This window comes from uncultured Polaribacter sp., from assembly GCF_947495205.1.
In the GTDB taxonomy this organism is placed as follows: domain Bacteria; phylum Bacteroidota; class Bacteroidia; order Flavobacteriales; family Flavobacteriaceae; genus Polaribacter.
Genome location: NZ_CANLXV010000007.1, coordinates 115,343 through 173,013 on the forward strand (window position 1 = coordinate 115,343; position 57,671 = coordinate 173,013).

At 30.0% G+C, this 57,671-nt stretch carries 47 protein-coding genes and 1 tRNA gene (2 of these 48 running past the window's edge); 8 read left to right on the plus strand and 40 right to left on the minus strand.

Annotated elements, in window-relative coordinates; translation table 11 throughout:
- The 6 genes from udk to Q0762_RS08610 all read left to right on the plus strand — a co-directional run.
- Positions 1–458, plus strand: partial view of a uridine kinase gene (udk, locus tag Q0762_RS08585; RefSeq protein WP_298766008.1) — the 3' portion only. Its footprint begins 148 nt before the window's first position; only the last 458 of its 606 coding nucleotides appear in the window; its start codon lies beyond the left edge, outside the window; it ends in the stop codon at positions 456–458.
- 1 nt (position 459) lies between these two features.
- Positions 460–783: a septum formation initiator family protein gene (locus tag Q0762_RS08590; RefSeq protein WP_298766010.1), complete on the plus strand. Its 324-nt coding sequence runs from the start codon at positions 460–462 to the stop codon at positions 781–783.
- The gene (locus Q0762_RS08595; RefSeq protein WP_298766012.1) at positions 776–2,134 is read left to right on the plus strand and encodes a methylmalonyl-CoA mutase subunit beta; all 1,359 of its coding nucleotides are present in this window, start codon (positions 776–778) and stop codon (positions 2,132–2,134) included. The genes Q0762_RS08590 and Q0762_RS08595 overlap by 8 nt, the downstream gene beginning before the upstream one ends.
- Positions 2,135–2,453: 319 nt before the next feature.
- Positions 2,454–4,517 carry a methylmalonyl-CoA mutase gene (gene scpA / locus Q0762_RS08600; RefSeq protein ID WP_298766014.1) on the plus strand — a complete coding sequence of 688 codons (2,064 nt, stop codon included), beginning with the start codon at positions 2,454–2,456 and terminating at the stop codon, positions 4,515–4,517.
- Between the two features lie 154 nt (positions 4,518–4,671).
- Positions 4,672–7,815 carry a cytochrome c biogenesis protein CcsA gene (ccsA, locus tag Q0762_RS08605; RefSeq protein WP_298766016.1) on the plus strand — a complete coding sequence of 1,048 codons (3,144 nt, stop codon included), beginning with the start codon at positions 4,672–4,674 and terminating at the stop codon, positions 7,813–7,815.
- A 120-nt stretch (positions 7,816–7,935) separates the two neighbouring features.
- Positions 7,936–8,451 carry a DUF2892 domain-containing protein gene (locus Q0762_RS08610; protein ID WP_298766018.1) on the plus strand — a complete coding sequence of 172 codons (516 nt, stop codon included), beginning with the start codon at positions 7,936–7,938 and terminating at the stop codon, positions 8,449–8,451.
- Positions 8,452–8,534: 83 nt separating this feature from the next.
- Here Q0762_RS08610 and Q0762_RS08615 read toward each other — a convergent pair whose 3' ends face one another.
- The 7 genes from Q0762_RS08615 to porU form a co-directional block, all read right to left on the minus strand.
- Complete coding sequence (locus Q0762_RS08615) at positions 8,535–10,172, minus strand: LysM peptidoglycan-binding domain-containing protein (RefSeq protein ID WP_298766020.1); 1,638 nt, start codon at positions 10,170–10,172, stop codon at positions 8,535–8,537.
- Positions 10,173–10,177: 5 nt separating this feature from the next.
- Positions 10,178–11,713 carry a glutamine-hydrolyzing GMP synthase gene (gene guaA, locus Q0762_RS08620; protein ID WP_298766022.1) on the minus strand — a complete coding sequence of 512 codons (1,536 nt, stop codon included), beginning with the start codon at positions 11,711–11,713 and terminating at the stop codon, positions 10,178–10,180.
- A gap of 104 nt (positions 11,714–11,817) precedes the next feature.
- Positions 11,818–12,882 carry a 3-oxoacyl-ACP synthase III family protein gene (locus Q0762_RS08625; RefSeq protein ID WP_298766023.1) on the minus strand — a complete coding sequence of 355 codons (1,065 nt, stop codon included), beginning with the start codon at positions 12,880–12,882 and terminating at the stop codon, positions 11,818–11,820.
- Positions 12,883–13,002: 120 nt separating this feature from the next.
- Positions 13,003–13,386 (minus strand): group III truncated hemoglobin, encoded by a 384-nt coding sequence (locus tag Q0762_RS08630; protein ID WP_298766024.1) that lies wholly within the window; start codon positions 13,384–13,386, stop codon positions 13,003–13,005.
- A gap of 148 nt (positions 13,387–13,534) precedes the next feature.
- Positions 13,535–14,017 (minus strand): cytidine deaminase, encoded by a 483-nt coding sequence (gene cdd, locus Q0762_RS08635; RefSeq protein ID WP_298766025.1) that lies wholly within the window; start codon positions 14,015–14,017, stop codon positions 13,535–13,537.
- Between the two features lie 78 nt (positions 14,018–14,095).
- Entirely contained in the window at positions 14,096–15,214 is a 1,119-nt protein-coding gene (gene porV / locus Q0762_RS08640; protein ID WP_298766026.1) for a type IX secretion system outer membrane channel protein PorV, read from the minus strand.
- A 42-nt stretch (positions 15,215–15,256) separates the two neighbouring features.
- Positions 15,257–18,652: a type IX secretion system sortase PorU gene (gene porU, locus Q0762_RS08645; protein ID WP_298766027.1), complete on the minus strand. Its 3,396-nt coding sequence runs from the start codon at positions 18,650–18,652 to the stop codon at positions 15,257–15,259.
- A gap of 201 nt (positions 18,653–18,853) precedes the next feature.
- Between porU and gldJ the strand changes: the two genes are divergently transcribed.
- Entirely contained in the window at positions 18,854–20,533 is a 1,680-nt protein-coding gene (gene gldJ / locus Q0762_RS08650; protein WP_298766028.1) for a gliding motility lipoprotein GldJ, read from the plus strand.
- A 71-nt stretch (positions 20,534–20,604) separates the two neighbouring features.
- Positions 20,605–21,861, plus strand: a complete 1,257-nt coding sequence (gene murF / locus Q0762_RS08655; protein ID WP_298766030.1) for a UDP-N-acetylmuramoyl-tripeptide--D-alanyl-D-alanine ligase — start codon at positions 20,605–20,607, stop codon at positions 21,859–21,861.
- Here murF and Q0762_RS08660 read toward each other — a convergent pair.
- From Q0762_RS08660 to Q0762_RS08820, 33 genes are all read right to left on the minus strand, one after another.
- On the minus strand, positions 21,851–22,705 hold the full coding sequence (locus tag Q0762_RS08660) for an N-acetylglucosamine kinase (protein WP_298766032.1): 855 nt from the start codon (positions 22,703–22,705) through the stop codon (positions 21,851–21,853). The genes murF and Q0762_RS08660 overlap by 11 nt on opposite strands.
- Positions 22,706–23,050: 345 nt before the next feature.
- Positions 23,051–24,163 (minus strand): Wzz/FepE/Etk N-terminal domain-containing protein, encoded by a 1,113-nt coding sequence (locus Q0762_RS08665; RefSeq protein WP_298766034.1) that lies wholly within the window; start codon positions 24,161–24,163, stop codon positions 23,051–23,053.
- A 45-nt stretch (positions 24,164–24,208) separates the two neighbouring features.
- Entirely contained in the window at positions 24,209–26,623 is a 2,415-nt protein-coding gene (locus Q0762_RS08670) for an SLBB domain-containing protein (RefSeq protein ID WP_298766035.1), read from the minus strand.
- 120 nt (positions 26,624–26,743) lie between these two features.
- Positions 26,744–28,654 carry a nucleoside-diphosphate sugar epimerase/dehydratase gene (locus tag Q0762_RS08675; protein WP_298766038.1) on the minus strand — a complete coding sequence of 637 codons (1,911 nt, stop codon included), beginning with the start codon at positions 28,652–28,654 and terminating at the stop codon, positions 26,744–26,746.
- 471 nt (positions 28,655–29,125) lie between these two features.
- Positions 29,126–30,076 (minus strand): glycosyltransferase family 4 protein, encoded by a 951-nt coding sequence (locus tag Q0762_RS08680; protein ID WP_298766040.1) that lies wholly within the window; start codon positions 30,074–30,076, stop codon positions 29,126–29,128.
- Positions 30,077–30,092: 16 nt separating this feature from the next.
- Entirely contained in the window at positions 30,093–31,139 is a 1,047-nt protein-coding gene (gene rfbB, locus Q0762_RS08685; RefSeq protein ID WP_298766042.1) for a dTDP-glucose 4,6-dehydratase, read from the minus strand.
- 9 nt (positions 31,140–31,148) lie between these two features.
- The gene (gene rfbD, locus Q0762_RS08690; protein WP_366940994.1) at positions 31,149–32,021 is read right to left on the minus strand and encodes a dTDP-4-dehydrorhamnose reductase; all 873 of its coding nucleotides are present in this window, start codon (positions 32,019–32,021) and stop codon (positions 31,149–31,151) included.
- Positions 32,022–32,576, minus strand: coding sequence for a dTDP-4-dehydrorhamnose 3,5-epimerase (gene rfbC, locus Q0762_RS08695; RefSeq protein ID WP_298766044.1), 555 nt, complete (start codon positions 32,574–32,576; stop codon positions 32,022–32,024). It lies immediately after the preceding gene.
- 4 nt (positions 32,577–32,580) lie between these two features.
- The gene (rfbA, locus tag Q0762_RS08700; protein WP_298766046.1) at positions 32,581–33,453 is read right to left on the minus strand and encodes a glucose-1-phosphate thymidylyltransferase RfbA; all 873 of its coding nucleotides are present in this window, start codon (positions 33,451–33,453) and stop codon (positions 32,581–32,583) included.
- 25 nt (positions 33,454–33,478) lie between these two features.
- Positions 33,479–34,390, minus strand: coding sequence for an NAD(P)-dependent oxidoreductase (locus tag Q0762_RS08705; protein WP_298766048.1), 912 nt, complete (start codon positions 34,388–34,390; stop codon positions 33,479–33,481).
- The gene (locus tag Q0762_RS08710) at positions 34,391–35,179 is read right to left on the minus strand and encodes a glycosyltransferase family 2 protein (RefSeq protein WP_366940995.1); all 789 of its coding nucleotides are present in this window, start codon (positions 35,177–35,179) and stop codon (positions 34,391–34,393) included.
- Between the two features lie 54 nt (positions 35,180–35,233).
- Entirely contained in the window at positions 35,234–35,998 is a 765-nt protein-coding gene (locus tag Q0762_RS08715; RefSeq protein ID WP_298766051.1) for a glycosyltransferase family 2 protein, read from the minus strand.
- Positions 35,985–37,157 carry an O-antigen polymerase gene (locus tag Q0762_RS08720; protein WP_298766053.1) on the minus strand — a complete coding sequence of 391 codons (1,173 nt, stop codon included), beginning with the start codon at positions 37,155–37,157 and terminating at the stop codon, positions 35,985–35,987. The genes Q0762_RS08715 and Q0762_RS08720 overlap by 14 nt, the downstream gene beginning before the upstream one ends.
- A 1-nt stretch (position 37,158) precedes the next feature.
- Positions 37,159–37,956, minus strand: coding sequence for a glycosyltransferase family 2 protein (locus tag Q0762_RS08725; RefSeq protein WP_298766055.1), 798 nt, complete (start codon positions 37,954–37,956; stop codon positions 37,159–37,161).
- A 6-nt stretch (positions 37,957–37,962) separates the two neighbouring features.
- A complete protein-coding gene (locus Q0762_RS08730) occupies positions 37,963–39,198 on the minus strand; it encodes a glycosyltransferase family 4 protein (RefSeq protein ID WP_298766057.1) in 1,236 nt (411 codons plus the stop codon).
- Positions 39,198–40,346 (minus strand): polysaccharide pyruvyl transferase family protein, encoded by a 1,149-nt coding sequence (locus Q0762_RS08735; RefSeq protein ID WP_298766059.1) that lies wholly within the window; start codon positions 40,344–40,346, stop codon positions 39,198–39,200. The genes Q0762_RS08730 and Q0762_RS08735 overlap by 1 nt, the downstream gene beginning before the upstream one ends.
- Positions 40,346–41,497, minus strand: coding sequence for a radical SAM protein (locus Q0762_RS08740; protein ID WP_298766061.1), 1,152 nt, complete (start codon positions 41,495–41,497; stop codon positions 40,346–40,348). The genes Q0762_RS08735 and Q0762_RS08740 overlap by 1 nt, the downstream gene beginning before the upstream one ends.
- 7 nt (positions 41,498–41,504) lie before the next feature.
- On the minus strand, positions 41,505–42,830 hold the full coding sequence (locus tag Q0762_RS08745) for a flippase (RefSeq protein ID WP_298766063.1): 1,326 nt from the start codon (positions 42,828–42,830) through the stop codon (positions 41,505–41,507).
- Positions 42,831–42,895: 65 nt separating this feature from the next.
- Complete coding sequence (gene gmd / locus Q0762_RS08750; RefSeq protein ID WP_298766065.1) at positions 42,896–44,086, minus strand: GDP-mannose 4,6-dehydratase; 1,191 nt, start codon at positions 44,084–44,086, stop codon at positions 42,896–42,898.
- Between the two features lie 51 nt (positions 44,087–44,137).
- Positions 44,138–45,088 (minus strand): GDP-L-fucose synthase, encoded by a 951-nt coding sequence (locus Q0762_RS08755; protein ID WP_298766067.1) that lies wholly within the window; start codon positions 45,086–45,088, stop codon positions 44,138–44,140.
- A gap of 761 nt (positions 45,089–45,849) precedes the next feature.
- The gene (locus Q0762_RS08760; protein WP_298766072.1) at positions 45,850–47,169 is read right to left on the minus strand and encodes a UDP-glucose/GDP-mannose dehydrogenase family protein; all 1,320 of its coding nucleotides are present in this window, start codon (positions 47,167–47,169) and stop codon (positions 45,850–45,852) included.
- Between the two features lie 5 nt (positions 47,170–47,174).
- Positions 47,175–47,606, minus strand: coding sequence for an adenylyltransferase/cytidyltransferase family protein (locus Q0762_RS08765; RefSeq protein WP_298766073.1), 432 nt, complete (start codon positions 47,604–47,606; stop codon positions 47,175–47,177).
- 51 nt (positions 47,607–47,657) lie between these two features.
- On the minus strand, positions 47,658–48,083 hold the full coding sequence (locus Q0762_RS08770; RefSeq protein WP_298766075.1) for an adenylyltransferase/cytidyltransferase family protein: 426 nt from the start codon (positions 48,081–48,083) through the stop codon (positions 47,658–47,660).
- Positions 48,084–48,086: 3 nt separating this feature from the next.
- Positions 48,087–49,022, minus strand: a complete 936-nt coding sequence (locus tag Q0762_RS08775) for a Gfo/Idh/MocA family oxidoreductase (protein WP_298766077.1) — start codon at positions 49,020–49,022, stop codon at positions 48,087–48,089.
- The gene (locus Q0762_RS08780; protein ID WP_298766079.1) at positions 49,022–50,305 is read right to left on the minus strand and encodes a nucleotide sugar dehydrogenase; all 1,284 of its coding nucleotides are present in this window, start codon (positions 50,303–50,305) and stop codon (positions 49,022–49,024) included. Before Q0762_RS08780 ends, Q0762_RS08775 begins: the two co-directional genes overlap by 1 nt.
- Positions 50,298–51,287 (minus strand): SDR family oxidoreductase, encoded by a 990-nt coding sequence (locus Q0762_RS08785; RefSeq protein ID WP_298766081.1) that lies wholly within the window; start codon positions 51,285–51,287, stop codon positions 50,298–50,300. Before Q0762_RS08785 ends, Q0762_RS08780 begins: the two co-directional genes overlap by 8 nt.
- A 118-nt stretch (positions 51,288–51,405) precedes the next feature.
- Positions 51,406–51,483 (minus strand) — tRNA-Val (locus Q0762_RS08790).
- A 59-nt stretch (positions 51,484–51,542) separates the two neighbouring features.
- Positions 51,543–52,751, minus strand: coding sequence for a folylpolyglutamate synthase/dihydrofolate synthase family protein (locus Q0762_RS08795; RefSeq protein WP_298766083.1), 1,209 nt, complete (start codon positions 52,749–52,751; stop codon positions 51,543–51,545).
- A gap of 60 nt (positions 52,752–52,811) precedes the next feature.
- Complete coding sequence (locus Q0762_RS08800) at positions 52,812–53,645, minus strand: energy transducer TonB (RefSeq protein ID WP_298766086.1); 834 nt, start codon at positions 53,643–53,645, stop codon at positions 52,812–52,814.
- Positions 53,646–53,795: 150 nt separating this feature from the next.
- On the minus strand, positions 53,796–54,188 hold the full coding sequence (locus tag Q0762_RS08805; RefSeq protein ID WP_298766087.1) for a biopolymer transporter ExbD: 393 nt from the start codon (positions 54,186–54,188) through the stop codon (positions 53,796–53,798).
- Positions 54,189–54,237: 49 nt separating this feature from the next.
- The gene (locus tag Q0762_RS08810) at positions 54,238–54,927 is read right to left on the minus strand and encodes a MotA/TolQ/ExbB proton channel family protein (RefSeq protein ID WP_298766088.1); all 690 of its coding nucleotides are present in this window, start codon (positions 54,925–54,927) and stop codon (positions 54,238–54,240) included.
- A gap of 145 nt (positions 54,928–55,072) precedes the next feature.
- Positions 55,073–56,476, minus strand: a complete 1,404-nt coding sequence (nhaD, locus tag Q0762_RS08815; protein WP_298766090.1) for a sodium:proton antiporter NhaD — start codon at positions 56,474–56,476, stop codon at positions 55,073–55,075.
- 14 nt (positions 56,477–56,490) lie between these two features.
- A protein-coding gene (locus Q0762_RS08820) for a Glu/Leu/Phe/Val dehydrogenase dimerization domain-containing protein (RefSeq protein ID WP_298766092.1) crosses the window boundary here: on the minus strand, positions 56,491–57,671 show its 3' portion. Its footprint extends 52 nt past the window's final position; only the last 1,181 of its 1,233 coding nucleotides appear in the window; its start codon lies beyond the right edge, outside the window — the gene reads right to left on this strand; it ends in the stop codon at positions 56,491–56,493.

A 57,671-nucleotide genomic window follows, 5' to 3' on the forward strand; every position in this document is an offset into this window, starting at 1 on the left:
GAACAAAAATAAATTTTGATCATCCCAGAGCAATTGATTTTGAATTACTAATTAAGCACCTAAAAGCTTTAAAAGCTGGTAAAAACATAAACCAGCCCATTTATTCTTTTGTAACTCATAACAGAACAAAAGACACCATAAAAACACACCCCAGAAAGGTAGTTATTGTAGAAGGAATTTTAATTTTTAACAGCACAGAATTAAGAGCTTTATTTGACATTAAAATTTTTGTACACGCAGAAACAGACGAACGCTTAATAAGGAGATTAAAAAGAGATATTTCTGAAAGAGGAAGAGATATAGACGAAGTTTTAAATAGATACCAAACTACTTTAAAACCAATGCACAACCAATTTATAGAACCTACAAAAAACTTTGCAGACATCATTATTCCTAATGACAGATATAATACCGTTGCAATTGATATTGTAAGATCTGTAATAAACGAACGCTTATAAAATGTTAACGGAAAATTTTAAAAACAAAAAAATCTTTAAAATTTTAACCAATACATTTGTGTTAATCTTTATTCCGTTTTTAATATGGATGTTGTTTTTTGACGACAACAGTTATCTAATACATCGTAAATTTGATAAAGAAATAGAAGACCTAGAAAACACCATTTCTTACTATAAAACTAAAATTGCAGAAGACAAAGCCATTATTAAAAAACTAGAAGATTCTTTACAGCTAGAACGTTTTGCCAGAGAAAAATATTTAATGAAAAAAGAAAACGAAGACATTTATATTATTGAATTTGATACAGTAGATAAACATGAGTAATTTTCTATTCGATGAATTTGAAGGAACTACACCTAATGCTTGGAAACAAAAAATTCAAGTAGATTTAAAAGGTGCAGATTACAATAAAACTTTGCTTTGGAAAACCAATGATGGTATTACTGTAAAACCTTTTTACACAAAAGAAGATAGAAAAAATAATGAAATTAAATTACCAAAAAAAGCGTTTAACATTTGCCAAACAATTGTTATAACAGAAGAGGCAACTGCAAATGCTTTTGCTAAAAAAAGTTTAAAAACCGGTGTTTCTGCCATTCAGTTTATTGCTCATAAAAAGTTCGATTATAAAATTTTATTATCTGGTATTGATGTAAATAAAACTATTCTTTACTTCAAACTACTATTTTTAGACGCGGCATTTATTCAAGAAATTAACCAACTTACAGCACCTAAAAATACATTTTTTCAAATAGACCCTGTTGGTAACCTTGCTGAATCTGGCAATTGGTTTTTCAATTTAAAAGAAGACCTAAATCATTTAAATACAATTTTTAATTCCGTAGAAAACGGTATTAGTATTTCTGGAGATTTATATCAAAACGCAGGTGCAAACATAGTGCAGCAATTGGCATACACTTTAGCGCATGCAAACGAATATTTAAATATTTTAAATAAAAAAAGCGCAAGTTCTATTCATTTTGAATTTGCTGTGGGCAGCAATTATTTTCATGAAATTGCAAAATTAAGAGCATTTCGCTTGCTATGGAAATCTTTGTTAAACGAGTATAAAATTAAAGAAACAAATACTCATATTTTTACAAAACCATCCACCAGAAATAAAACCATTTACGATTATAATACAAACATGCTAAGAACTGCTACAGAATGCATGAGTGCAGTTTTAGGAGGAAGCAACTCTGTAAGCAACTTAGCTTACAATACAATTTTTGAAGACAGTACAGAATTTGGTGAACGCATTTCTAAAAATCAACTTTTAATATTACAAGAAGAAAGTAGTTTTACAAATGCTCAAAATTTGGCAGATGGCAGTTATTATATCGAAAATCTAACACACCAATTTGCAGAGAAAGCACTTGTTATATTTAAACAAATAGAAAAAGGTGGTGGCTTTCTAAAACAATTGAAAGAAGGCAATATTCAACGAAAAATTAAAGATAGCGCCTCAAGTGAACAAGAACAATTTCGCACCAAAGAGTTGGTTTTATTAGGCACTAATTTTCAGCCCAACAAAAACGATCTGATGTTTAATAATATCAAAAAAGAAATATTTGCAAAAAAAAGGAATATTAAAACCTTAATAATCCCAATAAATCGAAAAAGATTATCGGAAGCGTTTGAAAAAAATCAATTAAAAAAGGAGAACAAAATTTAAATACAATTGAATAAAAATAAAGAAATACAGGCCCTACAAAGAGAACAAAAACAATTAAAAAAAGAAATTAAAAAGATAGAGAAAGCAATTCCTATTTATTTGATAAGCTTTGTTTTTATTATGTTCTTAATTGTTTTTTATATTGAAGATAAGGTGTACCCTTTTTTTAACGGAATTTTTAATTTTATAGCATTTGCTTTATGTCTAATCATACTTTTATCTTTTTTTCTTGTTAGTTTTCAAAGAAAAAAAATTAAAGAAAAACAAAAATTATCTAAGGCAATTGGCAGTAATTTATATCGGTTAATGAAATTAGAAAATGAGTAGAAAATCAGTGGAAAATATATCGATTTCTAAAGATTTAAAAGCAGTTAAGGCTACTTTTAAACATGAAGATTTTGTTGCTGGTATTGCACCTAATTTAAGAGGTCCATATAGTACAATGTACGTAAGAAGACCTTGGACAATTAGACAATACGCTGGTTTTTCTACAGCAGAAGAAAGTAATGCATTCTATAGAAGAAATTTAGCTGCTGGCCAAAAAGGACTATCTGTAGCATTTGATTTGGCCACACATAGAGGCTATGATTCTGATCATGACCGCGTTCAAGGAGATGTTGGTAAAGCTGGTGTAGCCATAGACTCTGTAGAAGATATGAAGATTTTGTTTGACCAAATTCCGTTAGATAAAATGTCTGTTTCTATGACCATGAATGGTGCCGTTTTGCCTATTTTGGCATTTTATATTGTGGCTGCAGAAGAACAGAGTGTTGCTCCAGAATTATTATCTGGCACCATACAAAACGATATTCTAAAAGAATTTATGGTGAGGAATACCTACATCTATCCGCCTTCACCATCTATGAAAATTATTGCCGATATTTTTGAATATACGAGTAAAAACATGCCCAAATTCAATTCAATTTCTATCTCTGGCTACCACATGCAAGAAGCAGGTGCAACTGCAGAAATAGAATTGGCATACACTTTAGCAGATGGATTAGAATACATTAGAAAAGGTTTAGAAACAGGCATGGATATTGATGATTTTGCCCCAAGATTGTCTTTCTTTTGGGCTATTGGTATGAATCATTTTACAGAAATTGCCAAACTAAGAGCTGCCAGAATGTTGTGGGCTAAAATTGTAAAAAAATTCAACCCTAAAAATCCAAAATCTTTGGCACTAAGAACCCATTGTCAAACCAGTGGCTGGTCTTTAACTGAGCAAGATCCTTTTAATAATGTAGCAAGAACAACTATTGAAGCCATGGCTGCTGTTTTTGGTGGCACACAAAGCTTACATACCAATGCTTTAGATGAAGCCATTGCTTTACCTACAGATTTTTCTGCAAGAATTGCTAGAAACACACAAATTTACCTGCAGCAAGAAACACATATTACTAAAACAGTAGATCCTTGGGCAGGAAGCTATGCTTTAGAACAACTTACAGAAAACATAGCTAAAAAAGCTTGGTTATTAATTGAAGAAGTTGAGGATTTAGGCGGAATGACCAAAGCAATCGAAAAAGGAATTCCGAAATTAAGAATTGAAGAAGCCGCTGCAATTAAACAGGCTAAAATAGACAGTGGAACAGATATAATTGTTGGCGTTAATAAATATCAACTAGAAAAAGAAGAACCTTTACATATTTTAGAGATTGATAATGAAGCGGTAAGAAAATCTCAATTGATAAGATTGAAAAACGTAAAAAAAACTAGGAACACAAACGCTGTAAAAAATTGTTTGCAGAATTTAACTAACGGCGCTAAATCTGGTAAAGAAAATTTGCTAGCATTAGCTGTTGAAGCTGCCAGAAAAAGAGCTACTTTAGGAGAAATTTCTGATGCTTTAGAAATTGTTTTTAAAAGACATAAAGCGGTAACTAAATCTATTTCTGGTGTGTATAGTAAAGAAATAAAAGACGATAAATTATTTAAAAAAGCAACTGAACTAGCAGATAAATTTGCAGTATTAGAAGGTAGAAGACCAAGAATTATGATTGCAAAACTAGGGCAAGATGGCCACGATAGAGGTGCAAAAGTAGTTGCCACTGGTTATGCAGATTTAGGTTTTGATGTAGATATTGGCCCATTATTTCAAACACCAGAAGAAGCTGTAAAACAAGCTGTAGAAAATGATGTACATATTTTAGGAATATCATCTTTAGCGGCAGGCCATAAAACTTTAGTTCCACAGGTTATTGAAGGGTTAAAAAAATATGACAGAGCAGATATTATGGTAATTGTTGGTGGGGTAATTCCTGCTCAAGATTATCAATTTTTATTTGATGCTGGCGCCGTTGGTATTTTTGGACCTGGAACAAAAATTGCACAAGCCGCAATTGATTTAATCACTATTTTAATAGAAAGTATCGCTGAGTAGGTTTCCTAATTTTTTTATGCTTAAAAAAAAGCTCTCACCTGTTTTATTTTACAATATTTAACAGTATTAAATACCTATTGTTAAGCAGCTTTTTATTGTTTTATGCTTAAATTTGCATTTCATAATTATCGCACATTTAAAGCATTTCAAAAGGATGAAAAAAGTATTCGATTTTCTATATTCTACACGTTTAATGGCCATTTTATTTATAATGTATGCAACAGCAATGGGTGTTGCCACATTTATAGAAAATGATTATGGCACGCAAACCTCAAAAGCACTCGTATACAACGCTTGGTGGTTTGAGTTAATTATGGCATTATTTGTAGTAAATTTCTTTGGAAATATTTTTAGATACAAGTTGTACAAAAAAGAGAAATGGGCTGTTTTATTATTTCATACTTCATTTTTGTTAATTCTTGTAGGTGCAGGTATCACAAGATATATTGGCTATGAAGGTATTATGTTAATTGAAGAAGGAGAAACCACCAACAAATTTCTTTCGGAAACTACTTATGTAAATGCTATTGTAGATGACGGTATTTCACAAAAACCAGAAATTAATGAACCCATATTACTATCTGCTTGGGGCAATAACAATTGGTCCTATTCAGACACCTTTGCAGATAAAGGAAAAAGTATAGATTTCAAATTTGAACTGGTTGATTATATTCCATGGGCAGAAAAAAAATTAGTTGAAGATGAAAACGGAGTAGAACACTTGTTTTTTGTTGAATCTTCTGACGGTACAAGACATGAACACTATATACCCAGGTTTACTGTACAAAATATTCATGGTATCCTAGTAGGTTTTGATGCTAAAACTGCAGATTACACCGTAAATTTTATCAAAGAAAATAATAATTTAAAAATGATTTCTAAAGCCGATGGTGATTGGTTTAGAATGGCAGATCAAAAAAGAGGACGTGTAGTAAAAGACTCTTTAGCCGCATTTAATTATTTGTCTTTACACAACATTGGCGAATTGCAATTTGTAATACCAGAACCACCTACAAAAGGAATTATGCAAACGGTTAGAGGTCCTAAAAGTGATAAAGTACAAGATATTATTGTTTTAGACGTTACCGCTAATAACGAAACCAAAAGGGTAGAATTAAGAGGTAGTAAATTTAATGCAGATGGTTCTAAAACATTAGAAGTTGGCGGTTTAAATTTTAGAATGCTATATGGAGCTAAAATATTAGAAACGCCTTTTTCTATTAAATTAAATGATTTTCAGTTAGAAAAATATCCAGGTTCAGAAAGTGCTGCATCTTATGCTAGTGAAGTTACAGTTATCGATCCTAAAGAAACTTTTAATTACCGCATATTTATGAATCATATTTTAGATCATAAAGGATATAAATTCTTTCAAGCTAGTTATGATTTATCTGGAGAGAAAGAAGAAACACACCTATCTGTAAATCATGATTTTTTAGGAACATTTGTAACGTATTTGGGATATTTTTTACTCTATTTTGGTTTAACTATGGCATTATTTGTAAAAAATACACGTTTTGACGATTTGAAAAAAAGGTTAGAAAAAATTAGAAAAAAGAAAAAAAGTTTAGCTACAATAACAATTTTACTGGTATCTAGTTTAACTTTTGCACAGCATTCAGAAGGGCATCAAACTAAAAAGATAACCAACCAACAAATAGATTCTATTTTACAAGCAAACATGGTAGATGCCAAACATGCCAACAGCTTTAATAGACTTGTAATACAAGATAATGGTAGAATGAAACCTGCACACACCTTTGCTTCTGAATTGGTTAGAAAGGTGAGTAAAACAGAAAAATTTAAAGATATGGAACCAAGTCAGGTTTTATTATCTATTATAGAAAACCCATATTTATGGTATGAAGTACCTATTATCTATCTAGAAAAAGGAAATACCCAAATAAGAGATTTTATTGGAGTGGCACCAACTGCCACTCATGGAAGTTTATCTAATTTTATTACAGATACTGGTATATATAAAATTAAAGAAAAAGTAGAACAAGCACAAAAAAATAAAATTAAAAATAAGTTTGAAAAAGATTTAATTAATATTGATAAAAGAATTGGACTTTTATACAGTGCAATTGGCGGCGGAATTTTAAAAATATACCCTATTCCTGGAGATGAAAACAATAAATGGGTTTCTAGACTAGAGTCTTCTGAAGCAGGTTTTAAAGGAACAGATTCTGTTTTTGTAAAGCAGTCTTTGCCTGTATATATTAACTTTTTGCAGAAAGCAAAAAAGACAGGAGATTATAAAGATGCTAACAAAATTTTAGATGGAATTAAAAAGTTTCAGCAAAAATTTGGAGCTGAAGTTAATTTAGAAAAAGATAAAATAGACTTAGAAATCTCGTATAATAAAATTCAACCTTTTCAAAGCCTTGCAAAATATTACGGCTATGTAAGTTTATTGATGCTTATTTTTGTGATTTGGCAAATTTTTGCTGCTAAAAAATGGGTAAACATCTCTGTAAAAACACTTTCAATTGTTGTAGTTGCTCTATTTATTGCCCATACATTAAGTTTATTGGCAAGATGGTACATAAGTGGCTATGCGCCTTGGAGTAATGCTTATGAATCTATTATTTTTGTAGCTTGGGCAACCATGCTTTTTGGTTTATGGATTGGTAAAAACTCTGCATTAACCATTACAGCAACAGCATTTTTAGTAGCAATTACCTTAGGTTTTGCACACCAAAACTGGTTAGATCCAGAAATTGCTAATTTACAACCCGTTTTAAATTCTTGGTGGTTATTAGTACATACTTCTATAATTGTTGCCAGCTACGGGCCACTTTCTCTTGGTATGATTTTAGGAATTGTTGCTTTATTTTTAATGGTGTTTACTACTAAAAAGAATAGAACAAAAATGGATTTAAATATTAAGGAACTTACTATCATAAATGAACAAGCCATAACCGTTGGTTTGGTAATGTTAACTATTGGTAACTTTTTAGGTGGTATGTGGGCCAACGAAAGTTGGGGACGTTATTGGGGTTGGGATCCTAAAGAAACTTGGGCTTTAATTTCTATTATGTTGTATGCTTTTGTTTTACATATGCGTTTAATACCTGGTTTAAGAGGTAGGCTTGCCTTTAATTTTGCATCGGCATTTACCTATTTATCTATTATGATGACTTACTTTGGTGTAAATTTCTACTTATCTGGTTTGCATTCTTATGCTAGTGGAGACAGGGTAGTTACGCCAAAAGAAGCCTATATTTACATTGGTTTTTTAATTATTTTAACCATTGCAGCCTCCTTTAAATATAAAAAATATTTCAAAAAATAAATACAGGTAAAAGTCAAGAATTGTTTTTAAGCGTTTACTTAAAATTAAGCGCTAAGTTTTTTATGATAATTCATAAGAAAATGTATTTTTGCTTTTCTAAATTTTAACAGAACAAACAACATGTTTCATAAAAATATTAAATTAATTTTAGCCGGTTTAATTTCGGTTTGGGCAGTATATCAATTCAGCCAAGGAAATATCATGAACGGAATTTCAATTCTACTTTTAGCGGGAATTTTTGTGCTGTTTTATTTTAAAAATGAGTTTATCTTATTGGCTTTTTTACAACTAAGAAAACAAAACTTTGAAGGTACTAAAAAGTGGTTGGGTTATATTAAAAATCCTGAAGCCGCTTTAATTGTAAAGCAACAAGGTTATTTTAATTATTTACATGGTATTATGTTAAGCCAAACAAATATTACGCAATCTGAAAAATTTTTGAGAAAAGCAGTAAAATTAGGTTTATCTATGGATCATGATTTGGCTATGGCAAAACTGCAATTAGCAGGTATTGCAATGACTAAAAGACGTAAAAGAGAAGCTACCAATTTAATGGCAGAAGCTAAAAAGTTAGATAAGCATGGTATGCTAAAAGAGCAAATGCAAATGATGAAACAGCAAATGAAGAAAATTTAAACGCAAGAAGTTTAGAAAATAAGATATAAAAAAAACGGATAAATTTAATTTATCCGTTTTTTTTGTGCGCTTTATTTACAACTTTAATCTAAAGTTGATAAGGTTAAATCTGCATTAAACTTTACCATAAATAAACCTTTATTCTCGGTTGCTTTTAGCAATTTACCTTCATAATCAAACATACTCTGCACTCGGTAAGAAACACCTTCACTAAAAGTATGCTTAAGCTCCTTTCCAGATGCTAATCGCATTAGGATATCATAGGTTATATCAAATCCTTTGATAGCATAATAACTTGGTAAAACTCCGTTTTTAGACAAGTATTTAGAGTTAAAATCAATTACCTCAGCAGCTTCACTTTTACTATATGCATCACTAACAAAAGTAAAATTTAACTTAGCCAATTTTAAATTATCAATTTTATTTAAGGCACTATTTTTATCAAAAGTAAAAACCCTTGCAGTTACGTCTTCCTCTAAACTAATTAAACTATTTATAGCACTCGCTACAATTATTGGGTCTTCTGTTGTTAAGATTACTCTATTTTGTTCATTTGCTTTAAGTACATCTGTAAATTTCTCTCTTTTTATGTAACCCTTTTCAGCTGTAATAAGGTTTACACCTTTTATAGAATCTTTTTCTTCTAAGCCAGTTTTTAAAGCTAGAGCATGCCTTTGAGACAAAGCACTACCATCTCCAACAATTATTACATTACCGTCCTTAAAGTTTTCAGTTGCATAGCTTGTTAACTTATCTCTATATAACTTTTTTTCTGGCGCTGTTTTAATAATATATTTTGATTTAAAATTGGTTTGTTTTCTAGAATAAACGGGAAATACAATAGGTACCTTAACCTGATTTGCTAACATTTGTACTTCTTCTGAATAAAGTGGCCCAATAATTAAATTGTTCTTATTTAAATCATTAGCTGCAATAATATTCTTTATACTAGTACTATTTCTACCTGTATCAAAAACATTTACATCTATTGTTGCGCCTTGTTTTCTTAGTGAATCTACCGCTAATTCTAAACCTAAGTACAAATCTGAAACAATATTTGCCAACTTGCTGTTCTCAAAAATTTGTTTTTTAGATAATGTATCTAACTCTTGTGCTCTAAAAGGTAGCATAACTGCAACTTTTAAAGAAACATCTTTCTTGATATTATCTACAAAATATTTCGATAAATTTACATTCTCCTTTACGTTGACTTTGGGTAAGCGTTTAATTTTTATGGTTTGCCCTAATTTTAAACCCAATTCTAGTTCTGGATTTAATTGAATAAGCGAAGCCCTAGACACCTTATAAAAACGGGTTAGGCTATAAAACGTATCTCCTTTAATTACGGAATGCAATTGAAATTCGTTTTCTAAATTGTTAGATAAAAGCCCATTTTCAATTTCTTTCCCTGAAGGCAAACTTCCATTATTTACGGAATCTAAAGCTTTATTTGGTATTGCTCCATTTTTAGTACCTGAGGCTACAGATGTTGCAGTTTTGGTTTTTAAATTCGGGATAATAATAACCGTGTTCGCTTTGGGTTTACGCGCTATATCTGGATTTAAACGAAGTAAATCTTTTGTTTTTATGTCTAATTTCTTAGCAATAGAACGTAAACTTTCTCCTTCTTTAACTTTGTACTCTATATACTTTTTTTGTTGACCGCAAGAAACGGTAAACGTAAGAATACATAAAAAAACAAAAAACTTTAAATGTTTCATATATTTTATTCCCATTCTATTGTAGCTGGTGGTTTAGAACTAATGTCATACACTACTCTATTAACGCCTTTTACTTGGTTTATTATTTTATTTGATGTTTTTTGTAGAAATTCATAAGGTAAATTTACCCAATCTGCTGTCATACCATCTGTACTTTCTACAGCTCTTAAAGCGACTACTTTTTCATAAGTACGCTCATCTCCCATTACACCAACAGAATTTACAGGCAATAGCATTGCTCCTGCTTGCCAAACACTATTGTATAAACCGTCTTCTTTTAATCCGTTTATAAATACAGCGTCTACTTCTTGTAATATTCTAACTTTTTCTGCGGTTATGTCTCCCAATATACGAATTCCTAAACCAGGGCCAGGAAAAGGATGACGACCTAACAATTCTGGATCAATTCCCATAGAGGCACCTACTCTTCTTACCTCATCTTTAAAAATCATTCTTAATGGCTCTACAATCTTTAACTTCATATAATCTGGTAAACCACCAACATTATGATGACTTTTAATAGTTGCTGATGGACCTCCGTTTACAGAAACAGATTCTATAACATCTGGATAAATGGTTCCTTGTGCCAACCAAGTTACGTCTTTTATTTGGTGCGCTTCATCATCAAAAACTTCAATAAAAGCATTACCAATAGCTTTTCTCTTTTTCTCTGGATCTGTAATGCCTGCTAAAGCATCTAAAAAACGTTTGGAAGCATCTACTCCTTTTACATTTAAGCCCATGCCTTTATATTGCTCTAGAACACTTTCAAACTCATTTTTACGTAACAAACCGTTGTTTACAAAAATGCAGTACAAGTTTTTACCAATAGCTTTATTTAATAAAACAGCGGCTACTGTAGAATCTACACCTCCAGAAAGCCCCAAAACTACTTTATCTTTACCAACTTTATCTTGCAAAGCTTTTACGGTACTTTCTACAAAAGAATCTGGTGTCCAAGTTTGTGCAACCTTTGCTATTTTTACTAAAAAATTTTCTAATAATTGTTTACCGTCTGTTGAATGGTAAACTTCTGGGTGAAATTGAATTCCGTATGTTTCTTCTCCTTCTATTTTGTAAGCTGCATTGGTAACGTCTGCTGTACTTGCTAATAAAACCCCATTTTCTGGCAATTGTTTTATGGTATCTGAATGACTCATCCAAACTTGGCTACCTTCTGCTATTTTGGAAAAGAATATTTCGTTTGATTTTATAAAGGATAAATTGGCTCTACCATATTCTCTTGTATTGGATGGTGCAACTTGCCCGCCCGAAAAATGTGCTAAATATTGCGCACCATAACACACCGTTAAAAGTGGTTTTTTACCTCTAATTTCTGATAAATCTGGGTGTAAAACGTTTTCTCCTCTTACAGAGTTTGGACTACCAGAAAGCAAAACTGCTTTAAAATCTTCTTGATTTTTAGGTGGATTGTTATATGGGTGAATTTCACAATAAATGTTTAATTCTCTAACTCTTCTTGCAATTAACTGGGTGTATTGCGAACCGAAATCTAAAATAAGTACTTTGTCTTGTTGCATGCGCAAAAATAATATTTTGATTTGGAATTGAAAGCAAAGTTATGCCAGAAAATTTTAGAAATATTTTTAGCATTTCTAATTTACTTAAATGCATTAAAAATTACCTAAAATTTATAGACAATGGCATTAATATTCATTCCTGCACCAACAGAAGCTAAAATTGCAACATCACCTTTTGTTATGCTTTGTTTGTCTATTTTACCTTTTAAAACCAAGTCTAATAAAGTTGGTACAGTTGCTACAGAACTATTACCAAGCTTATGAATGCTCATTGGCATAACACCTTCTGGTGCTTTTATTTTAAACAACCTATAAAAACGTTTAATAATGGCTTCGTCCATTTTTTCATTGGCTTGATGTATAAATATTTTTTTTACATCTGTTATGGCAACGCCACTTTTGTCTAAAGCAACTTTCATGGCAGCAGGAACATTTGTAATGGCGAATTCATAAATCTTTCTACCATTCATTTTTATGTAACGTACATTTTTATCTTCTGTAGTATTATAAGAATTGCCAAAGTGTAAAAAATAAGCTTCGTCTTTTGCAAAAGTTTGTGAGGCATGACTTAAAATACCTACATTTTGCTCGGTTGTTTTTTCTACAATACAAGCGCCTGCACCATCACTATAAATCATGGCATCTCTATCGTGCTTATCTACAACTCTAGATAATGTTTCTGCACCAATAACCAAGCATTTTTTTGCCATATCTGCTTTAATAAATGCTTGCGCTTGTATAACACCTTCTACAAAACCTGGGCAACCAAAAAGTAAATCATATGCTACACAATTGGGGTTTGCAATACCTAACCTATATTTTACTCTTGTTGCTAAACTGGGCAAAGTATCTCCTTGAATTGCGCCTTGTTTTACATCTCCAAAATTGTGTGCAACAATTATATAATCTAAATCTTCTGCATTAATCGCTGCATCTTTTATTGCTTTTTGGGCGGCAAAAAATGCCAAATCAGATGTTTTGAAGTCTTCTTTTGCATAACGCCTTTCTTCTATACCCGTAATATCTTTAAACTTACTAATTATAGTTGTGTTTTCTGATGCAAATTCTGAACCGTCTTCATTTAAAAAATGGGTGTTTAAAAAAGCACTATTTTCCTTTTTTACTGAAGGAATAAATGTTCCTGTTCCTGTAATTTTTGAAGAAATCATATTGTTGGGTTTTATATTTCAAATATAGAAAAAGTTATTTTTGATATTTATTATGCGCGCATAGCATTGTTACATTCAACTTCTTAAAAAAATGGAATTTGTTAAAGTTTACTGAAAATGCTAATCTTTATATAAATTCATTTTTAATTGCATTACTGTAGCAATAGAAAGCGCTCTATTCTTCATACGTTCTGCAATTACACCATTAAAATCTTTATTTATGGTTTGAAATAAATACGATGTCCAAATGCTGAAATGTTCTTTTGTAAAGGCTATAAATGTATTTTTGTCTAAATGCTTTTGCATTGTATTGTTTTGATAACTAGTAGTATCAAACAAAATATCGTTCCAAAAATCTGAAATAATTTCTAAGTGTGTTTGTAATTGGTTTGCTTGCACAATATCTTTAAAAAAGGGAAACATTTGTTTGTCTGCGAGCAATAAGTTATAAAAATTGGTGATGATGGTTAAAATATCTTTTTGATTTGCAATGTCTGGTTTCATATTTTTAACTTAGATCTTAAAAAATGTTTTTGTGTTTTAACAAGTGCTTTTAAAATGGCAATATGCGTTAAGGATTGCAACGGCATCCTTTTTGCTTTTTCGCAAAAAGATATAGTGGAAAGCCTGTTAAAACGCCCAAATAATAATATTACAAATAGCTACTATCAAAAGAAAAGGGCAATAATGCGCTTAAGGAATCTGTTTTGATGATTTGCCCAATTTCTCCCATAAAAATAATAGGAAAAGGTTGTTTTTGAGTAATTTCATACTCTGCTAATGCTTGTCTGCAGGCACCACAAGGACCTACTGGTTTGTTTACTTTGGTAATATTTGAGCTTGCTGAAACGGCTAATTTTAGGATTTTTATTCCTGGAAATTGTGCTCCTGCATAATAAACTGCTACTCTTTCTGCGCATAAACCAGAAGGATATGCTGCATTTTCTTGGTTGTTTCCTAAAATAATTTCGCCATTTTCTAACAAAATTGCTGCACCTACATTAAATTTAGAATAAGGTGCGTATGCTTTTTTTCTTGCACTTATAGCACTAAGCATTAGATTTTTATCTTCTAATAACATTTCTTCTAAAGTATCAAATACTTTTACGGTTGTTGCTATTTTTATTTCTTTCATACTTTTGGGCGTCAAAAAAAAGCAGCCTATGTATAGAACTGCTTTTGTGTGGGTAATTTACGAAAAATAGTTTTGCAATTAATAGTCTTCGTACAACTCTCCTAAATCAAACGATAACGAGAAACGTAAAGAATTTTCTAATGGATTATTTACATCTGAAGCGTTGATTAAATACGATAAATCTATGTTTAATGCATTGGTTTTAAAACCACCACCTAAAGTAAAGTATTGTCTATTTCCTTTGTTTTCGCTTTCATGAAAATAACCACCTCTTAATGCAAATGCGTTGTTGTATAGGTATTCTGCACCTAATGCATAGGTTGTTTCTTGCAACTCTTCACTAAAACCACCTGGAGCATCTCCAAAAGAACTAAAAATACCGCTTAAAAAACCTTGGTCCTGGTCTGATTGATCTGGTTGTGGTGATGGCACTAATAATTTGGTAAATTCTACTGTTGTGGTAATGGTATTATAATCATCTAAAATAAAATCGAAACCACCACCAAGTTTTAAATTGGTTGGTATAAAATCTTCATTATTAGCGTCTGTTGTATAATTTACTTTTGGCCCAATATTGGTAATATTAAAACCTAATCTGTAACGCCCGTTAAAATTACCATAATTTTCTTCGAAAGATTGGTAATATCCAGAAACATCTACTGCAAAAGAATTAATAGGTTGCAACGCATTACCTGCTGTACCATTAAATGCAAGGTTAGAGCGAATGTATTTTAAGGAAACTCCCATTGAAAAGGTTTCGCTTAATTTTAAAGAATAACTACCTGTTGCTACAAATTCATTAGGATTTATAGAGCCATTTGACATACCTTGGTTGTCTGTTAAATCTATTTGACCTAAAGAGAAATATTTAAAATCTGCACCCCACGCGGCGTTATCACTAAATCTATTTATGTAAGAACCACTACCTACAAAAATATCATCTGTTAAATTACGTAGCCAAGGTGAATAGGTAATACCTGTTTTAATTTGTCTGTTGCTAAAAGCTATTTTTGCTGGGTTATGAAATAAAGACCACGCGTCTGACGATGTAGCTACACCAATATCTCCCATACCTCCTGCTCTTGCATCTGGCACTATTAATAGAAAAGGTGTTGCTGTAGTTATTCCCCCGTTTTGTGCGGAAACCTTAAACACTGCTAAAACACCTAAAAGTAAACCGATTGCTAATTTTTTCATTTTATATTTTTCTTATTTTATTTTTTTACAAATATCTAATTTTTATTGAAGTATTACTAATTTTTCGTACTTCTCTGAAACTAAATTGCTTGTAGTTGCTTTTACACGTATTTTATAAACATAAACACCTTTACCAATTTTGTTGCCAAAATCATCTAAACCATTCCAACTGATACTTCTAGATAAGTTACCTGCAGTTTGCACGTTTCTGTTTATTGTTTTTATAATTTTACCTGCAACTGTAAATATTTGTACTTGCACTTCTAAGTTTTCGTTTGGTTTGTTGTGATTAAACCAAAACTCTGTATAGTTTACAAACGGATTTGGATAGTTTAATACGTTTTCTAAATTTAAAACAGTATCACTAACTACTACAAAATTTAACGTTGTTTCTGACGAATTATTATAAGTGTCCCAAGCTTTAATTTTTAGGGTGTGTGGGCCTACTTCTAAATCTCTTAATCTATAAGTTACTTTTCCTCTGGTGAAATCGTTTACTTCGGTTTGATAAAAATCATTTAAAATAATGGGGTTTCCTGTATCGCCATCTAAAATACCCACAATATCATGATCTACTGCTGTTATAGATGTATTTATGCCACTGCTGTCTGATAAAACGGCTATTAAATTTGGGGATGAATTTGTATTGCCACCGTCTGTAAAAGATTCATCATTCATAAACAGGTTTAGTTCTGGACCTTGATTGTCTTCTGGTGCGTTTTCATCTATTCCTCCTACAACAACATCAAAATTTGCGCCTGCTTTTTCTGTGCTGCCATTTTCTGCGTAAAAACTTAATTTTGCTTTACCAAATGCTATTTTTATATCTTTTGGCACCACAAAATCAAACTTAAAACTCCCATTTTCTACGGTAGATTGCCCTCTAAACAGCTTACTATCTTGAGTGTCAAAAGGTAAAATTACGCCAAAACCATCGTTATCTAAGGTGGTTTTGTCTATGGGTTTATCAAAAATTGTGGTAGATAGCGAACCGTTAAAATTGTTTAAAACAGCGTCTGTATTATCTACAATTACGCCTTCAAAACTTACTTTAGATAATGCTTTTAAGGTATCTAATGTTTGGGTAATATCTTTACCATTCATCTTTGTAATTTTTACATTTGGCTCTGGTACTGCCAATTTCATAGCAGGATCTCCAAAAGAGTAAATAAAGAATTTTTGCGGGTTAGAGAATCGATTTTTAGCCACCATCAAAGATTCTGCTATGGTAAAATCTTCATTATTAAACTCTAACAACAATCTTATTAAACGTTCGTTAAAACTTTGACCAACACTTATAAACACTTCTCTTGTAGTAGTAATCATGCTTGCTGAACCTCCATTTTTATTCCAAAATGTTAATTCTCCTGCAGTAATTCTGTTGGGATTATCAAATCTAGAAAAATCACAAGTAACAGTAATTAGTAAAGGTAAAGTTGTGGCGTTATTAAAAGCTTGTATTTGTGGCTTTTCTAGTATTCTTTCAGAAGCAAAACCATCTTCACCACCATGACCAAAATAATCAAAAACCAAAGTACCTTTTTCTATGGCATTATTTATAGCATTATTTACGTCTGGATAACGCTCACCACCAGAAGAATTTTGTTGTACAAATGCGTCTACATATATTTTATTAACATTAAAAACAGGTTTACTTTGTTTAATTTCATCTGCAATAGATTCTACACCTCCTTGTATTACGTCTTCTCCACTAACATCTATATCATCTGCTAATAATGTTATGGTATTTCGCCAATCTCCAATGGCTTCTGTGCTATAATAACTTAAAATTTTATCTACTACATCTTTTGCTTGCGTTATGCCTGTAACTGGTATTCTACTAGACACAACATCTATAGTATGTGTTCTTAACATGGTACCTTCATCATCATCTAACATCACAAAAAAGTCATCTGTTACAAAAGAGTTTGCTAAATTAAAACTGAGTGTTGATAGTTTTACGGGTACAATATTATTGTTGCTTGGAATTCTATCTTTATAATCATAAGAAGCATCACCAAAAAAAGCAACAAACTTTAATTTTGTTTGTTCTGTAGTATTGGTGTCATATAAATGTTTAATAAAGTCTCTAATTCCTGTAATATCTTTAGAACCTGAGGCAAACTCGTTGTAAATTTCATCTACATCTACAACTTTAGTGGTTAAATTTGAATTTGTTTGATGGTAATCTGCCAACCTTTGAGCCTGTGGTATAAGATCTGAACTTGTAATTACTAAGTAATTGATATCTCTTAAAGCCCGTAAGTTTTGATTTTTAATTTTTACATTATTAATTACCTCTGGTATAAAATAATCTGAATCATTTAAAACAATATACTCTTTTAATTCGCCACCATTATCTGTAAAAGAAAAAGTATTTGCAGTACTTTCATTAGTAATTACTTGAGGTGATAAAAAGTTAGTTACATCCCAAACTTGAGCGATAGCATTTACATTTGAAATTTGAAAATTTACTGCTGCAGTATTATTTAATTGGTTGTATGCTCTAAATGAAAATTGTTTACCTGTAGCATTTAAATTTTTTTGCCCAATTACCTCTATATAATCTAAATATGCATTTGCAGACGGATTTCCATTATTGTTGTAGGTTAATTCTAATACAATTGCCTCTTTTGTATTGACAACACTTGCGTCTCGCTCAGAAACATTGGCTTTAGTTAATCCACCAGGACTTAAATTAAAAAAACTAAGTGTGTACAAATCTTGATTATCTACTTTTACAGCTATAGATGATGCTGTTATAGAAGTACTAACTGCTCTTGTTTTTATTGCCACACTTTGATTAGATACAGCGTTTTCAAACGGAATTACAAAAGACTGAACGTCTTCTACACTAAAATTATCATTAAAAAACCACTGTGTTCCTGCCCCAAACAAATTCAATTCTTCTTTTTCATAAAAAACGAAATCATCAAAAGTGGTTATTGTTAAAGTAGCTTCTTCTTGAATTACAGGTTTTGCTTGTATTCTTTTACCCGGAGAATCTCCCACAGTGATAAAATAATATGCCTTATCTGAATAAATATTCTGCCTGTGATTTGCATTCTCAGGAGCACTACTATACTCCCAATCATGAGGACCTTTAGCGTAAAAAAGAATAAAATCATTGGCATCAAAAGAATTATCTTGCTCACCTTCTATAAAAATAGCATTTTCCTGCAAATCTTTATATCTAAAATCTCCATTTACCACAGGTAAAAGGCTACCACCGTTACCAAATATTTTAATATTTCTTGGATTTAAATTATTAGTGGAAATTCCTATTCTTTGTAATAAATTTCTATCAATTTTAAAAACACCTGTTGTATCTACCGCAAACTTATACCAGTCTCCTGTAGATAAAACAGAGTTTTCTGTTTGCGCGTAATTTGTTTGCAGCAGAAAAAAAACAGAAAAAATGTAAAAAAAATGTTTCATAGAATTAATAATTAATGAACGAAAAATAAGAAAAGATATTTTATAAATGCAAATATAAATTATACTAAACTTAAATTGATACCGTTTTAAATGTTGTGACAAAAAAAAGGATGCGTTAAATTTAATTTTTTACTTGTCTAAAATTATATTTATCGTAAATTGCAATACTAATAAAAACCCTAAATAATTTTCTATTAGAAAATGAAAAATATTTTTAAAATTACTTTAGTTGCACTAATAACAGTGCTTTTGGCAAACTGTAACAGATCTACCACAGGTAAATCTAGATTAACAGGTTTATCTTTTAACAACCCAAAAGATGGCAATTATATTGGCAATAGTTCTTTTGATGGCCAAGAATCGCCTTTAGGTATGGTATCTATAGAAGGTGGAACCTTTACAATGGGCCAAGTACAAGATGATGTAATGTTTGATTGGAATACAACTCCAAAGAAAATTCATGTGAGATCTTTCTTTATGGATGAAACGGAAGTAACCAATGCAGAATATTTCTTATATGTACAATACATGAAAGATGTTTTTCCCCCTTCTCAAGAGGAATACAAACATATTTACAACGCTGTTTTGCCAGACACTTTAGTTTGGAGAAAAAGTTTAGGAAATACAGACATTCTTAGTGAAAACTACTTTAGACATCCTGCTTATGCAAATTACCCTGTAGTTGGTGTAACTTGGACGCAAGCAAACCAATACTGTAAATGGAGAACAAATGCTGTGAACTTAAAAAAATTAATAGATAGAGGATTCATTAAAAATATTTTTGAATCAGATTCTATTCGAAACTTTTTTGATACTGATAGATTTTTATCTGATTCTGATGGATTATTCGAAGGAGATTCTACTATCTATAAAAGAGGTGTTAAAACAAGAGTTGCGCGGTCTAAAGGAGATCCTAAACCAGATAGAAATGCTTTTCAAGGTAGAAAAATTACACAAGCAGATGGTATTTTACAACAAAAATTTAGATTACCTACTGAAGCTGAATGGGAATATGCAGCAAAAGCTATAATTGAAAATAGAGAATACAACAACATCCGAGGAAGAAAAAAATATGCTTGGGATGGCAAGTATACCAGAGAGTCCCAAAAAAGACATAGAGGTAACCAATTGGCAAACTTTAAACAAGGCAGAGGAGATTATAGTGGTTTAGCAGGTTGGAGCTCAGATGGTTCGGATATTCCAATTCGTATTAAAGCATATCCACCAAATGCTTTTGGTTTATATGATATGTCTGGAAACGTTGCAGAATGGGTTGCTGATGTTTACAGACCAATTATTGACAATGAAGCTAACGATTTTAATTACTTTAGAGGAAACTTATTTACTAAAAAATTAATTGACCAAGAAGGTAAAGTTGTTATTGTAGGTAATGATGTTGCTGTAGAATATGATACTTTACCAAATGGTAGTGTTGTGCCTAAACAACTACCTGGTTCTATTAAATATGTACCAATTACAAAAAGTGATGCAGCATTTAGAACCAACTTTTCTAAATCAGAAAATGCAGATATTGGTGATGGAGATTTAAATTCAAGTAGATTTTTTGAAGATGATTCTGATAGGTTTGCCTCTAGACCTAGCATGTATAACTCTCCTAAACAACCAAGAATTAAAAGAGACTCTATAACTGGTAGAGATATTTTAAATATTGATGCTAAAAAACGAAGAACTTTAATTAGTAACCAAACTAGAGTTTATAAAGGAGGTTCTTGGGCAGATAGAGAATACTGGCTAGATCCTGCACAAAGAAGGTATTTACCAGAATACATGGCCACCAATTATATTGGCTTTAGATGTGTTACAGACCAATTGGGTCCTATGACATATAAGAAAAGAAAAGCGAGAGGTACTCGAAGATAATTTTAATTTCAAAACAATTCACCCTCATTATATCAATTTTATAATGAGGGCTTTTTTTTACCCGTAATATTATGACAGTTGAAGAGCTATATAAATTATACATCGTAAATTATTTAGTAGATACAGATACTAGAACAATAAGAAAAAACTGTTTGTTTTTTGCATTAAAAGGGGATAATTTTAATGGCAATAAGTTTGCTACAGAAGCTATAGCAAAAGGTGCTAAATTTTGTATTATCGATGAAAAGGAATTCGAAATAAAAGGCAAAACAATTCTTGTAAATAATGTTTTAAAAACCCTTCAAGATTTAGCAAAATATCATAGAAAACAACTTAACATACCTGTTATAGCTTTAACTGGTAGTAATGGTAAAACTACTACAAAAGAGTTGATAAAAAAAGTACTGCAACAAAAGTATAAAACAGCGGCAACAAAAGGTAATTTAAATAACCATATTGGTGTTCCTTTAACTTTATTATCAATTACTCCAAAAGAAGAAATTGCTATTATAGAAATGGGTGCAAATCATCAAAAAGAAATTGCTTTTTTGTCTAACATTATAAATCCAGATTATGGCTATATTACCAACTTTGGAAAAGCACATTTAGAAGGATTTGGAGGTGTAGAAGGTGTTATAAAAGGAAAGAGTGAACTATATACACACCTAAAACAAAATAACAAAACGGCTTTTATAAATCCTAATGATGCTATTCAATTAGAAAAAACAAAAGATTCTAAAACAATTTTATTGAAAGAAAACATAAAATTTATAGGTGCCAATCCTTTTGTTGAGCTGTCTTATCATAAAACTATCATTAAAAGTAATTTAATTGGTGAATACAACTATAACAATATAGCTATTGCCATTACTATAGGAGATTTTTTTAAAGTAGAAAATAATAAAATTAAGGAAGCTATTGAAAGTTATGTTCCCAAAAACAATCGATCTCAAATTATACAAAAAGGGAATAATCATATCATTTTAGACGCTTACAATGCTAATCCTTCTAGTATGACAGCTGCGATTCACAACTTTGCGCAATTAGCAGAAAAATCTAAAACTATTATTTTAGGCGATATGTTTGAGCTAGGAGAGGATAGTGCTAAAGAACATCAAGAAATAGCTAATCTAACCGATTCACGAGCCTTTAATGCTACCTATTATGTTGGCGAACATTTTTCTAAAACAAATACAAAAAATTTAAAATTTACAGATTTTGAAGCTTTAAAGGTGTATTTAACTAAAGCACCTTTAAATAACCAATCTATTTTAATTAAAGGCTCTAGAGGTATGCAACTAGAAAGGGTTTTAGAACTTATAAATTAAAATTTTTCTTGTGGTATATTACCAACCTATCTATTGGTCTTTGTATTACATCTGTAATTTGTAGGTTATTCTTTTTAGCAACTTCTTCTAAAATATCTCTAAAATAATGTGCAATAGAACCAACAAAATAAATAGCCGTATCTTTAGTTGCATCAAAGGGTAAAACGCGGTACTTAAAAAATTTCTCAAAGCCTTTTTTGATTAATTTCTTAACGTATTTATCATCTTTAAAATCTAACATGAACTTCGCAAAAGAAGCTAAATACATATTTGGATTTGCTTCTTTATAGATTTGCTTTTTAATGTGATCTGCGTCTAAATTAAATTCTTTATCGAATTTTAAGGCTATATTTTGTGGCATTTCCTTATAGTAATAGTCAATAATTAATTTTTTGCCAAAATAATTACCACTTGCCTCATCCATTAATAGATAACCTAAAGATGGCACCAATGATTGCATATTTTTTCCATCATAATAACAACTGTTAGAACCTGTACCTAAAATACAAACAACAGCAGGCTTTTTACCAGTAGCTGCATAAACAGCGCCTAACATGTCTTCTGCAATAAAAACATTTGCATTAATAAAAATAGTTTCTAAAGTATTTTTTAAAATAGTCGTAGGTTTAGGAGTACCACAACCAGCACCATAAAAATGAATTTCTTTTACCTGATCTTTTATATGAATTAGCTGCAACATATTCATAATCCTATGATGTAGTTCTTCTTCTGCAACAACTGCAGGGTTTAAACCTAAAGTTCTCACTCTAAATTCTTCTTCTTTATGTTCATTTATGGCAATCCAATCTACTTTTGTAGAGCCACCATCTGCAATTAAAATCATATTAAATATTGTTTTTATCAAAGATAGAATAACTAAATGCAATAGGCAGCAGGTGTGGAAACTTCAATCGTTTTCGCTTAAAATTATTTTAAAATGCAATTACTAAAAGCAATCTGTTGTGCATTGTAATAAGATTCTGTAAATTCGAGGTAAAATTTACGATTGAAATGAGTAAAACTTGTATGAAGAATGAGAATTTTAGCAATAAAAGTTTCGATACATTTTTTTAGTTTCGTTAGCTACATTCAATCAAAATATATTTAAATTTCGCTAATCTCAAAATCACTCGAACTTACATTTTTTAGTGAAATAAATTCTTAATACAAAACAGTTTAAAAGTAATTGTTATGCACTATGCCATTTCTTTTTAAAATCTTTGTACCATTCCTTTCCCTTAACGTACCCCAAACTTAGTATAAAACCTAAAAAAACAAATGCTATTATTATTAATAATCTTTTTGGTGCTGACTTAATTTTTGGAATCGTAACAGGTTTTAGTATGGTAAAAATTGGAGTGTCTTTTTTAACCTGCAAACGTTCAGATTCTAGTTGTTTTGCCAATTCTGAATAAATAGTAAAAGATAAATTATAATCAGACTGTAATTCCAATAATTTTGTTCTGGCTAAAGCAGTATTTATAGCATTATTTTGATCTTGAAATAGCGCTAATTTTATTTTTTTAGCATTAAACTCTTTTTCTTTTTCTAAAAATCTAGATTTCGTAAACTCCAATTGCTCAATAGATTTTTGAGTTTTAAATGCTATGGCATATTCCTGTAGAAGTTCTTGAGCTCTCAAAGTCATTTGTGCACTAGCTACTGGGTCTGACATGGTAACATCAATAGAAATAAAACCTTCCTTAGCATTTACTAATAAATTAATTTGACTTTCTAAAATTTTTATCAAATCATAATCCTTCTTGCTAATTTCTATGATTTGATTTTTATCATCAGTTTGAATCGCAACTTTTTCGGTATCAGATTTTAATGCTGAAATAACTAATCCAGGTAAACCAATAGTATATTTCCTTATGCTAGCTAACACCCCAGGATTATGAATTTCTAAATAATAATCCCTGTATGCAATTAATGTATCTAATTCTTTAAGTTTTAATTTTGTATTAAGCAACTCTAATTGAAAAGGAATACTGTTTACAATTTGGGGATACAACTCTGGAGAAATCTCTGTTCGAACATCATTACCCCCAAGATTGATTCCTGCGAGCGAAGCCAAGCCACCTAAATTACCACCTGCTGACTTACCTTGTCCAACTGGGACAATCGTAGTACTAGCAGTATACTGATTTACAGAAAAAATAGCTACAAATAGTCCTATAAGAAAAAAGCATAAAGTAATCATTACAATGGTTTTACGTGCAAACCAAAACTCTTTTAGTAATGCAATTACATCTATAGAATCTTCATTTAATGACTGATCAATGGTATTTTCCGAATTCATTTTAGTGGTGTGATTTGATAAATTATTACTATAGTTATTTTCTGATTAATTAGTTAAAGCCTGAATAAGCAAGCCTAAGGTAGCTAGTGAAGTAGTAATTCCAAGAATTTCTTGGGTAGATAACTTATTTTTATTTTCTACCTTGGTAGGTACAAAAATGCCTGCACCTGGTTCTAATTTTGGATAAAATTTAAAAAACAAGAACTTTTTTACCGTTTTTATTTCTCCATTACTATACCTTACAAATACTTTCGATTTTTTGGCTGCATTTGTAAAACCTCCAGAATTATTTACGTAATGTTTTAGTTTACTATTCTTAGTAAACTGCACTAAGGAGGGTACTAATACCTCTCCTGAAACTTGCACGGTTGGTTTAATTTCTGGAATCAACAACCTGTCTCCCTCTTCTAAAACTAAATCTATATCAGAACCTGGTTTTTTTAAAATTGCTTCTAAATCAATACCAATAGAAGTAGTTTTACTATTAGAAAATTGTTTCAATTTATCAATAGAAACATCTTCATCATCTACATTATATATAAGATCTTGTATCGCAGTTCTGCCAACAAGTCTAAATAAAGTAGCACCTTTAACATATGCATAATCTGTGAGTCCTCCTGCCCTATTAACTAAATCAGATATTCGTTCATTCTTGTCTTTTAAGACATAGCCTCCACTATAATTTACCTGTCCAGAAACGGTTACTTTTTTTTGTTTAGTGTATCCTTTTAAATACCTTACGTTTATTTGATCGTAAGGCTCTAAATAAAAAGGTTCTCCATTATTAATTGCCAAATTGGTATCTGATGAAATTGTAAAAACATCACTTAAAGTAGAAAAACTGCCATCTTTTAACCTTCTAGATATGCTGATAACATTAGGATCTGCTCCCTCTTTTAAACCACCAGATAATGCGATTACATCTTCAATCTCTAATTTATCAACATACTCTAAATTTCCTGGCTTATTTACAGCCCCAGAGATACTAATTTGTCTTTTTTCTCTTAACTCTTTTTTATTAAAAATTTTTATTTGGTCATTAGGTTTCAGTAAAATGGTGGTCTTTCCCGTTAAAATATTCTCTATAGAAAAAGAGATATTCTCTTTAGCTGTATTATCTATAGTTCTCACTAGTAAACCTCTTGGTAAAAATGCCTCTGGAGTTACACCCTCTGATTTTGAAAGTAGCTGTTTAAGCGTCATATTTTCCAAAAGTTCAAAATTACCCGGTCTATATACTTCTCCTTCTATAGTAATCTTGTTTTTAAAAATATCTAAAGATTCTTGTACAATTAATTTATCTCCCGCCTTGACTAAAAAGTTATTCAAGTTATCAAAAGCTACCTCTTTAATTTCTTTTTGACTGCCGTTTAAACGTTCTAAAACTAGCAAATCCGTATAAGCCTTTGGCGTAAATCCACCAAAATAAAGCACCAAATCACTTAAGGTTTGATTGTCTTTTAGTTCATAAATTCCAGGTCTTTTCACAGCTCCTTCTACAGAAATTAAATTATTATAAGGTTCTACCAATAAAACATCTTGATCTTGGAGTTTTAAATTGTTCTTTTGCGTTCCGTAAAGTAAATAATTATAAATATCTAAAACAGCTACCACCTTGTCTTTTCTAATTAACTTTATGTTTCTAAAGGTTCCCAATTTTGTTGGACCTCCTGATTTATAAAGTGCATTTAAAACTGTAGAAAGTGAGTTTAAGGAATATGTACCAGGCACTTTAACCTCACCAATAATGTTTACTTGAACCGTTCTAATTTTAGACACGGTTACATTGGTATAAATTTTATTATAATTATTTCTAGAGACACCAATACCTGCATGCTTCTTTTTTAATTTAGACACTATTTTTTTACTGGCATCGTCCAAACTAAATCCATTAATGTAGATAAAACCAATACCTGCTATTTTAATGCTCCCTCTTTTATTTACCGTTGCCCTGTATGTTACTTCTGATGCGCCCCATAAATCCACCATTATTTCATCTCCTGGACCAATTTGGTAATTTTGTGGAACTGCTATATTAACACTAGGTTCAAAACTAATTTTTGAATTATTAAAAAAATCGTAGCCAAAAATATTAGAACCAGTACTGTTTTTTTTTATAACTTGACCATCTTTTAATCCATAAGGTTCTGTAGCTGCATCCTTAACGGATTGTTGTTTTAAAACCTTATTCTCAACAGACTTAATTGTACTTAAATTTTTTACACGTTGTTTAAATTGGCTAATTTTATCACTAGGTATACCTTGTAATTTACCCACTGCCTCTAGCTGATTTAAAGAGTACCCATTTTTCTGCATACTTGACCAATAGGACGCTATTTGATCATCTGATAAAGCATTTACATCTACGTTTTTAATAGAACTTAAATCTTGTGCGAGGACTAGTGATGTTAAAAAAGTAAAAAAAAAGAATATTTTTACTTTTTTATTCGTTTTGAACATAATTTAATTTTTTGGGCAAAAGTAATAATTTTATTAGTAAAGTACTCTATATAGTAACCAGGAATATAACTATTTCTTTATTTTTTTTCTCACAAAAAAGAAACTAGAAATTAACTATAATTATGAAGAGAGTATCTTTTTCTTGTTATCTAATTTTTCGAACTTGGAATTATTTGAAATAAACTCAGGAACAAGTAGTTTTAAATTTAATACAATATCATTATTGGTTAAAATATGATTATTATTTGTAACATAATCTATTTGTTGTTTTGCCTGCAAATAATCAAATTCTGTTGTTTTGGCAATCATAATTTTCTTATGATATGTTTTCATTGTATTTTCTTTGTTAGACAAAAGTTCTTCGTACAACTTTTCTCCCGGTCTTAAGCCTGTGATTTCTATATCAATATCGTCAGGATATTTTAAACCAGAAAGAGAAATCATTCGCTTTGCCATATCAAAAATCTTTACAGATTTCCCCATATCAAATATATAGATTTCCCCTCCTTCACCCATGGTTCCTGCTTCTAAAACTAGCCTACAAGCCTCTGGTATTGTCATAAAAAATCTTGTAATATCCTTATGCGTTACTGTTAATGGTCCTCCATTTTCAATTTGCTTTTTAAATAGCGGTATTACAGAGCCATTAGATCCTAAAACATTACCAAAACGGGTAATTGTAAATTTTGTTTTACTGCTTTCTTTACTTAAGCAAGTGATGTATTTCTCTGCAACACGTTTTGTAGCCCCCATAACATTTGTAGGGTTTACTGCTTTATCTGTGGAAACCATTACAAACCGATCTACACCATACGCTACAGATAAATCTGCAATATGCTTTGTACCAATAACATTTACTTTTACCGCTTCGTAAGGACTTTGTTCCATTAGAGGTACGTGTTTATATGCCGCTGCATGAAATACTTTCTCTGGCCTATACTGCTCAAAAATTTCTTTCATTCTCTTTACATCTCTAACATCTGCAACAATAGGGGTAAAATTCTTTTTAGAATTATTAATTAATTCTTGCTGTAAATCATATAATGAAGATTCTGCTTGATCTATTAACACTAGTAATTTTAAATCGCAATTCGCAAGTTGTCTGGAAATTTCGCTACCAATAGAACCTGCTGCACCAGTCACAAATATCACATTATTGTTTACTTGCCTTTTTACTATGGGATTGTCTATAAAGATTTGTTGCCTCCCTAATAAGTCATCAATATTTATTTGTTTTATTTGATTCGCTTTTAAATCTCCATCAATCCATTGTGTTAAAGGTGGTACTATTTTTACTTTTAGATTTAGTTTTAATAAATCATCAGTGATTTGTAAAAGTCTACTTGGCTTAATATTTTGTATGGAAATAATAATTTCAGAAATGTTATACTTTTCTATAAAGGCTTTATTTACTTTAGCAGAATTGTAAATTTTAATTCTATCAATTTTCTTATTAATTTTATTCAAATCATCATCTATAAAACCTAAGATATCGTAACTATTCCCTCTTTCTCTATTTAATGCCCCATAAGTTACGATTCCAGAATCACCGGCTCCATAAATTAATACATTTGTTATTGTTTTTAAGTCTGTAGAAATAACCTCATAAAATGCTTTAAAAATATACCTACTTATAATAAGTGTAAATACTGAAACTAAATAATGAATTAGTATAATTGATTTAGGAATGGTAAAGCCTTTATAAACGCCTAAAAATTGGTTTACAACAACCAAAAAACTAACAAAGAAACTATAGATAGTAACTCCAAAAAAAACATTAAAGGCATCTTTAGTACCTGTGTGTCTTATAACTCCTTTATAAGAACCAACTATTAAGAAACTAATTAAAGATAAAACAATAATTACAGGTAATTGATATTTAAGATTAGAAGTATCAAAATTTAAACTAACATTAAAACGAACAGCGTACGCCACTAAAAAAGAAAAACAAACCAGTAAAATATCTACAAGTAGTACTAACCATTTTGAGGCGTATTTGTTTAATGCTTTTAAAAATAATGTTCTTATCATTACGTTTGCTCTTTATGGTCAAATCTACAAAAATTTCTTAATTCTAGCCGTTTTTTTTTTAATCTTCTGTTTTTATTGTAATAATCTGCTGATGACCTAAGACCAATATTCTAAATATATTCACTAATTATTTCTGCGTTAAAAGTAGAGTTAACAAAATTAGCTACAAGTACTATTGGCTTGTAATAAAAATAAGCTTTGCTCACTTATAAAGAATATGGTTTAAAGCAGCAACCAAAGTGAATTTCCGGCAGAAAATCGCATCATCTGTTTTAGGCTAAAACCTATAAAAAAACTCAGTACACTGCAATTTGATTGAATTTTCTCTTCCTATATGTTTATTATCATTTAAAAACTTAACTAGAGTTTCTTCAAATTAAAGCATAATATTTTCATTCATATTTATATCGGTAAAACAAATATTAAAAACGGATTTTGTAAATATAATTGTCCTTTCCATTCGTTTAAATATTAAGCTCTTAACTTTTTGAATCCGTAAATATACAAAAACATAAAAACTGCTACCAACACTAAAAATACATAAATTTGTATTGTTAGCTCTAACCTATATGTCTTGTAAACAATAAAATTCACAATTAATTGCAACAACGTATAAATCAAAGACACTTGTAAGTGGGGTACCTTTTTTTTGTCTACTAATTTTTGATAAATATGATGTCTATGCGGTTCTAAAACACTTTCTTTTGTATAAAACTTTCTATATAATAATGTATTCCCTGCATCTGCGCCATATACAATAACTAATAGTAAAATTAATGGTGAGTTTAATTTTACAGTGAAATACAAACCCACAAAGAATATTAACATACCAATAGAAATGCTACCAATATCACCCGCAAAAAAAAGGGCTTTTTTTCTAAAATTATAAAAACCAAAAATTATAATGGATAAAACGGTGTAAATTACTATTTCTGAATTTATGATTTGTTCATTTACATTTATAAAATAAAAACCAGAAATTGTAGCCAAACTATATAATCCAGTAATTCCATTAATGCCGTCCATAAAATTAAACATATTAATGATACCTACACCCATAACAAAGTAAAGCACAAATAAATATATTGGAAAAAAAGGAATATTTATTTGATACATGATTAGTGCAATGGCTAAAATTTGAAAAGGAAATCGAACCTTAGAACTTAATGTATATATATCATCTAAAAAACTTACAATAGCGATAGATAAAACTCCAATAAAAAAATAAGGGTATTCAAAATTATTGAAAAAGAAAAACAATATTATAGCTATAGTAAAAAGAATACCACCACCTCTAATTGTAGATTTTGTATGTGAACTCCGTTGATTAGGCTTGTCTATAATTTTAAATTTAATGGCTAGTTTTAAATATAAATAAGATATAATTGCTAAAACTGCAAAAATGACGAAGTATTTTAACATGATTATAAGTTATATATTATTTATACATTTCTTTGTAATATGATTGATAAGCACCGCTTGTTACGTTATGTAACCAATCTTGGTTTTCTAAATACCATTTTATTGTTTTTTCGATGCCCTCTTCAAATTGAAGTGATGGCTCCCAACCTAATTCTTCTTTTAATTTGGTTGAATCTATTGCATATCTTAAATCATGGCCAGCTCTATCTGTAACATACGTAATTAATTTATCTGATGTACCTGGAGCTCTACCGAGTAATCTATCCGCAGTTTTAATCATCACTTTTATTAGGTCTATATTCTTCCACTCATTAAAACCACCAATATTATACGTTTCTCCTAGTTTTCCTTTATGAAAAATAACATCAATAGCTCTTGCATGATCGTTTACAAACAACCAATCTCTTACATTTTCTCCTTTACCATACACAGGTAATGGTTTGTTATTACAAATATTATTGATAAATAACGGAATTAATTTTTCTGGAAATTGATAAGAACCATAATTATTAGAACAATTTGAAATTACTGTAGGGAATTGATACGTGTCTTGAAAAGCTCTTACAAAATGATCTGAAGATGCTTTTGAAGCTGAATAAGGCGAATGAGGATCGTAGGCTGTAGTTTCTAAAAAGAAACCTTCTTCACCTAAAGAACCATAAACTTCGTCTGTAGAAACATGATAAAATAATTTTCCTTCAAAATTATCTTGCCAATAATTTTTTGCTGCTTGTAACAAACTTAAAGTACCCATTACATTGGTTTGTGCAAAAGAAAATGGATCTTTAATAGACCTGTCTACATGAGATTCTGCTGCCAAATGTATTACATTGTCAATTTCATATTCTTCAAAAACTTTTTTTACTTTTTCAAAATCACAAATGTCACATTTTACAAATTTGTAATTCTCTTTATCTTCAATATCCTTTAAATTCTCTAAATTACCCGCATAAGTTAAAACATCCATATTAATTATGTTGTAATTTGGATATTTGTTTACCAAAAGCCTTACCAAATGTGAGCCAATAAAGCCTGCTCCTCCTGTTACTAAAATATTTTTCATTGCTTTTTTTTAATTTTTTAATTTAAAGATACATGCTTCTAAAGAGTCTTTCCAAAATGGAATACTTATGTTAAAATCATTTTTAATTTTAGATTTATTCAAAACAGAAAAATGAGGTCTTTTTGCTAAAGTAGGATAGTCTTTTGTTTCAATAGGTTTTACCTTGCAATCTAAATTCCCTAGCGCCATAATGGCAATTGCAAAATCGTACCAAGAAGCCACACCTTCATTTGAGAAATGATACACTTTACCGTTTGAATTGATGTTATTTTCTTTGCAACAAGATAGAATTTCCAAACAAGTACTCGCCAAATCTTTGGCATAAGTTGGTGTACCTACTTGATCAAAAATAACACCTAACTCTTCTTTTGTTTCTCCAAGACGCAACATGGTTTTAACAAAATTATTACCATAAGAAGAATACAACCAAGATGTTCTAATTACAATAGCATCAATACTACTATTTAATACTGCAAGTTCGCCTTCTCTTTTAGTTTGCCCATAAACCCCAATTGGGCTCACAATATCAGACTCTTGATAAGGTAAAAAACTATTTCCGTTAAAAACATAATCCGTAGAAATATGAATTAGCTTTCCATTTACCTTTTCTAGCGCTTTTACCAAATTTAAAACACCTGTTGCATTTACTTTTTGAGAAATCTCTTTGTCCTCTTCAGCTTTATCTACTGCTGTGTATGCTGCACAATTAATAATTGTATTAATTTTACCCTCTGTAATAAAACGTTCTAATTCGTTATAATTACAGATATCTAAATCAGGTAAATCTTTAAAAATAAAATTAAAATCTGTGTAATTATTTGCTATGTCTTTAATCTCAGAACCTAATTGACCATTAGATCCAGTAATTAATATATTCATCATTTAATATTCAAAAGGTGAGTCTAAGTCCGAAAATGCGATAAGATTTTTGTCTTTCTCAGACAACTTAACTTCTAATTCTGATAAACCCCAATTTATGGCTAAATCTTTATCGTTCCACTTTATTCCAAAATCGAAATCTGGAGCATAAGTATTGTCTACTTTATAAGCAAAAACTGCGGTTTCACTTAATACAGAAAAACCATGTGCAAAGCCTCTTGGCACAAACAACTGTCTTTTATTTTCTCCCGTTAACTCTACTGCGACGTGTTTACCATAAGTTGGCGATCCTTTTCTCACATCTACAGCTACATCCATAACTCGCCCCTCGACACAACGCACTAATTTAGCTTGGTTAAAAGGTGGCTTTTGAAAATGCAATCCTCTTAAAACACCTTTTGAAGATTTAGACTCATTATCTTGAACAAACTTTATTTTACAAACGTTTTCTTCAAACTTTTCTAAATTAAACGATTCTAAAAAATAACCTCGACTATCTCCAAATACAGAGGGCTCTATAATATAAACTTCGGGAATTTCTGTTTTAATAAATTTCATTCTTCTATTTAGCTAAATTTAATAAATATTGACCATAACCATTCTTTTTTAATGGTTCTGCTAGTTTTCTTAATTGAGTTTTATCTATATAATTCATAAAAAATGCAATTTCTTCTAAACAAGCAACCTTTAAACCTTGTCTTTTTTCAATCGTTTCTATAAATTGTCCAGCTTCCATAAGAGAATCATGTGTACCTGTATCTAACCAAGCAAAACCTCTACCCATTAATTGTACTTTTAAACTTTTTTTGTTAAGATATTCTTGATTTACAGTAGTTATTTCTAGTTCCCCTCTATGGGAAGGTTTAATTTTTTTGGCGATTTGAACTACATCATTCGTATAAAAATACAAACCTACCACTGCATAATTAGATTTTGGCTCTTTAGGTTTTTCTTCAATAGAAGTAACATTTCCTTCTTTATCAAACTCTGCTACTCCATACCTTTCAGGGTCATTAACATAATAGCCAAAAACAGTAGATTTATTTTCTTCTTCTACATTTTTTCTTGCAGATTGTAACATTTCTGTTAAACCATGACCATAAAAAATATTATCTCCTAATACCAAACATACATTATCATTACCAATAAAATCTTCACCAATAATAAAAGCTTGAGCTAAACCATCTGGACTAGGTTGTATTTTGTAACTCAGCTTAATCCCTAAATCTTCTCCTGAACCTAATAATTTCTCAAAATTAGGCAAGTCTTCTGGTGTAGAAATAATTAATATTTCCTTAATCCCTGCTAACATTAGCACCGATAATGGGTAATATATCATAGGTTTATCATAAACCGGTAACAATTGTTTTGAAACTCCTTTTGTTATTGGATACAAACGTGTTCCACTTCCTCCTGCTAATATAATTCCTTTCATAATTATTTATTTGAATAAAATTGATTTACCAATCTTCAAAACTAAGAATATTTTGGGGATTCCAACCAATACCTTTTGCTTTTGAATCGTCAAATGTAAGATTTTTTGTCATTTTTGAATACTTCCTTAAATTTATCGGAAATTCTTTGCCTAACATTTTTTCAATTAATTCACCAAAAATAGCTACAGATATCGCTAAAGGTTTAATTAAATTTAATACTTTAACATTAGCGTGTTTTTTTGAAATTGTTATTGATAATTCTTTAAAACTAGGATGATTACCATCCGTAAGATTATAAATTCCTGAATTTTCAAATAATACAGGACTAAATTCCGCAATATCTTTTGCTAAAACCATTGATTTTCTGGCTTTACCACCACATAAATTAGCATACTTACCAGATTTAATTCCATGTATCATAGCCTGTAAATTACCCAAAGGTTTTTTACCAACAATAAGGGGTAATCTAATAACAGTTGCCTTTATATCTTTATTTTTAATCCAATTAAGAAAATATTCCTCAGCCAAAATTTTACTTTTACCATATGGGTCTTGTGCTAATAAAGGTGAATTTTCCTTGATTAATTCACCATTTTCCAAGCCATAAACTGAAACTGAACTAACTAAAATTATAGCTTTAGGTAACTCTTTTAATAAATCCAAACCTTTTAAGAAGTTCTTAGTTCCAATATAATTTACTTTATTAAATAAATCTATTTCATTCTGTGTTTTTGGAACAACATGAGCTTTACCAGAGCAATGAATAGCATACTTATATTTGTCTTTTAAATTAGGCACATTATCTGCTAGATTACAAACAACACTATTACTCTTATCTCTACCTAATGAATGCGTATTGAAGCCTTTTTTGTTCCAAAAAGAAACAAAATACTTACCTAAAAAACCATTCCCTCCAGAAATTAAAATTTTATCCATTTATACAATATGTTTAAACCAGCCCCATTTTTTAAAATATATAAAAGCACTTTCTACTGTTATCCATTTAAATTTAAGCTTTTTGTGAGTAAGTTTAGCAAAATGATGATAAATTCTCTCTTTAGGATAATATACTGTTCTTGAAACCTCTAAAATTCTTCTTGTTAAATCTGCATCTTCTAAATACATAAAAATTTTATCATCAAAGAAACCCACTTTCTTAAAAACAGAAGTTCTTATTAACATAAAACAACCTGATAAATACGGAATATCATACATAATTTCGTCATAATCATGGTCTTTGTACTCATATTTATCTAACCTTTTTTTAAATCTTTCTTTTAGAAAATTAGGCATAAACCCCCTTGCAAATAAATCAAAAAAAGTTGGATTTCTTTTACATAAAAATTGAAGTTCACCTGTCGGATAAGTAACCTTAGGTAATAATTGACCAAACTCTTTATTCTTATCCATAAAACCAATCATTCCTTCGATTGCCCCTTTCCCAAAATAAATATCTGGATTTAGCACAATATGGTATTCAGATTTGCATGCTAATGCTTCTTTAATTGCGATATTATGAGCAGCTCCAAAACCAGGGTTAGAAGGATTGTGTATATATTTTATACGTTTATCTGTAGCGAGTATTTTTAAATAATCTGTTGGAGAGTTGTCTATTAAAAATAATTTAACACTGTAATCCGTATTTAAAAATGAGTCTATGCACTTCTGAAGCATATCCACATTATTCTCATACATAACAATACAACTTGTAATTTTATATTTCATTTGGATAAATAATGGTAATTGAGTCGTTTATTATTGATTTTAAACTTTAGGAAATTAACGATACATTTTAATGATATATTTTAAAAAAGAAAAAAAAATTCCAAAAGGTAGCAAAAATCTTAATTTTCTTATTTTAAATGCAGATCTATAAGCTTTTATTTCTCCTTTACGCATTTTTAATTTATTTCCACTTAAGCCCCCTTCTGTTAATTGGGGCCGCCCTAAATCTGTTAATTGTTCTTTGTAGTAATAAATTTTTTGTTTTTTTGCTGCCATCCTAAGAAAAAGCTCGTAATCCTCTGAATGACTTATAGTCTCATTAAAACGTTCTTTGATTTTAGAGTTGATTAACACGCAAGAAGTTTGAAATCGATTTCTAAGAAGTAATTTATAAAACCCAATTTCGTTTAAATATTTTCCATTAAAATTAGGAGAAATATTTATTTTTTCTTTTTTTTCATTATAAGCATGGCCTATTAAATCTGGATAATTAAGTTCTATAGCTTTAACCATTATACTTAATTTATTCAAGTTCCAAATATCATCCGAATCTAAAAAAGCAACATAATCTCCACTACTCTTATTCCAACCCAAATTCCTACAAAAAGAGACACCAGAATTAACCTTCAAGTCAATAAAAAAAATATTACTACTTCCTAATGTAAATTTTTCAATTATCTCATTAGACCCATCTGTACTGCAATCATTTATAATTATAATTTCATAGGGTTGGTAACTTTGATTTACAATTGAATTTAATGCGTCTTTTATAGACTTAGAAGCATTAAAAACGGGAATTACTACACTAATTTTTAACATATGTTTTTTTTTTAGGTGATTTGGCTATATATAAGTGTAAAAACATTTGAAAAAGAAATACTAAATTGAAGAAAAAATCAACAAAAACTGATAATATTATGTTGTGAAATATAATCACTAAAATAAATAACCATTTTATACTTGTATTTTTAGATTTAAATTTAAAATAAACGAAACTAATAAAAAGACCTAAAAAAAAATAAAATAACAATGAGCCAAAATATCCAAACGAATCTAAATACTTAGGAAACATAGAAGAAACATTTAAATTCTCATTGACTAATTGAAAATTAAATTGATTTGAACTTGGAAAAATTTCTTTTCTTAAAAATGAAGGAAAAAAACTTGAAATTAGTGGAGAAGGGTCAAAATGTAAATTAGGAAATATATCAATATTAAAATTTAAATTATTTAATGGTGATACCATATATACATATACCCATAAAAAGCCAGATGGTAGCCAAGTAGGATAATCCGAAGATGGTTGGACAAGATTTATAAATGCTATCGAACTTCCAGATCTTAAATCTCCAGCCCAACCAAATACATAAATAACCAAACAAAGACAAAAAACAACTTTTAACATAGCAGCTAATTTTATTTTATTTGTTAAAATATAAATAATAGTAGCCATTATAATCATACTCATAAACATTTGTCTTGTCATCAATAAAATTGGCCAAAGAATACAAACTAAAAAACCATATAGGTATTTTTTATCTTTCTTTTTAAGATAAAAATAAAATAGATAATTAGAAAATGTTATTACCATTGCATTTAAAAAGCCATGTAAACTAGGAATACCCCACTCTGTATACCGTCCTGAGCCGATACCAATGAGAGATAGTAACGGTAAACCCTTAAAATAAATGACTTCTATTAATGTGAAAAACAACCATATTTTAAATATTTTTTTTAATCTAAAATTTGTTACACCAAAATTCACATCATAAACTTTTTTTTTTTCAAAAAATTTATGCGTGAAAAGCATTCTTACAAAACAGTATGAAATTAATAAAGATAAGCCTGTTAAAAGGATATATATAATTGTTAAATTATTTAAATCCGTCAAAAGAAGGCTGTATTGTTTAGAATATAAATACAATACAAACAACCAAAGAACAAAAAAAAACACGATCGGATTTTTTATTTTTAACATATTAACTTTGTTCAATTTTATTTTTAAAACCTCGTAAAAAATAAAAGAAATTAATTGGAAGAAACTTAAGAATAATTTTTTTAGAATAATCTTTAATCATCCCGTACAAATAAAGAAAAAAAGATAACAATATATCTATATGATTACCATTATTTAAAGTTATTTTAAATTTTTCTTTTCTCGTATCTTTTAAGTTCGAGCTTACCCCACCTATTAATATCTTTGATATAAAAATATTTAAATACTTCACTTTTTTATTTTTTATAAAACCGTAAATAATTTGATGATCTGCAGATAATTTATAATTTAAAGAAAAAGCTGGGTGCATTTTTGTTTTAATAAAAACAGATTGATGACAAATAGCATTTAAGTTAATTTTAATCTTATTTGTTTTACTTTTTACAAAATATGAGTCTTTATCATCAAAAAGGTTTACATCACCATATATCATATCGAAATCGTTATAATCAAAACAGAAAACGCTTTTTAAAACATTAAAATCATAAAACATATCACCGGAATTCATAAAATTAACCCATTCTCCATTTGCTTTTTGCAACCCTTTATTCATAGCATCAAAGATTCCTTTATCAGGTTCGGATATGAAATAAGAAATTTTGTTTTCATATTTTTTAATTATATTTAAGGTATTATCAGTTGAACCTCCATCAATAACAATAAACTCAAAATTAGTATAAGTTTGATTTATTATACTTTGTATTGTTTTTTCTATATATTCTTCACCATTATAAACAACAGTAATTATTGTTATTAGTGGTAATTTTTTTTTTAGATACATAATTATTTATTTAATAATATCTTCATAAAGTTTAATATATTTTTTTCCAACAACATCATTACTAAATTCATTTAAAACTTTCTTTCTCGAATTACACCTAATTTCTTCATAATTTGAAGAATTTAACACCCAAGAAATACCATTTGCTAAATCTTGTTTATTAAAAGGTTTTGCAAGATAACCATTAACCTTATGTAATATCATATCCTTATTACCACCAATATCAAAACCAACAACAGGAGTTCCGCAACTAAGGGACTCCATTATGGCATTTGATAAATTTTCTTGTAAACTTGGAACGACCATTACATCTACAGCATTGTAAAGGGTTACTAAACTCATATCATCCTTTAAAACACCAGCATAATGGGTTTTTATGTCAAATACATCATCATACTCTGGTTTACTACTTCCAAATATAACGAACTCTATGTTTTTGTCGGGTAAAACTTTTAAAGCTTCCGAAAGCTGTTTAAAGCCTTTTCTAGAATCGCTCATAGCACCAACAGCTCCAAATAAAACAAGTTTTTTATCTTTAGGCAAACTCCATAAATTTCTGGAATGTTCTCTTCCCAAAGGGCGATAAAGATTAGTATTTATTGGGTTTGGTAGGTTGACAACTGTACTATCCTTTAATAAGCTACTTTTTTCGGCACAATCTTTAAGCCAATTACTTAAACCAACAATAGTTAAGTTAGTTACTTTAGATAAAATTCTTTTTTTATGTTTAAATATTTTACTACTTAAATCATTTTCAGTGTTACTTCCTAAAATTGGACAATAACCGCACTCTTTAAGGTAATTACCACAATTTTTATCATAATGACACCCACCTGTAAAACTCCACATATCGTGTAAACTCCATACAATTGGAGCTTTAATTTTTAAAAGTTCACTAAAATTAAGCATACCTCCTGAAATCCAATGAAGGTGAACAATATCTGGATCTAATCGATTTATTACTGAAGAAAAATTAGAAAAAGGAATCCATGAAGAACTGAAAAGGGATTTACTTCTTTTTTTATATCTGTTTATAAGAATGTTTGTTAATAATAGCTGAATCTGATTAAATACCTTTCCTAATCTACTGAACTGTTGAATTACTCTAAAATTGTCTCCTTCTTTATGGGTTACTAACATTGTGCTATTAACACCTTGAGAAAGTAATGCTTCATGTAATCTAAATGCTGCTCTCGCAGCACCTCCATTAGTATCAAAAGTATTTACAATTAGTATTTTCATTAGCTTATTTTCTTTAAGTTATTAATATAAATATCTAATTTCATTTTAACATCTTGTGTGTTAAAGAGAAATTCATCATCGATATCCCTTATAATATCTATATTAATGTCGTCTTCTTGTAATGAAATATATCTTTTATCATAATAATTAATAGTATCAATATCTCTTATAAAACCATATATTTTTCCTCTTTTAGGTTCAGTATAATCAAGAACATAATTTTTACCACTAACAATAGTTTGTAAAACTACAGAGTGAAACCTCATACCTACATTGAAATAGGAATTACTAAAAACAGAAATAGTTTCTTTTAAAGTTAAGTTACTATTCTGAACTATAACATTTTCTTTTTCTATATCTAATAAAATTTTATTTAAAAAAACCCGGTCATCACCACCAATATGAAAATAATGCATTGGAATGAGTCGAATTTCTCTATCAGAAAATTTTACAGCTAAATCCTTAATAAATATTTTAAGGTCTTCATTTATACTATTTATATTGTTACTTGTATTATATTCTAAAGGAAACTCTCTTAAATTAACAGCAATATAATCTTCATTATTTTTTTTGTGAATTTTATTGAACTCTAAAGTACATTCGACAGCTGGATCAAAACTCGTTAAAATATTATTAGGATCAAAGTCAACCTTAAACTCTTTAAATATTTCGGAAAGATTATCTTTAGACTTAGAGTCTCTTAGGATAACTAAATCACTGTTATTTACAATATTTAAGACTGATTTTCTAAAACCTTTATTAAAGAGAGGACCAATACCACAACCAAGTATTGCCGTTTTTATTTTATTTTTTTTTGCTATTTTAAAGGAATACTCTAACATGTAAAGTTCATTTAAATCCATTAAAGGTCCACCTCCAATAACAACTAAATCGGATTCCTTTATATTCTCTATGAGTTCTTTTGAATTTTGAGTATTAAATATATTAATACTCAAATCTTTTTTAATAATTTCTTTTAAAAAACTATAATCTTCATTTACTGTTCTTTCACTAAAAAAGGGATACAAGCTACCTAACTGTATTTCAAACTTATTAAACGCTTTATTAAAAAAAGAAATTAAACCTGCTAATATAGCTCTATCTCCTATAGTTTCAGTTCCATACCATCCTATAATTACTATTTTCATTATATAAATTTTAATTTAATTTTATACATTTTCATTGTATACTTTGCCTTTATTGTGTCAACAATATATTTAAAAGAATCTTTAATTTCTGGTTGTCCAGAATAGTCATGTATACAACCATCACAACTATTATTTATAATTGATTTTCTGTAATTAATATTTTTATCATCAAAAAATATTTTTGTGCCTTTATCTTTTCTTAACGAACCAATACTATCACTTGCTACTGCACAATAATATAACTCACCTCTTGAATCCAATGTTACTCCTTCATCTTTCCAAAGACAACCGAGAAGTCTTTTAGGTTTACTAGCGTTTAACCAATAAAAAATTGCAAAATATTTAAACTTACTTGATAAATCTTTTGATTTAGATAATTGATAATGAAAGAACTCTTTAGCACTTTGCCTAAGAGGACTGTATAATACAGAGTATTGATCCCTTAATTGATCACTCTCTATTCTTTTATTATCAATACCTAATCTAAATTTTATATCATATTTTTTCCTGTCAGCAAAAGTATCTAATTCTACCAAATTATCAACATTTCTATTAATTACTGTACAACCTATATTGTAAGTATCACAGTATTTGTGTTGATTCTTAATAATTTCATCAATAGTTGAAGTAGTTTTATGAAAAACTTTTTTACCCCTTACTGTATTATGAATTTTCCCAACACCATCTAAAGATATTGAAATATGAAATGAAATATTCTTTTCTTTACACAATTTATATATTTTTTCTACACTTTTAAATAAAGGTATAGGACTAAATCCATGGGATATTATATTTAAGTGTTTCAAAGATGGAAGTTTTAATATTTCCGCAGCATATTCGTCTAAATTAGGAACTAAAGAAGGCTCACCCCCATTTATACCTACAGATTCTACTTTACTAAAAACATCATCTTGCATAAAACCTGCAAATTCTTCTACAGTTGCTTCTCCACTATGATCCATTTGCCAAACATTACACATTACACACTTAGAGTTACAATTATAAGTAATTGGCAATTGTATAACTTTTGGATACTTCTTTTTACCCCCTGTTACTTTAGACAGAGATGATGTTTGCAATAATCTTGCTCCTTTAAAAAGCTGAAATAACTGATTATTTTTTTGTAATACATTTTTTATTTTATTCTTCATTTTTTAGTCATTTTTTGTCATCCGTAATTAATAATTGCAGTTTTAAGAGTAACAGCGCCTTACTTTTTAATATAAAAATTTTTCTTGTATCTTTAAGGAATAAATCAAATACATAAAAAGCCAATATATAAGCAGTTAAAGAAGCATAAGCAGCACCTATAATACCATAATCTTTTATAAGTATAAAGTTTAAAGTTATATTAACAATTAAGCCGGCTATATTTCTACTTAAATTCAAAAAAGCTTTATTTTCACTAATTAGCCATCTTCCACTAGAAACACCTAAATACACAAAAATTGCTGAAAAAATATGAATTGAAAGCACATTAGATGTTTTATAAAAATCTTCACCATAAAGACTTAGTACTATGTAGTCTGAAAAGACATAAACAAAAACACTTAACAAATACGATATAACGATTAAAAAAACAAACAGCTTTTGTATTCGTTTGTAATAAAAATCTGTTGAAATTTTTTTTGAATTAAGAATAGCTGGAAAGAGTGAATTACATATAATAACACCAACACCAAACCAAGCTTCACTTAATTTAACCGCTGCTGAATAATAACCTACATCAATGTCATTTAAAATATCTTTAATCATTACTTGATCTATTTTCATATATACAGAATTAATAACACCTGCTATGATTAAAGGATATGAATCTCTGAGCATATTTTTAGCAATAAGCGAATCAAACTTCCAATCATTAAAATACAAGTTATTTTTACTATACATATATATATATCCTGTAGCTAAAACAATACTATCAAATAAAACAACCCAAACAAAAGAAATTAATGATGCACTACTTAATATCAGATAAACTTTAATTATTGAAGACACTAGAAGAGAAAATATATTTGCAAAAACAACATAACGACTAAGAACTTTTGACTGAAAGTAAAAATCTATTACATTGAAACTTTGAAATATAGTTGCAGATGCTATAATAAAAATAAAAAGGTTTGTGGATTTACTGTTTTCTGTAAAAATAATGGCAATCCCTAATAATAATAGGGTGGTAATTGCTCCAATTAATTTTAATACAAAAGCAGTACCAATTATTTTACCTGGAGCAATTTTATTTGCCACCAATTCTCTAACCACTATACTATTTAAACCTAGTGTTGCAATAACTGCAAAAAGAGCTACAAAACTTTGCGCGTAAGAAAACAAGCCAAAGCTGCTAGGTCCTAGATACCTAGCAACCCATACTCCAATAAATAAAGTAACTATAGTTCTTAACAGAATCTCTGTAAATAACCAAGAAGTATTTTTAAAATATTTATAAAAACCATTACTAAAAATGAAGGGATTATTTTTAATCATTATAAATTTATAACTTATTAAAAAACATATAGAAAATTAATTTCCAGTTAATTTCAAGTAACAACTTACTCAAAGTAGTTTAAAATAGTATAATCTCCTTCTTTTAGATATTTATCTTTTTTCATTAAATTAACATCACTTGCCATCATATCTTTCACTAATGAGGCCAGGTCGTGTTCTGGAACCCAGCCTAATTTTTCTTTTGCTTTTGTTGGATCACCAATTAACAAATCTACCTCTGTAGGTCTAAAATATGTAGGGTCTACAGATAAAACTTCTTGGCCTTCTTTTGGTTGTTGGTTGTTGGTTGTTGGTTGTTGGCCAGGACTGAAACCAGTCGTTCGCTGATATATTACTTCATCAATATTCTTAATATAGCCTTTTTCATCTACTCCTTTGCCTTTAAACTCAACTTCTATACCAACTTCATTAAAGGCCATTCTTACAAAATCCCTTACCGTTGTTGTTTCCCCTGTTGCAATTACCCAATCCTCTGGTTGTTCCGCTTGCAAAATCATCCACATCATGCGCACATAATCTTTCGCATGCCCCCAATCACGTTTAGCCTCTAAATTACCTAAATACACTTTTTCTTGCAGGCCTAAAGCTATTTTAGCTACTGCGCGCGTAATTTTCCTGGTCACAAAAGTTTCTCCTCTTCTTGGAGATTCATGATTAAATAACAATCCATTACAAGCAAACATGTTGTAAGCTTCACGATAATTCTTTGTAATCCAAAAACCGTATATTTTTGCTACACCATAGGGTGAACGCGGATATAATGGTGAGTTTTCATCGTAAAAACCTCTTTCATTTTTATTCTCTGGCATACCACCAAACAATTCTGAAGTTGATGCTTGATAAATTCTAGTTTTTTTTTCTAAACCAAGAATCCTTACAGCTTCAAGAATTCTTAATGTCCCTAACCCATCAACATTACCAACGTATTCTGGCATATCAAATGATACTTTTACATGAGACATGGCTCCTAAGTTATAAATTTCATCTGGTTGGCATTCTTGGATAATTCTAGTTAGATTCATAGAATCTGTTAAATCTCCATAATGCAATTTTAATCTTTGGTTAGGATCGTGTGGATCTTGGTATAAATGATCTATTCTATCGGTATTAAAAAGAGATGCCCTTCTTTTAATACCATGAACCATATATCCTTTTTCCAAAAGTAGTTCTGCTAAATAAGACCCGTCTTGTCCGGTTATTCCAGTAATTAATGCGACTTTAGGTTTGTTTTCCATTTTAAATTATTTTTAACAGATTGCTTCATTCTTCGCAATGACAGTTATATACTATATTTTTACTTCTTTAATATTCTCTATATTCTTCAGAAACCAATTATAAGTTTTTTGAATTCCTTCTTCTAGTTCTGTTGAATATTGCCAACCTAATTCTTTTAACTTAGATACATCCATTAACTTTCTTGGAGTACCATCTGGTTTTTCAGCATCCCAAATTATTTCTCCTTTATGACCGGTAACTTTTTGAATGGTTTCTGCAAGTTCCTTAATTGTAATATCTTTTCCAGAACCAACATTGTATAAATATTCTGGCAACTTATTCTCTAAAGCATACACTGTTGCTTCCGCCATATCATCTACAAATAAAAACTCTCTCATTGGAGTTCCACTTCCCCATAAAATAACAGCTGCATGATCATTAACTTTTGCTTCATGAAATTTACGCAACATAGCAGGTAATACGTGTGATGTTTCTAAATCGAAATTATCAAAATAACCATATAAATTAGTCGGCATAAGATTTACATAATCTTTATTAAACTGCTTTCTAATTGCCTGACAGGCTTTTACACCAGTTATTTTAGCTACTGCATACCATTCATTTGTTGACTCCAATGAATCTGTTAGCAAATATTCTTCTTTTAAAGGTTGTGGGGCCAATTTAGGATAAATACAAGAACTGCCTAAAAAAATAAACTTATCTATTCCTGATTTTAATGCTCCATCAATTAAATTATTTTGAATTTGCATATTCTCCATTAAAAACTGATACGGAAAGTCGTTATTTGCTAAAATACCTCCAACTCTAGCTGCAGCGTCTATAATGGCCTCTGGCTTTTCTATTTTCAAGAAATCTAAAACTTCTTTTTGATTTTTTAAATCTAGCTCTTTACTAGTTTTACCCACCAAATTCGTATATCCCTTTGTTTCTAGAGCTCTCCAAACAGCAGACCCCACCATACCTCGATGGCCTGCAATGTATATTTTAGAATCTTTTTTCATTATTTTTAATCAAAAATTGGCATTTCAAGAAAAAACTAGCCAAATAAATGACAATTAAAATCTTTATTAGATTTCGTAATTCTGGTATAACTTTTCCTTATCAATTTCGCTTGCAAATATATATTTATTTTTCCGTTTAAAAAAAGGGGTTTTTCCTTATCTCTAAAAATTCCTTGCATACGATTTTAACAAAAAAACTCCCCTCTTTTTCTGAAGCAAAATATTTCTAAGATTCCTTGAAACAAAACGTGTTTTTGTTGTTGTATTAAAAAAAACCTATTTGTAAAAATATAGGTACTCTTTAATAGATTTGTAAAAGAAAAAACAAACGCTACTTTTAGGCATTAAGTATTTATATGCTAAAAAATGTCCTTTCTAGCGATGTAGAGGTACTCGATATCAAATGATACATTAATTGAACCGAGTTAGCCAAATTAAGAAAACCGAAAACAACCAACTGATTTCAAGCTAATAAAAAACAAACTTTTCAGAAAATAAACTTACGAAAGCCCTTTATAAAAGCATGATTTATAAAAAAAAGCACTTATGGCAAAAAGATAAAAACATGAATCAAAATTCCATTTACAATTGAAACCATTATTAAAAAAATAAAAATATAGTTAAAGACAACATAACTAAATTTTTGAAGAGCATAGTAGACCAAATAGCCGACTATTATCAAATAAAAACTATTGGTTATAACAGAAATAGGAATTGTTTAGCACAAATAAAAAATGAAAAACCTGTTAATTATTAGATTTTTATTTTCCTATTTGAAAGTATTCGAATCCTTTTGATTCTAGATTAAATGCGTTGTATTGATTTCTACCGTCAAAAATAACTGGATGTTGCAATTGAGATTGAATTTCATCAAAATCTGGAGATCTAAATTCTTTCCACTCCGTTAACAAAATTAATGCGTCTGAACCTTTTAAGACTTCATATTTAGATTCAAAATATTGTACATCGATATCTTTTAAGTAAAATTCTTTAGCCTCATCAATTGCTTTTGGATCGTATGCTTTTATTTTAGCACCTCTTTTTACCAACTCTTTTATTACGTAAATTGCTGGTGCCTCACGCATATCATCTGTACCTGGTTTAAAGGCTAAACCCCATAAACCAAAAGTTAAACCTGTTAAATCTTCACCAAAGCGTTTTACAATTTTCTTTGCGATCACTAATTTTTGAGCGTCATTAACGTTTTCTACAGATTCAATTAAGTCTGCTTTGTAACCGTGTTCTTCTGCAATTTTCTTTAATGCTTTTACGTCTTTAGGAAAACAAGAACCTCCATAACCAGCACCTGGATAAATAAAACTATAACCTATTCTTTTATCTGAACCAATACCAATTCTTACTTTGTTAGCATCTGCACCAACTTTTTCACAAATATTGGCAATTTCATTCATAAATGAAATTTTTGTAGCTAACATTGCGTTTGCAGCATACTTTGTCATTTCTGCAGAACGAATATCCATACTTATGAAACGGTCATGCGTTCTAAAAAATGGAGAATACAGTTGTTTCATTAACTCAAATGCATAGTCAGAATCAGCTCCAATAACCACTCTATCTGGTTTCATAAAATCGTCTATTGCAGCTCCTTCTTTTAAAAATTCTGGATTAGAGACTACATGGAAATCAATGTCTTTTCCTCTTTTATCTAACTCATTTTGAATCGTGGCCTTTACTTTATCTGCTGTTCCAATAGGCACTGTAGATTTATCTACCACAATTAGCCTTTTGTTCATGGTCTCTCCAATAGATTTAGCTACTGCTAAAACATACTGTAAATCTGCAGAACCGTCATCACCCATTGGTGTCCCTACAGCAATAAATACAATTTGAGCATCGCTAATAGCTTCTTCTAAATTCGTGGTGAAAAATAAATTGTTTTTTTTAACATTTTTCAAAACCATTTGCTCTAGCCCAGGTTCAAAAATAGGAATTACACCTTGTTCTAATTTTTGGATTTTATTTGGATCAATATCCACACAGGTTACTTTATTTCCCATTTCTGCAAAACAAGTTCCTGACACTAAACCTACATAACCAGAGCCTATAACTGCTATGTTCATAAAAACTACTTATCTTTAGCTTTTAGATTTTCTTTTTCTTGCACTTCTTTTCTTAAGCCACTGCTAGAAAAGCGGTGTTCTCTTTTGTTATAATACAAATCAATGCCTTTCTCCTCACAATACTGCCTTCCTGTAAATTGCTTACTGGCATATTCATCTCCAATAACTCTAACATCAATTTTAAAAGAGCGTAAAACATCTTCTAAATCTTGCTCTGTTGCATAAGGAACTATCTCATCTACATATTTACATCCTTTTAGTTGAATGTAACGTTCTACTACAGATTGTACGGGTCTATTTTTATCTGGCCTATCTAAGGTTGGATCTGTTTGTAAGCCACAAATTAAGTAATCACACTGACGTTTTGCATCTTCCAACATTTTAATATGACCTGCGTGTAGCAAATCAAATGCACTAAAAGTTATTCCTATTTTCATGGACACAAATATAGTTTTTTTATTAAAATGTAAAAGAGGTATTTTCCTGTTTTATTTTTTTGCCAGTAGCCAAGAAGAAGATTGCACCTTATCGCCCAAACCATCTATCAAATCTATATTTAATTCTTTACAAATTGGCGCTTCCGGAATAGAATCATTATTTTGATCTCCTCCATTGGCGAAAGCTAAATCGTAATCTTTAGTGTATGTTTTATGCAAATGTGCTATACTCTGACGAACAGTTCTATCTTTGTCGATAGAAATTATTGCTTTATCAACCGCCTTAATATTTTGCACAATAAACAGACGTTCATCTTCTTTTTGAAACTCTTTAGAACCTTTTAAGGCTCTTTGCATATCGCTATTAACAATAACAATAAGTTCATCTGCCATGGCTTTAGCATTATTGAAGTATTCTAAATGTCCTTTATGTATTGGATTAAAATAACCCGATACAATAATCGCTTTTTTCTTCATAATTTATTTTATAAACATATGTTTTTCTCCTAAATGCACTAATTCAGCATTTCTAATTTGATGCACAATTTCAATAGAAGTTCTTACCTCTTGTAAACCAAACCCCTCTCCTACTAGGATTTTCTTATAACTATCTGTATGCAACTCTGTAAAACCTTTACTAAACTCTAACTCTTCTCCATTAATATCTATAGACCTAAAGGTTCGTTGACCTTTTTCTTTGATATTGTTAGGTAAATCATTTTCATCAATAGATAAAAACCAACGCACTCTCGCATTCTCAAATTCTAAATAACCAGAAGCTTTATTTCGTTCTCTTAAATGAACAATATTTTCTTGTACATTTCCAAATACCCAAGACAACATATCATAAAAATGCACACCTATATTTGTGGCTATTCCTCCTGATTTAGATTCATCTCCCTTCCAAGAAATATCATACCATTTTCCTCTAGAGGTAATGTATGTTAAATCAACATCATATTTACCTTCTTTTTTTTCTTTTGACACTTTATTTTTTAATGCAATTATAGATTCATGCAACCTTAATTGCAAAATCGTATTTATTTTTGCATTAGACTCTTTTTCTATTGCCTCTAAAGCATCTATATTCCATGGATTTAACACAATTGGTTTTTCACAGATGGCATCTGCACCTCTTCTTAACGCCATTCTTATATGAGAATCATGCAAGTAATTGGGTGTACAAATGCTAACAAAATCTAGATTTATATTTTTATTTCTCTTTAACTTTTCTACATGCCTATCAAAACGTTCAAATTCTACAAAAAAATCTGCATCTGGAAAATAACTATCCATTACGCCTACAGAATCAAACTTATCTAATGCTGCAATTAAATTATTATTAGTATCCTTAATTGCTTTTAAATGTCTAGGCGCAATATAACCAGCTGCACCCATTAATGCGAAGTTTTTCATTACAATGCTTTATCTATTAATTGAGCAGGTAAAAAGTTTTTAACATCATATACAACTGCCTTTTCTTTCTTTAATTTGTTTAAATCTAAACTTACAAATTCTTTGTGAGCGACTGCTAAAACAATGGCATCAAATTTTTGAACAGGAACCTTATTTTGCGAGTCTAAACCGTATTCTCTCTTTACCTCTTCTGGATTTGCACAAGGGTCAAAAACAGTTACATTAGTTCCAAAATCTAACAATTCATTTACAACATCTACTGCTTTTGTATTTCTTACATCTGGGCAATTTTCTTTGAAAGTAATTCCCAATACTAAAACATTTGCATCTTTAACCTCAATACTTTCTTTAATCATAAGTTTAGCAACTTCTGATGCTACATATTTCCCCATTCCGTCGTTTACCCTTCTTCCTGCTAAAATTATTTCAGGATGGTAACCATATTCTTGTGCTTTTTGTGCTAAATAATAAGGATCTACGCCAATACAATGCCCACCCACTAAACCAGGTTTAAAGGGTAAAAAATTCCATTTTGTACCTGCAGCCTCTAACACATCTTGGGTATTAATATCCATTAAATTAAAAATCTTTGCCAACTCGTTTACAAAAGCAATATTAATATCTCGTTGAGAGTTTTCAATTACTTTTGCAGCTTCTGCAACTTTTATTGTAGGCGCTAAATGTGTGCCTGCAGTTATTACAGATTTGTAAAGTTCATCTACCTTTTTACCTACTTCTTTTGTAGAGCCAGAAGTAACTTTTAATATTTTTTCTACGGTATGTTTTTTGTCGCCTGGATTTATTCTTTCTGGAGAATATCCTGCAAAAAAATCTACATTATACTTTAATCCAGAAATTTTTTCGAGAATAGGAATACAATCATCTTCTGTTGCTCCAGGATATACTGTAGATTCGTAAATTACGATATCTTCTTTTTTAAGAACTTTCCCTACCGTTTCACTTGCTTTAATTAAAGGAGTTAAAACAGGTCTATTATTTTTATCTACAGGAGTAGGAACTGTTATTATGTAGTAATTACAATTAGCTATTTCTTCTAAACTATCAGTGCAAAACAAACCATTTTCTATAGAATTAACAACTTTTAGCGAAGATTTTAAAATATGATTTTCTACTTCTAAAGTAACATCGTTACCCTGTTTTAATTCATTTACTCTTTTTGCATTAATATCAAAACCAACTACAGGATATTTTGTTGAAAAAAGTCTTGCCAAAGGCAAACCAACATAACCTAAACCAATTACTGCTATTTTAATTTTATTCATATTTTAAATTTTCCCAATACCACTTTATAGACTTTTGCAGCCCTTCTCTTAAAGAGAATTGAGGATTATAATTTAACAACTCTTTTGCTTTATTGATGCTTGCATGTGAATGTGGAATATCTCCCAACCTATTTTCGCCAAACAAAACAGCAACCTCTTTTATTTTTGGGTTATAATTAGACAACTCTTGTTTTAATATTGCCATTAAATCGTTTAATGTATTTCTATCGCCATATGCTGCATTGTACACTTTATTTACGGCATGTTTACCTGCTAATAAGCTTAACAAGTTTATTTGAATTATATTATCTATAAATGTAAAATCTCTAGAATTTGTTCCATCTCCATTAATTGTTGGAGATTCTAATTTCATTAAAGAATTGATAAACTTTGGTATTACTGCTGCATAAGCTCCATTAGCGTCTTGACGCTTGCCAAATACATTAAAATAACGCAAACCAATAACTTCTAAACTATAGGTCTTAGAAAAAATATTTGCATAAAGTTCATTTACATATTTTGTAATAGCGTAAGGAGATAAAGGCGCTCCTATATTTTCTTCGGTTTTTGGAAGTGCTACAGAGTCTCCATAAGTAGACGAACTGGCAGCATACACAAATCGTTTTACTTTATTTTCTCTGGAAGCAACTAACATGTTTAAAAAACCAGAAATATTTACTTCGTTTGTAGTTATTGGATCTGAAATAGATCTTGGAACAGAACCTAGCGCTGCTTGATGTAAAACAAAATCGATATTTTTTGTTGCCTTTAAGCAATCTTTTAGATTTCTAATATCACCTTCAATTAGCGTAAAATTTACATTTGAAAGAAAAGGAGTTATATTTTCTCTTTTTCCTGTTGAAAAATTATCTAAACAAATTACTTGATTGTCTCTCTGCAATAAAGCTTCACAAAGATTAGAGCCAATAAAACCAGCTCCTCCAGTAATCAATATTTTCTTTTTAGATAAATGTATTTTCATACGTTATTTAGCAAATTTATATTTAAGAAATCAAAAGTACAAAAAATAGCTTGTATCTCTAAAAATAACAGTTATCAAAACAAAAAAATCCTCCACACAACGTGAAGGATTTTAAACTTGGTGGGCAATGAGGGATTCGAACCCCCGACCCCCTCGGTGTAAACGAGGTGCTCTGAACCAACTGAGCTAATTGCCCTAAGCGGTTGCAAATATAACATGCTTTTTGAATCTACCAAACAAAAAATTGATTTTTATTTAAATAATTTCTGCAACCACAAAAGTACTGCCTCCAACATAAATTATATCTTGTTGATTTGCATTAAGTAACGCATTTTTTAAAGCAATTTTTACTGATGAATAATTTTCTCCAATTAAACCAAATTCTTTTGCTTTTTCTTGTAAAATGGTTTCTGACAGCCCTCTTGGTATATTTGGTTTACAAAAATAATAATTCGCATTTTTTGGAAACATTGGCAAAATAGCTTCTATTTTTTTGTCTGATACCATACCTAATACAATATGTACTTTTTTAAGAGTTTCTTTTTTTAGTTGATTTAAAACAATTTCTAAACCTTCTTTATTATGTGCGGTATCGCAAATTACCTTTGGTTTTTCTTGCAAAATTTGCCACCTACCTTTTAAATTAGTGTTTTTTACAACATTTAGCAAACCGTTTTTTATATGTTTTTCAGAAACTTTAAAACCATGTAAATGCTCTATGGCTACAACAGCTGTTTTTACATTTTTTTGTTGATAATCTCCCAATAAATCTGTTTTAAAGTCTATAAAAGAATCTGAGGCATAAAATAATTCTGAGAATGTTTCTTGTGCTTTTTCTGCAAAGACTTTAATGGTTTCTACTTGCCTTTCTCCAACAACTACGGGAACATTTTTTTTAATAATTCCAGCTTTTTCAAAAGCAATTTCTGGCAGTGTTTCTCCTAAAAACTGAGTGTGGTCTAAACCTATATTGGTAATTACAGATAATTCTGGTGTAATTATATTGGTAGAATCTAACCTACCTCCTAAACCTACTTCTATAATAGCAACATCTACTTTTTTTGCTGCAAAATAATCAAAGGCCAAACCAACCGTCATCTCAAAGAAAGATAATTTTTGTTTTTCTAAAAAAGCTTTATGCTTTGCTATAAAGGAAGATACTTTTCTTTTAGGTATTTCTTCTCCGTTTACACGTATTCTTTCTGTGAAACTTTTTAAGTGAGGTGAAGTGTATAAACCAACTTTATAACCTGCTTCTTGTAAAATTGAAGCTAACATATGGCTGGTAGATCCTTTACCATTTGTACCACCTACATGAACCGATTTAAATTGCTTTTCTGGAAACTTTAATTCTTTAGAGAAAGCTAAAATGTTGGTTAAATCTTTTTTGAATGCTGTTTTACCTTCTTTTTGGTACATAGGTAATTGGGCAAACATCCACTGCGTAGTTTCTTTGTAAGTCATGATACTAAAAAATAGATGCTATTTTAATAGCAATTGGGTTAAAAAGACAAATGTAAATGATTATTTGGTTAAAGAGAATTTATAAATAATGGTGCCTGTTTGTGTTTTTGGTGCTTCTAAATCTACATTCCATTTTGTACTTAAAGCAGCTAATTTAGCTGGCTTTAACAAACAAGGTGCTGTATTTGTAGATCCTTTTACACCAGGAATTGCTTTAACAACCTCGCCTTTATTATTTACTGTTATTTGAACCACAACAATGCCTTCTTCTTGACAATCTGGTTGTTGTTTTGGTTTAGACAAAGCCTTTCTACCTGCTAAATTATAATTTCCACCAGAGCCTGTACCTGTGTTTCCATAATATTTAGAAGATTTTGAATCTCCGTTAACCTTGCCCTTTACACCTTTAATAGCATCATCTCCTTCTCCTTTTGATGCGCCTGAATCTGCATTATTGCTTAATAATTTATTTAAAGCGTCTTGTGCTTCTTTAGATGGTTTTGGTTTGGTTTTCTTTATTGGCTTTATAGTTTCTTTAACTACTTTTTTAACTGATGCTTTTTTGGGTTCTTTTACTTTTTCTACAATTGGCACATCTTTGGCAACATTATTCGTAATTAATTTTTCTACAGGTTTTTCTATTGGAGTTTCTTTAACTACTTCTTCTAAAACTTCTTTCTTTTTTACAACCTCTTTTGGCGTTGTTTTTTTTGAAGTATCTACAGGTTTGCCTGAACCTTTGTTTGAGTTTCCAAAATTTATAGCTACTCCATATTCTTCTGGCGGATCTAAATATTGCATGCCATAGTTTAGTATTCCAAAAATTAATAATAACAATATAATTGCTGTTATTATTGCAGATTTTTGTTGATGTTTCGTATTAAATATTTTCACTTTTAGTTTTTAAATAGGTCTTATAAAAATAAGTTAACTACTACTTCTTTAAACTTGCCATTGCGTTAGGGATTGTAGCATTTGTTTGAGCTCTTTTTTGTTTTTCACAAAAAAAGCGAGTGCGTAAAGCCCGTTAAAACGCCCAAAATATTAATTTCCTTTTACAGCTAAAATCATTTTTAGTTTATTTTTATTGGCAATATCTATTACTTGCATTACATTTTTATAAGGTACGTCTTTATCGCCACGAATTACTATGGTTTTTTGTTTGTCGGTGCCTATTTTTCTTAAAATTTCGCTTTCTAAATTAGCTGCACTTACTTTTGTTTTGTCTATGTAAAAAATAGATTTATTTGTAATTGAAACTGCTACAGATTTGCTGTTTTCTGTTTTTCCGCCCGCTTTTGGCAATAAAACATCTATTGCGCTAACTGTAACTAGGGTTGATGTTAGCATGAAAAATATGAGCAATAAAAACACAATATCTGTCATGGATGACATATTGAATGTTGGATCTACTTTATTTCTTCCTCTTAAATTCATGGTTACATATTGTATTATGCAAGGGGCTTAAACCCCTTGTTATGCCTTGTTATACTGGTTCGTTTAATAAGTCTAAAAACTCTACAGATTTTGCTTCCATTTGATACACTACTTTGTCTGTTTTAACCACCAAATGATTGTATGTTATATACGCTATAATACCAACTATTAAACCTGCCACAGTAGTTGTCATGGCCGTATATAAACCGTCTGAAAGCATTTTTATATCTATTTGCCCGCCAGCGTTTGCTATTTCATGTATGGCAACGATCATACCAATTACGGTTCCTAAAAAACCAATCATTGGTGCTGCACCTGCAATAGTTGCCAAAACGCTTACATTTTTTTCTAGTTGATAAATTTCTAGTTTACCAGCAGTTTCTATAGCTGTATTTATGTCTTCTAACGGCTTGCCAATTCTTGTTATTCCCTTACCTATTAAACGTGCTGTTGGTGTTTTTGTACTTTCGCATAATGCTTTGGCGGCCTCTAATTTACCATTAGAAATTTGGTCTTTTATTTGATTCATAAAATTATCATCTATTTTAGATGCTGCTTTTATTGTAAAATATCTTTCAAAATAAATATACAAACCAACGGCAAGTAGCACAAAAAGAATGGCTATTATAATTTGTCCGCCTAAGCCACCATCCATTATTAGCTTGTAAATGGAAAGTGTTTTTTCTTCGGAAACGGCTTCTTCTAGCAATTGTTTATTTTCTTGAAAAAATGAAATCATTTATTACTTATTTTAATTATGTATGTATAACGCTTATTCTTTTTTTAAATTGTAGCGTTAAAAAGAGTATGGTTTCTGAAAACCAAAAAAAATGTCATTTCAAATTACGTATTGAAATGACATTTATATTTTTTATTTTTTTGATTTAAAACAGTGTTCTTGTAACCATAAATGCTGCAGAACCTACTACAAAACCAATTAAAGCTAGCCAAGATATTTTCTTTAAATACCAAAAGAAATCTATCTTTTCCATTCCCATTGCAACAACACCTGCTGCAGAACCAATAATTAACATAGAACCTCCTGTACCTGCAGAAAATGCAATAAAATGCCAAAGTTCATGATCTAATGCTTCTGAAAACATACCTAAACTAGCAGCAACTAATGGTACATTATCTATAACTGCAGAACCAAGTCCTAATAACATTACTACCAAATCAGAAACGCCACCTTCATGCATTTCTGTACCTAATTGTGGTACAGATTCTTTTAAAGTTGATGCAAAATTGAATAAAATACCTAAAGATTCTAAAGCAGCAACTGCCATTAAAATTCCTAAGAAAAATAAGATACTTGGCATTTCTATTTTAGATAAAGAAGTATGCACAGGGCTATGGTGTGCTTCTTCTGTATGTTCTTGCGCCTCTTCTCCTTGTACACTAGAAATAGAAAATTTAGAATTACTAAATATTTCTGCAAAAGTAGCCACAACACCTAAAGACAACATCATGCCCACATAAGGTGGTAAATGCGTTATGGTTTTAAAGAAAGGTACAAATAAAATGGCTCCTAAACCTAAATACAACATTTTAGCACTGTATTTGCTTTTTGGCTTTTCTACTTCATTTTCATCAAAATCTATATCACCTTTAAAAGCGGGTAAAAAAGAAGCTATAAAAGATGGTACTACCATACATAATAAAGATGGGATAAATAAATATTCTATCAGTTTTAATGTAGTAACTTTATTACCAATCCAAAGCATGGTTGTAGTAACATCTCCAATAGGAGACCAAGCACCACCTGCATTTGCAGCAACAATAATTAAACCTGCAAACCAAATTCTTTCGTCTCTATTTTTAACAATTTTCTGTAGTATTGAAATCAATACAATTGTAGCTGTTAAATTATCTATAATTGCAGATAAGATAAAAGCTAGGATAGAAAACATCCATAAAAGTTTCTTTTTGCTTTTAAAGTTTACGTAACCTTTAATAGTAGAAAAACCATCAAAATAATCGATTATTTCTACAATTGTCATGGCTCCTAAAAGAAAAACCAAAATTTCTGCAGTTTTTCCTAAATGATGCAATAATGTTTCTTCTACCAAATGTAATTTATCTTCATGTACCATAGACGCAAAACCATCTACCAAACCATGATTTGCAGAATCAAACCAATTTGTAAAACCATCTACACCTAAAGCTACAATAGCCCAACAAACGGCCATCATTATTAAGGCGGGTATTAATTTATCTAACTTTAAATTGTGTTCTAATGTAATGGCTAAATACCCCAATACAAATACTATAATAATTACTGATTCCATATATTAAATTTAAATTATATCAATTGTTTTAGCGCTATTTCAAACGCTGTTGAACATATTTTTGTTTTTGAGGCGCTTTTTTTAAACGTCTTTTGTAATGCTTTTTTAATCACGTTAGAAGTGTCATCAAAAATAGCCTTGTCTTGCATTGGCAGTTTTACTCTAGCTTCCATTAAATATGCAAAAACTCTTGCAATACCACAATTAGAAATAAAATCTGGCAACAAACTTAAATGATTATCTGTATATTCCATAATAGGACCAAAGAAAATTTCTTTGTCTGCAAAAGGAACGTTTGCTCCTGGAGATATTACTTCTAAACCTGTATCTATCATTTGTTGCACTTGGTCTTTAGAAACTAATCTTGATGCCGCCGCTGGAATAAATATTTCTGCAGGTAAGCTCCATATTTTCTGATTTATCTCATCAAAAGGCATCATGTTTTTAGACACCAGTTTATTACCGTCTTTGTTTAAAAATAGCGCGGTTATTTCTTCCATAGAAAAACCTTTGTTATTTATTAAACCACCATCTCTATCTATAATTCCAACAACTTTGGCGCCTAATTGCGTTAAGTAATAGGCAGCTGCACTACCAACATTACCAAAACCTTGTACAATTGCTCTTTTACCAGCTATATTACCACCATAAATAGCATAATAATGCTTTACGGCTTCTGAAACACCATAACCTGTTAACATATCTGCTATGGTATATTTTCTAGCAATATCTGGCGAAAAATATTTATTTTCAATGACCTTAATTACGCCTAAACGCAATTGCCCAATTCTATTAATTTTATCTGCCTCTGTGGGTTTAAAATGCCCGTTAAAAATACCTTCTTGTGGATGCCAAACACCACAATCTTCTGTTATAGGAATTACATCTTTATCTGCATCTACATTTAAATCTCCTCCTGTGCCGTAATAATGTTTTAAAAGTGGCGTTACAGCTTTGTACCAACGTTCTAAAACTTGTCTTTTTCTTGGGTCATTGGGGTCAAAATTAATACCTGATTTTGCACCACCAATTGCGGGTCCAGAAACGGTAAACTTTACCTCCATAGTTTTGGCTAAAGATAAAACTTCATTTTTATCTAATCCTTTACGCATTCTTGTACCTCCACCAGCAGCACCTCCTCTTAATGAGTTAATTACCACCCAACCTTCTGCATCTGTCTCTTTATCTTTCCAAT

Excerpts from the sequence above, each read along its gene's own strand:
- Q0762_RS08590 (WP_298766010.1), top strand. The coding sequence starts at position 460 with ATGTTAACGGAAAATTTTAAAAACAAAAAAATCTTTAAAATTTTAACC.
- Q0762_RS08595 (WP_298766012.1), top strand. The coding sequence starts at position 776 with ATGAGTAATTTTCTATTCGATGAATTTGAAGGAACTACACCTAATGCT.
- scpA (WP_298766014.1), top strand. The coding sequence starts at position 2,454 with ATGAGTAGAAAATCAGTGGAAAATATATCGATTTCTAAAGATTTAAAA.
- ccsA (WP_298766016.1), top strand. The coding sequence starts at position 4,672 with ATGAAAAAAGTATTCGATTTTCTATATTCTACACGTTTAATGGCCATT.
- Q0762_RS08610 (WP_298766018.1), top strand. The coding sequence starts at position 7,936 with ATGTTTCATAAAAATATTAAATTAATTTTAGCCGGTTTAATTTCGGTT.
- Q0762_RS08615 (WP_298766020.1), bottom strand. The coding sequence starts at position 10,172 with ATGAAACATTTAAAGTTTTTTGTTTTTTTATGTATTCTTACGTTTACC.
- guaA (WP_298766022.1), bottom strand. The coding sequence starts at position 11,713 with ATGCAACAAGACAAAGTACTTATTTTAGATTTCGGTTCGCAATACACC.
- Q0762_RS08625 (WP_298766023.1), bottom strand. The coding sequence starts at position 12,882 with ATGATTTCTTCAAAAATTACAGGAACAGGAACATTTATTCCTTCAGTA.
- Q0762_RS08630 (WP_298766024.1), bottom strand. The coding sequence starts at position 13,386 with ATGAAACCAGACATTGCAAATCAAAAAGATATTTTAACCATCATCACC.
- cdd (WP_298766025.1), bottom strand. The coding sequence starts at position 14,017 with ATGAAAGAAATAAAAATAGCAACAACCGTAAAAGTATTTGATACTTTA.
- porV (WP_298766026.1), bottom strand. The coding sequence starts at position 15,214 with ATGAAAAAATTAGCAATCGGTTTACTTTTAGGTGTTTTAGCAGTGTTT.
- porU (WP_298766027.1), bottom strand. The coding sequence starts at position 18,652 with ATGAAACATTTTTTTTACATTTTTTCTGTTTTTTTTCTGCTGCAAACA.
- gldJ (WP_298766028.1), top strand. The coding sequence starts at position 18,854 with ATGAAAAATATTTTTAAAATTACTTTAGTTGCACTAATAACAGTGCTT.
- murF (WP_298766030.1), top strand. The coding sequence starts at position 20,605 with ATGACAGTTGAAGAGCTATATAAATTATACATCGTAAATTATTTAGTA.
- Q0762_RS08660 (WP_298766032.1), bottom strand. The coding sequence starts at position 22,705 with ATGATTTTAATTGCAGATGGTGGCTCTACAAAAGTAGATTGGATTGCC.
- Q0762_RS08665 (WP_298766034.1), bottom strand. The coding sequence starts at position 24,163 with ATGAATTCGGAAAATACCATTGATCAGTCATTAAATGAAGATTCTATA.
- Q0762_RS08670 (WP_298766035.1), bottom strand. The coding sequence starts at position 26,623 with ATGTTCAAAACGAATAAAAAAGTAAAAATATTCTTTTTTTTTACTTTT.
- Q0762_RS08675 (WP_298766038.1), bottom strand. The coding sequence starts at position 28,654 with ATGATAAGAACATTATTTTTAAAAGCATTAAACAAATACGCCTCAAAA.
- Q0762_RS08680 (WP_298766040.1), bottom strand. The coding sequence starts at position 30,076 with ATGTTAAAATACTTCGTCATTTTTGCAGTTTTAGCAATTATATCTTAT.
- rfbB (WP_298766042.1), bottom strand. The coding sequence starts at position 31,139 with ATGAAAAATATTTTAGTAACAGGAGGAGCAGGCTTTATTGGCTCACAT.
- rfbD (WP_366940994.1), bottom strand. The coding sequence starts at position 32,021 with ATGATGAATATATTAATTACTGGATCTAATGGTCAATTAGGTTCTGAG.
- rfbC (WP_298766044.1), bottom strand. The coding sequence starts at position 32,576 with ATGAAATTTATTAAAACAGAAATTCCCGAAGTTTATATTATAGAGCCC.
- rfbA (WP_298766046.1), bottom strand. The coding sequence starts at position 33,453 with ATGAAAGGAATTATATTAGCAGGAGGAAGTGGAACACGTTTGTATCCA.
- Q0762_RS08705 (WP_298766048.1), bottom strand. The coding sequence starts at position 34,390 with ATGGATAAAATTTTAATTTCTGGAGGGAATGGTTTTTTAGGTAAGTAT.
- Q0762_RS08710 (WP_366940995.1), bottom strand. The coding sequence starts at position 35,179 with ATGAAATATAAAATTACAAGTTGTATTGTTATGTATGAGAATAATGTG.
- Q0762_RS08715 (WP_298766051.1), bottom strand. The coding sequence starts at position 35,998 with ATGTTAAAAATTAGTGTAGTAATTCCCGTTTTTAATGCTTCTAAGTCT.
- Q0762_RS08720 (WP_298766053.1), bottom strand. The coding sequence starts at position 37,157 with ATGTTAAAAATAAAAAATCCGATCGTGTTTTTTTTTGTTCTTTGGTTG.
- Q0762_RS08725 (WP_298766055.1), bottom strand. The coding sequence starts at position 37,956 with ATGTATCTAAAAAAAAAATTACCACTAATAACAATAATTACTGTTGTT.
- Q0762_RS08730 (WP_298766057.1), bottom strand. The coding sequence starts at position 39,198 with ATGAAAATACTAATTGTAAATACTTTTGATACTAATGGAGGTGCTGCG.
- Q0762_RS08735 (WP_298766059.1), bottom strand. The coding sequence starts at position 40,346 with ATGAAAATAGTAATTATAGGATGGTATGGAACTGAAACTATAGGAGAT.
- Q0762_RS08740 (WP_298766061.1), bottom strand. The coding sequence starts at position 41,497 with ATGAAGAATAAAATAAAAAATGTATTACAAAAAAATAATCAGTTATTT.
- Q0762_RS08745 (WP_298766063.1), bottom strand. The coding sequence starts at position 42,830 with ATGATTAAAAATAATCCCTTCATTTTTAGTAATGGTTTTTATAAATAT.
- gmd (WP_298766065.1), bottom strand. The coding sequence starts at position 44,086 with ATGGAAAACAAACCTAAAGTCGCATTAATTACTGGAATAACCGGACAA.
- Q0762_RS08755 (WP_298766067.1), bottom strand. The coding sequence starts at position 45,088 with ATGAAAAAAGATTCTAAAATATACATTGCAGGCCATCGAGGTATGGTG.
- Q0762_RS08760 (WP_298766072.1), bottom strand. The coding sequence starts at position 47,169 with ATGAACATAGCAGTTATAGGCTCTGGTTATGTAGGTTTAGTGTCAGGA.
- Q0762_RS08765 (WP_298766073.1), bottom strand. The coding sequence starts at position 47,606 with ATGAAAATAGGAATAACTTTTAGTGCATTTGATTTGCTACACGCAGGT.
- Q0762_RS08770 (WP_298766075.1), bottom strand. The coding sequence starts at position 48,083 with ATGAAGAAAAAAGCGATTATTGTATCGGGTTATTTTAATCCAATACAT.
- Q0762_RS08775 (WP_298766077.1), bottom strand. The coding sequence starts at position 49,022 with ATGAAAAACTTCGCATTAATGGGTGCAGCTGGTTATATTGCGCCTAGA.
- Q0762_RS08780 (WP_298766079.1), bottom strand. The coding sequence starts at position 50,305 with ATGAATAAAATTAAAATAGCAGTAATTGGTTTAGGTTATGTTGGTTTG.
- Q0762_RS08785 (WP_298766081.1), bottom strand. The coding sequence starts at position 51,287 with ATGAAAATACATTTATCTAAAAAGAAAATATTGATTACTGGAGGAGCT.
- Q0762_RS08795 (WP_298766083.1), bottom strand. The coding sequence starts at position 52,751 with ATGACTTACAAAGAAACTACGCAGTGGATGTTTGCCCAATTACCTATG.
- Q0762_RS08805 (WP_298766087.1), bottom strand. The coding sequence starts at position 54,188 with ATGAATTTAAGAGGAAGAAATAAAGTAGATCCAACATTCAATATGTCA.
- Q0762_RS08810 (WP_298766088.1), bottom strand. The coding sequence starts at position 54,927 with ATGATTTCATTTTTTCAAGAAAATAAACAATTGCTAGAAGAAGCCGTT.
- nhaD (WP_298766090.1), bottom strand. The coding sequence starts at position 56,476 with ATGGAATCAGTAATTATTATAGTATTTGTATTGGGGTATTTAGCCATT.